This window comes from Clostridium tyrobutyricum DSM 2637 = ATCC 25755 = JCM 11008 (assembly GCF_000359585.1).
GTDB lineage: Bacteria > Bacillota > Clostridia > Clostridiales > Clostridiaceae > Clostridium_B > Clostridium_B tyrobutyricum.
This window is the reverse complement of record NZ_APMH01000004.1, coordinates 115,343-157,357: the sequence shown is the minus strand read 5'-3', so window position 1 is coordinate 157,357 and position 42,015 is coordinate 115,343. Positions and strand designations below refer to the sequence as shown.

Below are 42,015 nucleotides of genomic sequence, written 5' to 3'. Positions count from 1 at the left end.
GTTATAACCACATTATACAAGGAGGAAATTTTATGTGCTCGATGGGTTTCATGAGAATATCGGCTGCATGTCCTGTAACCAATGTGGCTGATATAGAGTTTAATGTGAAAAATATAAAATATTGTGTGGATAAATCCCTGGATGAACATTCAAAACTTGTAGTTTTTCCTGAATTATGCATAACTTCCTATACTTGTGGAGATTTGTTTTTGCAAGGAGTGCTTTTGAAGAAATCTGAAAATGCACTTGAAGATATATGTAGATATTCTATAGACAAGGATATTTTAATTGCAGTTGGATCACCTCTTGTTTTTAATTCCTGTGTGTATAACTGTGCTTATATAATATTTGACGGCAAAATATTGGGGATTGTACCTAAAAGTTATATACCTAATTATGAGGAATTTTATGAAAGAAGATGGTTTACTTCTGGTATTAATATTGTAGATGAAAGAGTGGATTTAAATTTTCAAAAAAACATACCATTTGGAATAAATATTATATTTAACAGCGGTGATTTTAAATTTGGGTTTGAAATATGTGAAGATCTGTGGAGCGTGGTTCCACCAAGCAGTTATTTGAGCCTTGCAGGTGCTAATATTATCGGCAATCTTTCTGCATCAAATGAAATAGTAAGCAAGTCGGATTATAGAAAGAGTTTAGTAGAATCCCAAAGTGCAAGGTGCATGTCTTCCTATATATATGCTTCATCTGGTGTGTATGAATCATCTACGGATCTGGTATTTAGCGGTGATATGATAATTTCTGAAAATGGCAATCTTTTAAAATACAATAACAGATTTAAAAGAGAAAATGAAGTTTTAACATCTATTATTGACATTGAAAGATTGAATATGCAGAGATTGAAAAATATAAGTTTTAGGGATGGAATGCATATTGTGCCGTGGAAGGCTCAGTATATTGAATTTAATTTTAAAAATCTGGAGTATGGAAAGTTTGACAGAACAGTTCCAAAGTATCCATTTGTACCTTCAGATGAAAATCAGAGAGAAGTACGATGCAGGGAAATATTTAATATACAAACTGCAGCACTGGCAAAAAGAATTGAACATACAGGACTCAAAAAAGCTGTCATAGGCATTTCAGGAGGATTGGACTCTACACTGGCACTTCTGGTTGTCGTGAAGACATTTGACATGCTTGGTATTTCCAGGAAGGACATAATAACCGTTACACTCCCTGGATTTGGAACTACAGATAGGACTTACAATAATGCGGTGGATTTATGTAAGAAACTTCATACGGATTTTAGAGAGATAAATATTGTGGATGCATGTTTGCAGCATTTTAAAGATATAGGACATGATAAATCCAAACATGATGTAACTTATGAAAATGTTCAGGCACGGGAAAGAACGCAGATACTTATGGACATTGCAAATAAAGAGGGGGGACTTTCCATAGGAACAGGTGATCTTTCCGAACTGGCTCTTGGTTGGTGTACATATAACGGTGATCATATGTCAATGTATGGGGTAAATTGTTCTGTACCAAAGACTCTGGTAAGATATTTGGTAAGATATGTAGCTCAGAAAGAGTCATCTGATTATATATCAGCAATATTAATGGACATACTTGATACACCTGTAAGTCCTGAATTGCTTCCCAAGGACAATAATGGCAAGATAGCTCAAAAAACCGAGGATATAGTTGGACCGTACGAACTTCATGACTTTTTTCTCTATTATTTTGCAAGAAATAGTTTTTCACCGAAAAAATTATTGTTTTTAGCACAATATGCTTTTGTTGACACTTATGATAAAGAGACTATAAAAAAATGGCTAAAACTATTTATAAGAAGATTTTTTACCCAACAATTTAAAAGATCTGCTATTCCAGATGGTCCTAAAGTAGGTACAGTAAGTCTGTCTCCAAGAGGAGATTGGAGAATGCCTTCAGATTCAAGTTTTAACTTGTGGATAAATGATCTATAAAAACTTGTGGTATTGATAATAATATGATATGATTAATTACAACTAAATATGAAATTTGCTTTCGGTTGAACAAATAATTTTATTTGATTTCAAGAGTAGCGTGGCTTTTGGGGTGGAAAGTCCTTTTTGGACTTTCCACCTCTCTTTTTTATTAACTTAGGAGGGAGAATATGGAGAAAACTTTATTGAGTATTGTGTTAATTCTTATGTTTACAAAGATAGGAGGTATAATCAGCAAAAAACTAAAAATGCCGGAAGTTTTGGGAGCCTTAATAGCTGGTGTCTTACTTGGACCTATGGTATTGAATCTAGTACAATACAACAATGATATAAAATTGCTTTCAAATCTTGGGGTGATTATGCTTATGTTTCTCGCAGGTTTGGAAACTAATGTGGAGGAGTTTAAAAAGGCCGGATTGTCTTCATTTATTATTGCAGTATTCGGAATAATTGTCCCACTTGCCTTGGGAACACTAAGTGCATATATATTTTTTAATGATTTTTGGGAAAATATATTTGTCGGGGTTATTTTAACTGCTACGAGTGTAAGTATTACTGTAGAAACTCTTAAGGAACTTGGAAAACTAAATACAAGATCAGGAATTAATATCCTTGGAGCGGCAGTAATAGATGATATTTTAGGACTTATACTTATATCCATAGTTCTTGCAGTATCTCAGGCTTCTGGTTCTTCCTCGGGATTTGAAATACTTCCAATTATATTTGTGTTTATAAAGATAATTTTATTTTGTGTCTTTTCAGTATTAGCTGTAATATATCTGCCAAAACACATAAATAAGTTGATAGGATCTGTAAGATCTAATATAACATTATTTACATTTTCATTGGCGTTTGCTATGTTGATAGCATTTATAGCTGAAAATTTGGGGATAGCAGCTATAACCGGTGCATATATAGCAGGACTTGTGCTTTCTTCACTTCAATGCAAAAAATATTTAGAAAAAAATGTACGACCAATTTCCTCAGGATTTTTATCACTTGTATTTTTTGCAAGTGTTGGTATTGAAGCTAATCTAAAAGGATTAAACAAAGAAGTTATATTAATTACTTTAGTTATGTTTATTATTGCTGTATTTGGAAAGTTAATAGGATGTGGAGGGGCTGCCAGACTTCTTAAAATGAGTAAAAGGGAATCCCTACAGATAGGTAGTGGCATGATTTCAAGAGGTGAGGTTGCTATAATTACTGCCAATATAGGATTGCAAAAAGGTATAATATCAGAGGAAATATTTATTCCTACATTGATAGTTGTAATATTGACAACAATTGTAACACCCGTTCTGCTTAAAATAGCATTTTCTAATAAATAAAATTATGTTTAATAATATAATGAATTGGTGTAATATATTAATATAGGAGATTTATATTAATATGCAAAATATAAGTTTTGTATTAGTGAGGAGTGAATAAAATGTCACCCAATTTAATTTTATGGATTGTAATTGGAATTGCCGCTTTAATTTTGGACATACTAACAAGTGCTTTTCTGTTTGTATGGTTTACAGTTGGTGCAATCTGTGCAATTATATCAGATGCCCTGGGATATTCTGTTGCAGTTCAATTTATCGTTTTCATAATTGTGAGTATAGTATTGGTGCTAGTCTGCTATCCACTTATAAAGAAGAATGTAAAAAACAAGATAAAGCCTACAGCCCTCAGAGAAGAAACGTATAAAGGCAGGGAAATAATTGTAGATGCTGAAATGCAGGAAAACAATGCAGTAAAATTGGATGGAGTTTTATGGAAAATTGAAGATGTTAGTATAAAACTTCAAAAAGGACAAAAATTCAAAATCTTAGGGATGAATGGAAACAAGGTAATAATAAAAAAATTAGAGAGTTAGGAGATGATTTACATGATAGGCACTATTGTTTTAATAATTATAATTGTACTTGTATTAATTGCTGTTGTATCTTCTATAAAAGTTGTTAATACAGGATATGTAAGTATAATAGAAAGGTTTGGACAATATCATGGAACACTTCAGCCTGGATGGCATTTTATAATTCCATTTATTGATTTTTTAAGAAGGAAGGTTTCTACAAAGCAGCAAATTCTTGATATTGAACCCCAATCAGTTATAACAAAGGATAATGTAAAGATATCTATAGACAATGTAATTTTCTATAAAATATTGAATCCAAAAGAAGCTATATACAATATAGAAGATTACAGGGCAGGTATAATATTTTCAACTATAACCAATATGAGAAATATAGTAGGGGACATGAGCCTGGATGAGGTATTGTCTGGAAGAGACAAGATAAACGGAGAACTTTTAAAAGTAGTAGATGATATAACTGATGCCTACGGCATAAAGATATTGTCTGTTGAAATCAAGAATATAATTCCTCCAGCTGAAATACAGCAGGCAATGGAAAAACAGATGAGAGCTGAGAGAGACAAGAGAGCTGTCATACTTCAAGCTGAAGGTCAGAAGCAGAGTGAAATAGCAAAAGCAGAGGGCATGAAACAGGCCAAAATACTTCAAGCTGAAGCTGAAAAAGAAGCTAATATAAGAAGGGCGGAAGGTCTTAGACAATCTCAAGTCTTAGAAGCAGAAGGTAAAGCTGTTGCAATTGAAGAAGTAGCAAAAGCAGATGCGAAGGCTATAGAACTTGTCAACAGATCTATAATTGATTCTGGAACGGATGAAAAGGTAATTGCATTAAAGCAGATAGAAGCACTTAAAGAGATGGCCAAGAATCCAGCAAACAAGCTTATACTTCCAAATGAGTCCATATCATCTCTTGGAAATATGGCTGCTATTGCAGATATACTTCAGAAGGATAAGTCTTCTAAATGAGTTCCTAAAAAATAGAATACAATGAATCAGGAATGTCCTAAAAAGATGTTCCTGATTCATTTTTTATTCATGTTTATTTAACAAAAAAATACTTGACTAAAAAGCAATGGAGGCTTAAAATATATTTTGAATGCGAAATATATGTGTATGAAATATTAGCATGTAAAATATTTTCATAGGAAAGGAGAGGTGACATGGATGCAAATATAAATCAGGTAAAAGACACTCTGTCTTTATTTAAAGTATTTAAAAAAGTTATGGATAATATTCATAAGAATATGGAAGAACATTTTAAAGAATTTAATTTAACTGGACCACAGATAATGCTAATTATGATTTTATTTCATAATGGAAAGATGAAAATAAGTGATTTAAGTTCCAAGATGAGTTTATCTAATAGTACTGTATCTGGAATTGTTGATAGGTTGGAAAAACAGGATTTTGTAAAGAGAATTAGAAGTAAGGATGATAGAAGAGTTGTTTATGTTGAAGTAACTTCTAAATTAAAGAAAGTTGGCAAAGCCAAAAGAGATAGAATCGAGAAGTCCGTTCAATTTATAATTAGCAGTGCAACTCCTGAAGAAATGGATGTAATAAAAAAAGGATTGCTAACACTTGAAAAGGTAATAGATAGAAAAAATAAGGAGTGAATGACATAATGCTTAAATTGATAAAGCATCTTAAACCATTTATTGCATCAATCATATGTGCAATAATTTTACTTTTTGTACAGGCAGGAAGTGATTTGGCACTACCTGATTACGTGTCTAACATAGTTAATGTTGGAATACAGCAGGGTGGCATTGAAAACTCAGTTCCACAGGCAATTAGATCAAGTGAAATGAATAAACTTACACTGTTTGTAAATAAAAATGACAAAGTTGAAATTATGAAAAACTATAAATTGATAGATAAATCATCTTCAGATTATAATGAATATGTTAAAAAGTATCCTAAATTAAAAGATGAGCCTATATATGCTTTAAAAAATATTGACAAATCTGAAACTGACAAAATGAACCCTATAATTGGAAAGGCCTTTCTTTCAGTGTCTGGCGTTGATAACCTGAAAAGTACTGCGAAAAATGGATTCATTAATTTTAATGGGCAAAAGATACCTGCAAATACTGATTTATTTGCAATGTTTTCAAAATTACCAGAACCTGAGCGTGCAAAAATAAGTTCATATATGAGTGAAAAATTTACTTCTATGGGAGATAGTATGATTGTTCAGGCAGCTGCAAGTTCAGTCAAATCTGAATATGCTTCTTTGGGTATGAATACGGATAAAATACAAAATAAGTATATTATCCATACAGGTATAATTATGCTTCTCATATCTTTGCTCAGTGCAGCCTGTACAATAATAGTGGGATTTATTGCTGCAAGAGTTGCTGCTGGTGTATCACGGAATCTGCGTAGAAATATATTTACCAAAGTTGAAAGCTTTTCAAGTAAAGAATTTGATGAATTTTCAACAGCTTCATTGATAACTCGAACTACCAATGATATAACTCAGATACAACAAGTCCTATTTCTTTCCATAAGGCTTATTATATATGCTCCTATTTTAGGAATTGGAGGAGTTATAAAAGCTGTTGGCAAAAGTCCATCCATGACATGGATTATAGCATTGGGAGTCATAGTGCTTTTAGGGTTTATTATAACCGTGTTTGCAATTGCATTTCCTAAATTTAAACTCATTCAGAAGATGCTGGATAAGTTAAATCTTATTACACGTGAAAATCTTTCGGGAATGATGGTAATAAGAGCATTTAATACACAGAAATTTGAAGAGAAGAGATTTGATAATGCCAATAAAGAGTTAACAGATACCAACCTTTTTGTAAATCGTGTAATGTCAATTATGTTTCCAGCTATGATGTTTATAATGAATGGAATTACAGTGTTGATAGTTTGGGTAGGATCCCATCAGATTGCAAATTCAAATATGCAGGTTGGAGATATGATGGCATTTATGCAATATGCAATGCAGATTATGTTTGCATTCCTCATGATGTCGTTTATGTTTATCATGATACCTAGAGCATCTGCATCAGCACAGAGAATTGATGAAGTGTTGAAAACTAAATTATCTATTTTAGATCCTAAAAAACCTAAGAAACTTGATGGTGATGTAAAAGGTTTAGTGGAATTTAGGAATGTCTCTTTTAAGTATGATGGAGCAGAGGAATATGCATTAAAAGATATAGATTTCAAAGCACTTCCAGGCCAGACAACAGCCTTTATTGGCTCAACGGGTTCAGGTAAGTCTGCTCTTATTAATTTAATTCCACGTTTTTATGATGTAACTGATGGACAAATACTTATAGATGGAATGGATATAAGAGATATTACCCAGCATGATCTCAGAAATCTAATAGGTTATGTACCACAAAAAGGATCACTTTTTCAAGGTACTATTGAATCAAATTTAAAATATGCAGATGAAAATATAAATAAGGAAGATATGGAAATGGCAATAAAAATTGCACAGGCTGAAGAATTTATTAATGAAAAGCCAGACAGGCTTGAAAGTGAAATTTCTCAAGGAGGATCAAATGTTTCAGGAGGACAGAAACAGAGATTATCAATTGCTCGTGCTTTAGTAAAAAGGGCGAAAATATATATTTTTGATGATAGTTTTTCTGCTCTTGATTTTAAAACAGATTCAAAACTTAGAAAGGCACTTAGTTCTGAAATACAATCAAGTACTATTTTTATAGTTGGGCAGCGTATTTCTACTATTAAAAATGCGGAACAAATAATAGTACTCGATGAAGGCAGAGTGGTTGGAATGGGAAACCATGAAGAACTTATGGAAATATGTCCAACTTATAGAGAAATTGCATTATCACAGATGTCTGAGGAGGAATTGGCGTGAGTGAAAATAGAAAAAGTAAAGTAGGATCTTCTGCAGCTGTAGGAAATGTAGGTAAAAAAGCTCGTAATTTCAAACCTACTATGAAAAAGCTTATTTCTTATCTAAGTGATTATAAATTATCACTTGTTATTGTATTGATATTTGCTGTTGTAAGTACCATATTTTCTATAGTAGGGCCTAAAATACTTGGCCATGCTACTACAAAGTTGTTTAAAGGTGTAATGGCAAAAATATCAGGAACTGGAAATATAGATTTTAATTATATAGGAAAGATAATTTTATTACTTGTTGTGTTGTATGTAATAAGTGCATTGTTTGGATATATTCAGGGATGGATTATGTCTGGAATATCCATGAAGGTAACCTATAAGTTTAGAAAAGATATTTCTGAGAAAATTAACCGTATGCCTTTAGGGTATTTTGATAGAACAAATCATGGAGAAGTTTTGTCACGTGTTACAAATGATGTAGATACTTTAAGTCAGACCCTTAATCAAAGTTTAGGTCAAATTATCACATCAGTTACAATGGTCATAGGTGTACTTATTATGATGATTAGTATAAGTTGGCAGATGACACTTGTGGCACTTTGCGTAATCCCCGTATCCATGGGCCTTATAACTGTTATTGTCAAGTACTCTCAAAAGTATTTCAAACAGCAGCAGGATTATTTGGGACATTTAAATGGACATGTTGAGGAAATGTATGGCGGTCATATTGTAATGAAGGCTTTCAATGGTGAAGAAAAAAGTGTTCATAAATTTAATAAAATGAATGGACAGTTGTTTGGTTCAGCTTGGAAATCACAATTTTTATCAGGAATAATGATGCCTATGATAAATTTTGTAGGTAATCTTGGCTATGTAGGAATATGTATACTTGGAGGATGGCTTGCAGTAAAGCGAACTATTGAAGTTGGTGACATTCAGGCATTTATACAATATGTGCGTTCATTTACGCAGCCCATTTCACAAATAGCCAATATTTCAAACATACTTCAACAGACTGCGGCTTCAGCGGAACGTATATTTGAATTTTTGGAAGAAGAAGAGGAAATTCCAGAAGTCAGCAATCCTGTAAAGCTTCAAAATGTAAATGGAAGTGTGGAGTTTAAAAATGTTCATTTTGGATATAATACAGATAAAATCATAATAAATGATTTTTCGGCATCTATTAAACCAGGACAGAGAATTGCAATTGTTGGACCAACTGGAGCAGGCAAGACAACTATAATTAAACTACTTATGCGTTTTTATGATATAAATGATGGATCCATACTTATAGATGGTCATGATATAAGAGATTTTACTAGAGGAGATTTGCGTTCTATATTTGGAATGGTTCTTCAGGATACATGGCTTTATAATGGAAGCATAAAGGAAAATATAAGATATGGACGGCTTGATGCCACTGATGAGGAAGTAGTTCAAGCTGCAAAAGCGGCACATGTGGATGGATTTGTTCGTACACTTCCTGCTGGATACAACATGATATTGAATGAAGAAGCATCCAATGTGTCTCAAGGACAAAAACAGCTGTTAACTATTGCGAGGGCTATACTTGCAAATCCTAAAATACTTATTCTTGACGAAGCAACAAGTTCAGTAGATACTCGTACAGAGTTGAAAATTCAGAAAGCTATGGATAATCTTATGAAAGACAGAACAAGCTTTATAATAGCACATCGTTTATCTACTATTCGTGATGCTGATTTGATACTTGTTATGGATCATGGTGATATTGTTGAACAGGGAAATCATGAAGAACTGCTTAAGAAAAATGGAATATATGCAAATCTTTATAACAGCCAATTTGAAGTTGCTTAGATAATAAAAAAGAACCAGATTAACTAAAGGAGTTGTTTCTGGTTCTTCTTTTAATGTATACTGTATTTTTGGGATTTTTTCCATTCTACAGCATAGTCCTTTAATATCTTTTTAAGAACTTCTCCTATGGTAATATAGTCATTATCATTTAAATTGGCAAGTGATATTCTTATGGACCATTCTGGACCTTGAAATCCTGAGCCATTTAACAATACTATGGAAGATTTTTTGGCAAGTAGGAATAGTATGTCTACAGGCTTACAGTGATTTTTAAGATAATTTGAAAAATCATTTCCATATATGGCACCAGACCATTCAAGAAAGTCAAATTCAGTATAGTATGATGCACTATATGGATTATCATCCAATTCTAATCCAAGGCCTTTATAGAGTAGCTTTTTACGTCTTCTACATATTTCTTTAGTAAGCTGTTTATATTTACTATTTTTATCAATTATAGAGAAAACGGCAAAAAAACACATTTGGACTTGCTGCGGGGTAGAGAGACCTGCTGTGTGATTTAATGCTACCTGTCTGCTGTCAGCAGCAATTCTGTCTATGAATTTTATATTTTCAGGGTCTAAAGATATGGAGGCATATCTTTTTTTTGACTTTTCCTTTTCATATTCAGGTAATTTACTCACAAGATAGTCAAATACGTTTTTTTCTGCAAGAGAAACGGTACCAAGCCTCCAACCAGTAACTCCAAAATACTTGGAGAATGAATAGACTCCTATAGTATTAAAAGGGAGATAGGAGAATAAAGACTTAAAACCATCTACGAATGTACCATATACATCATCTGAGATAATCATTAAATTGGGATTATAGTTTTTGACTATGTGTATGAGTTTTTTTATGATATCTGGTTTAATGGATACAGAAGGAGGATTGCTTGGATTTACCACAAATAACGCTTTTACATCTGAACTTACAAGCTTTAACAATTCATTATCGGAATATTGCCATGCGTCATATTTATTTTTACCTGCCTCGGAAGCTTTTATTTTTACAACATTTAGATTATACCTTGGAATACTTGGAATTTCCAAGTAGGGGGTAAAAATAGGTGTCATTATGGCTATGGTGTCGTGAGGTTTTAAAATATTATTTGCAACTAAGGAGTCAAATATATAACATATTCCTGCAGTAGCACCTTCTACGGCAAATGAATCAAATTTAAGAGAAGGATTGTATCCATACAGCTCCTTTTTTAAATAATCTTTGATAATTACCTCAATATGTTTTAACATCCTTTGGGGCATAGGATAGTTGTCTCCTATAATTCCGTCTGCAAGTTCATGGACCCACTCATCAGGATTGAAATGGTGTAATTCTATTCCGTAATTTACAATGTTTTTTAAAAGTTCAGTACCAGGATAATTTATGTGCTCATCTATATACTTTTTTAAACTGAGAGAAATTCCACTTTTTCTAGGCATACCTGCCAGGTCTCCATTGTCCCATGTACTTCTCGTCTCACCTACTGCAAATTGCCCAAAGGTAAAAAATGCTTCTCGAGGAGAAGCTGATGTCCAATTTGGATTTCCTCTACCTGCATCTAAAAGTATATTAGTACTTTTTTTACTCTCATCTTCGGCAAGTTGTTTTAGACTATTTCTAAGTTCGAAAGGACTCATATTGTTGTATATTTTTTCTAAATTCATTTTCATTTCTCCATATTAAAATATTTTTATAATATATATTGTGTAGATTTATATAGTATTATTCCTATGAAGTTGCTGGTGATATAAATATATGAATTGGATATTAAAAAATGTTATAATTATTAGCAATGAATAAAATTAGATCATTTATAACAAGAATGAGGAGAGTATTAATTATGAATAAGAAAGTTCTTATAGTAGAAGATGAAGGGTCTATTAGGGGATTCCTAAAAATAAATTTCAAGAGAAACAACTTTACTGTCATCGAAGCGGAATCTGGCGAGAAAGCCATAGAAAATGCAAGGATAGAGAAACCTATAATAACTATTCTGGATATAATGCTTCCAGGAATAGATGGTTTTAAAACCTGTGAGATTTTACGGCGTGAATTTCCCCAAATGGGCATAATAATATTGACGGCAAGAAGTCAGGATATGGATAAAATAATGGGATTGGAATTTGGTGCCGACGATTATATGATAAAACCATTTAATCCACTGGAATTAATAGCTAGAGTAAATTCCCTTTTGAGAAGGATAGGCAGTCAGGAAAATAGAAGTGATTTAATTGTATCGGGAAATTATAAAATAGATGATAGAGCCATGAAAGTCTACAAAGATGATGCGGAAATAGATTTGACACCAAAAGAGTACATGCTTATGAAAATATTTATGAATAATCCTGGAAAAGCCCTTAGTCGTAATGAACTTTTGAATTTAGTATGGGGTTATGATTATATTGGGGATACTAAAATAGTGGACGTAAATATAAGACGGCTTCGAGAGAAAGTAGAGGAGGAGTCGTCACATCCTAAAACTATTGAAACTGTATGGGGTGTAGGATATAGATGGAGAAAGAATTAATATGTTGAATAATGGTATAAAACAGAGAATGATAGGAAGTTATCTTATTATAATTGTCATGACTGTATTTGTGCTTGAGACATTTTTAATAATGTCTATAAGCAGGTATTATTATATAAATATGGAAAATATGGTGAAAAATCAAATCAAAGTATCTGTAGATTTTTATAATAGTTATTTATCATCATCTAGTTTAAAAAAGAACATAATGGATAATGCAGATATATTCTGGAAAAATACTTCTGCAGAAGTTCAGATAATAAGTCCGTCTGGAAAAATGCTTATGGATTCCATAGGAAATTATATACCTGGAACAATGGAGGGTGATGACATAGATAAGGCATTAAAAGGAGATGTGGGCTCTTCAATAGAAACAGATAAAAATACTGGAGAAAAATTACTATGTGTATCCAGCCCTCTTAAAACATCCGGAAATACAGAAGGTATTATAAGATTTGTAACTTCTCTGTCAGGTGTAAATCATATAATAAAGAAAATAGCAGTTATGTTGATACTTATAGGATTTATTGTAATATTGATAACTGGTATTATAAGTATTGCCATATCCAATACTATAACCAAGCCTATAAGGCAGGTAACAGATATGGCGAACAAGATAGCAAAAGGAAGATTCAATGAGAGAGTGAAAAAAGAAAGAGATGATGAGATAGGTACCCTTTTGGATACATTGAATTTTATGGCAGATAAAATACTGCAAAATGAAAAATTGAAAAATGAATTTATAGCATCCGTATCACATGAACTTAGAACACCTTTAACATCTATAAAAGGCTGGGCAACTACTATGCGTACAGGGAATCTGGATGATAAAGAGGAAATAATGGATGGTCTTGAAATAATAGAAAAAGAAAGCGACAGATTGGCCAATATGGTGGAGGAACTTCTGGACTTTTCAAAATTCATATCAGGAAAGATAACTTTGAATAGAGACTATGTAGATATAAACGGTACTATAAAATACATGTATAAACAGTTATCACTTAGAGCAAAGCGTCAAAAACTTCATTTTAAAGTACAAGTTCAATATAGTATATCTCCTATTCTGTTGGATGAAAACAGAATAAAACAAGTTTTGACAAACCTTCTTGATAATTCTTTTAAATTCACACCTCAAGATGGAATTGTGGAGTTGTCAGTTAAAACGGAATACAATAATCTTATTATAACTGTAAAAGACAATGGTATTGGTATACCCAAAGATGAACTTCCAAGAGTCACTGAAAAATTTTTCAAGGGAAAAACTGATAAATCCAGTAATGGAATAGGACTTTCTATATGCAGGGAAATAGTTGAACTACATAATGGAAAGCTTTATATAAACAGTGAATATAAAAAGGGTACAGAGGTAAAAGTTTTTATACCTATAGATGATGATTAAATATAAGCAATGGAAAAGGTGGTATTTTTGAAAAAACTAAGTATTCTAGTAGTAATTTTACTGGCAGCTTTGATTTTAGGAGTTTATAAAAATATAAATTCTTCATTAAATCCTCATATAGCACTTAGGAAAACTATAGATCTACCTATTAAAGGAACTTGGACTGCAAGCAGGTATTTAGTTATAGGGGATTCAGATGTGTCTCAAGATGAAATAAGTAAAAGTATAAATAAAAAGATAAGCTTTAATGGAAATGAAGTTAAATACTATAATTTAATTTGTAAAGATCCTGAATTTAAAGTAAAAGTGGTAGACAGTGAAAAGTATTTTAAAAAAAATTTTAAAGTTGAGCCTGATCTATTGGGCATAGATGAAAAACAAGTAAAAGTAATTACTGTATCTTCACATAATAATTTTTTTGACGATTTCATACAGATTAATAACGATGTAATTATGAAGTTCAGTGATGGACTAGCGCTTTTCTTTACAAGGGATGGCAGTTCAAATAATAAAACGGTACTGAATAACATAAGAGGCAAGGATTTTAGAGTAGAGGTGCCGAAAAACCAAAGAGATATTACCTCCAAATCTGGATTATTGCTGGGGCTTAAAAGCAAAAATTTATATACAGGAGGGTATGATTATAGAACTCTCTGGATAAGTAGTTCTTATAATCAAATACATCATATTGAACAGAGAAAAAACATAATTGTTCCAAGGAAAAGTGGCTTTTGGGAAATTGGTGTAAATAAAAAGTATGATGAAAATGATGAGAGAGATATAATCTGGGGTTCACCCCTTATTAAGGACAATTCTAAATCGAATAAGTCAAATGTTGTAGTGAGGGATATTGAGAATACAAGCAGTGAAATAATGTTTGTAGGAAATGAATATATTTCATTGGATAATTCAGAAGTGAAAAATAGATATTTTAGTGTTCTTCCAATAGACAACTTAGATGGAAATAAAGTTGATTTTTCCAAGGCATTTGATAAAAGATCCGGAGAGATGCTGAGGTTAAGTGCTGAAGTATACATTAAAAGAATTGGAAAATCAGGAAGAAATATTACTTTGAATAATATTGGAACTAATTGGGGTGTGGCCAGGAGGAGCGGTAGATGGATACTTAGAGGTAGGATAAGTTGTGGGGATTTTGATATTTTATATGCTGAACCTAATAAAGAAATTGCGACCTATGATGATTTATATCCAAGTTTTGATGTTGTAAAGAATAAGATACCGGATGTATTGGATGCCTATACATCCCCAAATAGAGACTTTATTGTAATATTAACTAAGAATGATATAAAAGTATTTTCCTTAAATGATAGAGGTATTGGAAAACTTCAGACTGTTTTTAAATTGAAAAATGGAGAAACTTCAGTTATGGCACAGTGGGCTGTGGGAAATTATATAAATGCCTGGGATAAATTATTTGAAAACAAAAATTAAAAGGAATTATAAAATTTATCAATCTTAAATTATAAATAAAAGCATTCAAAAATTAAAAAAATGATATAGTTTTCATAAAAGTATTGATAAATTCCTCAAAAATGTGTATTATATAAATAAGTTTTCTAAAGTCAACAAAAAAATACTTAAGTAAACAAAACTTTAGAAAACGCATTAATTTATATTTACATTTTTATAAGGGAGGTATTTTTAATGAGCGCAATAAGCGGAGTAGATACAGTATTTGTAATTATTTGTGCAGCACTAGTAATGATAATGACACCAGGATTGGCATTATTTTATTCAGGAATGGTCAGGGGAAAAAATACATTAAACACTACTCTTCACAGTTATTCAGCACTAGCAATAATATCTGTCCAATGGATACTCATAGGATATACATTGAGTTTTGGAACTGATATTGGAGGATTTATTGGGGGATTTAATTTTGCAGGACTAAAAGGTGTAGGATTTTTGCCAAATGGAGATTATTCATCTACTATACCTCAGCAAGTATTTATGCTGTTTCAAATGATGTTTGCAATAATAACACCAGCACTTATATCAGGAGCAATTGCAGAGAGAATGAAGTTTATCCCATGGATAGTTTTCATTATACTTTGGACGACATTTGTTTATGATCCTCTTGCTCACTGGGTATGGGGAGCAGGTGGTTGGATTAAAAATCTTGGAGCACTTGATTTTGCAGGTGGAGATGTAGTTCACATAAGTTCTGGTGTATCTGCACTTGTTGTAGCACTTGTACTTGGAAAACGAAAAAATATAGGCAAGCCTAGCAATCTTCCATTAACTTGTTTAGGTGCGGCATTATTATGGTTTGGATGGTATGGATTTAATGCAGGAAGTGCACTCGGGGTAAATGGTATAGCTGTAAATGCATTTATAACTACCAATACAGCAGCGGCTGCTTCAGCTATAGCTTGGAGTGCAAGTGAATATATATATAGAAAGAAAATAACTTCACTTGGAGTTGCAAGTGGAATAGTTGCAGGGCTTGTAGCTATAACACCTGGAGCAGGATTTGTAAGTCCATTGGCTTCAATACTCATTGGATTTATAGGTGGAATTATATGTTATTCATCAGTTACATTCATGAAATCCAAATTAGGATACGATGATGCACTAGATGCTTTTGGATGCCATGGTGTTGGGGGAATCTGGGGAGGAATTGCTACAGGAATATTTGCATGGAAAGCTATAAATTCAGGAGGCGCAAATGGCTTAATACATGGAAATCCTAAATTGGTTTTAATTCAGATAGCAGCTATCTTGGCAACTATTGTATATTCGGCAGTAGTTACATTTATAATAATCAAGATAATTAAAGCAGTAAGCGGCATAAGAGTATCAGAACTTGATGAACAGACAGGTTTGGACGTTACTCAGCATAGTGAAGAAGCTTATGGAGGAATGAACAGCTAAAATATTTTTTACTTGGATTAAATTTTATATAACTGCATAATATATTATATATTGAATATGTTTATTTGAGGAGGAAAATCAAATGGCTGAAAAGTTTACTAAGATAGACATTATTACTTCACAGGGTAAATTTGAGGAATTGAAAAATGCTCTAGGTGATATTGGAATAACAGGTATGACTGTAACAAATGTATTAGGCTGCGGAATGCAAAAAGGTCACAAGGAATATTATCGTGGAGTGACTATGGATATAAACTTACTCCCTAAAGTTAAAGTTGAAGTTGTAGTTTGTGAAATACCTGTAGAAACTGTTGTAGAAACAGCTAAGAAGATATTGTATTCAGGGAATATGGGAGATGGTAAAATATTTATATATAATGTGGAGAACATTATAAGAATAAGCAGTGGTGACGAAGGAAAGGCAGCTCTCCAATACAAAAAAGAATCTTAAAAAAGTGTAACTAAATTGTAACTAAATTGTAACCTTTTGTTGTAGATTTGTACATTTTGATAGAGTTTATTGTGATAAAATGGATATATAATGTACAAGCACAAGGGGGAACAAACATATATTATGAAGAAAAAAAGAAGAAAGCATGGCTTTATATTTACTATTGGTTTTTTATTTGTTGTATTGTTTTGTATGTCATCTTTTGCAGGAGTTAAACTGGCAGAATACAATAATACTACTGGCAATAAAGAAATAGCGGCAAGTAAGGATGATCCTGTTAAAGCTCAGGGGAAACAGAACAACAACAAAAGTGGACAAAGTAATGTTGTAAAGAATACTGATTTACCAAAGTTATCACCAAATGCTAAAATAGCATATTTAACTTTTGATGATGGACCGAGTGCCAATAATACTCCTAAAATATTGGATATATTGAAGGAGAATAATATTAAAGCTACTTTTTTTGTAATAGGAAGTATGGTTAAACAAAATCCTGAAATGTTAAAGCGTGAAAAGGCAGAAGGACATACTATTGGAAACCATACTTATTCCCACGATTATGGATATTTGTATTCAAGCCAGGACAATTTTTTAAATGATCTAAAGAAAAATGAAGATACAATATCTTCAGTAATAGGAGATTATGATAAGAAGCTCATAAGATTTCCAGGAGGATCTTTTAATAGATTATCTTATCAGATGGCAGCAGAAAATTCAGGGTATAAATATATAGACTGGAATGAGGAAACTGGTGATGGTGAATATCAGTATCCACAGGTAGATGTTCTAGTAAATAATTTTAAAAAATATGATGTAGGACAAAAAAGAATGGTTATACTGATGCATGATGCATCAACTAAACAGGCTACTGTGGAAGCACTTCCTATAGTGATTAGGATATTAAAGAATCAGGGATATCAATTTAGACCTATAACTACAGATGATTACGAAGTAATGAAAAAATTATTCAATAATTAAAATTTTAAAATATATTAAATAAAGCCTTGCATATTTGCAGGGCTTTATTTAATATATGTATATATAATATAAAATTAGTAGTTGCAATCTGCACATCGAATAATTATGAATTGAATAGAGGTGGTGTTTCCATGGGTGTAAAATTCATATATGGCAAGTCGGGAAGTGGAAAAAGCCATTATTGTCTTCAGAGTATAAAGAAAAGGATTGAAGATAATTCTACTAATTCTCTTATACTTTTGGTACCAGAGCAGTTTTCATTTCAATCAGAAAAAAATTTAATAGAATTTGCAGGTGAGAGATCAATACTTAAGGCACAGGTATTGAGTTTCAGAAGAATGGCAGATCATATTCTAGATGAAGTAGGCGGAGGTATAAACAGGCATATAAATGATTCGGGAAAAAATATTCTCATATATAAAATAATAGAAGAAAATAGGGATAATCTTAAGGTATTCAAAAAAACTTCTCGAAATCAGGGCTTGGTATCAAATATGTCCAATACTATAAAGGAACTGAAAAAATATAATATAACTGCCGATATATTGAGGGGAAGTTTAGATGGAATAGAAAATGTTAGTTTAAGAAGTAAACTGGAAGATATAATAGTAATATTTTCAGAGTTCCAGGATAGATTGAGCAGGGCATATATAGATGAAGAGGATATGTTGAGTATGCTTGCTGAAAAGTTGGATGAGTCTAAGATGTTTTCTGGAGCAGAAGTATGGGTAGATGAATTCTCAAGTTTTACACCTCAAGAATATACAATCTTAGAAAAGCTCATGAGAAAGTCCAGTAAAGTCAATTTCACATTGTGTATGGATTTCAATGATAACACAGGCACAGATCTTTTTCTCCCTACCAAACTTACGGAAAAAAAGCTTCTTGAATTGTGTGAAAAAAATAATATATCTTATGAAAAACCAGTTGTACTAAATAGCAGCCCATGTTATAAATTCAAAGATAATAAAGAACTTCAACATTTAGAGCATTATTTATTTTCTTATCCTTATGCTGAATATAAATATAATACCAATAATATAAATATATTTAAGGCATTGAACAAGTATACAGAAGTAAGCAACACTGCCAATGATATAATTAGAATATGCAGAGACAAGAAGTTTAGATTTAAGGATGTTGCAGTAGTAACCGGCGATCTTGATGGATATGAAAGTATAGTAAAGGCAGTATTCAATCAATACGACATACCGTACTTTATAGATAAGAGAAGAAGTATTGACAGTAATCCAATTATAGTTCTAATAATTTCTGTTGTAGAAATAATATCAAAAAACTGGTCTTATGAATCTGTGTTTAGATACTTGAAAACCGGGCTTCTTGATATAGAACTGTCGGATATAGATATACTTGAAAACTATGTTCTCCAAAATGGAATAAAGGGTTCTGTTTGGCTTAAGGAGGAACCATGGAAATTCAAAACCATATACAGTATAAATGAGGATAAAGAGAATTCTTACATGGAAGAGTTTGTGGAAAAAATAAATTCAATAAGAGATAGGGTAAGAGAGCCAATTATAAGACTGTCACAGTCAATCAAGGGAAGAAAAAATGGAGAGGATAAGTGCAGGGGGCTTTATGAATTTCTATGTGATATTAAAATACCTGAAAAAGTTGAAAATATTATAGGAAAATTTCAGCAGGAATCCAAACTTGATATAGCAAATGAATACAGCCAGATATGGGATATAGTTGTGGATACACTTGATCAAATAGTAGATACAATAGGTAAGGACAGCTTTAGTTTGGATACATTTGCACAGGTTTTGACTTCAGGATTTAAAGAGTATGAAATAGGTGTAATACCACCTGCACTTGACCAGGTTCTAGTTGGAAATGTAACAAGAATTAGAAGCCATGATGTTAGAGCTCTTTATATAATAGGTGTTAATGATGGAGTGTTTCCATCTACCATACCATCCAATGGGGTAATTACAGATGCGGACAGGGAAGAATTAAAAGAGAGAGGTATAGAAATTTCTGAAAATGCAAGGACTAAAGCTTTTGAAGAACAATTTTTGATGTATACAACTTTAACTATAATGGATAGATACATTAGGCTTAGTTATTCCATGGGTGATGACAATGGAAAGACTAAAAGACCTTCTATTATAATTTCCAGAATAAAAAAATTATTTCCAGCTCTAATAGAAGAAAGCGATGTAATGGATCAGAAAAAATTTAATGATATAAACAATATAAGCGTGCCAAGTGGTACATTTAATGGACTTATAGAAAACATTACTAAAAATATTTCAAGTGAAAAATTAGAAAATTCTATCTGGATAGATGTATACAGATGGTATAGCACTAATAAAAATTGGAACACAAAATTAAATAATGTACTGAAGGGATTCTATTATACAAATGAAGCTGAAATTACGGATACCTCAAAGGTTAGGAAACTTTACGGAAGGCATATGAATATGAGTGTTTCAAAACTTGAAAAGTTTGTACAGTGTCCTTTTGCATATTTTGTACAATATGGATTAAAAGCCAAACAGAGAAAAATATATAACCTGAGCCCTCCTGATCTTGGAAGTTTTATGCACAGTATGCTGGAGATATTTTCTAAAAAATTGAGAGAAGAAAATTTAACGTGGAGGGATATAGACCGAAAGTGGTGCAGTGAAAAGGTATCTGAAATTATTAAAACTACTTTGGATAACAGGGGTGAATCCATATTAAATAGTTCAAGTAGATACAGACATGTTACAAGGAGAATAAATAGGGTAATTACAAGAGCAGTATGGCTTATAACAGAACATATAAAGAAGAGTAAATTTAATCCTGCAGGTTATGAAGTGTCATTTGGAAATCATGGAGATTTTCCTCCAATTTCAGTAAAGTTACATTCTAGTGAAGATATTGAACTTGTAGGAAGAGTTGATAGAATAGATATAATGGAAAAGGATGGAATAAGCTATCTTAGAGTAATAGATTATAAATCTGGAGTAAAAGAATTCAATATTTCGGATTTATACTATGGACTTCAAATACAACTTCTGGTATATTTGGATGTAATACTTGATGAGCTTGAATCTAAAATGAATAAGGCAGCTATTCCAGGTGGCATATTATACTTTAAACTGGATGATCCTATAGTAAACGGAAAAGGCAATATTACCTATAATGAAATAGAAAAGAATATAATGAAGAGCCTTAGGATGAATGGATTGCTTTTAGACGATGCTGATATAATAAAAGATATGGATAATGAGATAAGTGGACCATCCAATATAATACCTGCTTCTCTAAAAAAAGATGGAAATATTTCTTCTAGTAAATCTTCTGTTGCAACAATGAACCAATTTAGCATTCTTAGAAAATATGTCAGAAAACTCATGGCAGAACTGTGTGAAAGAATACTTGAGGGTGATATAGAAGTATGTCCTTATAAAGACAATGTGAGAAAAGGATGTGATTTCTGTCTCTACTCATCAATATGTCAATTTGATACTTTAATCAAGGGAAGTAGGTATAATAATTTTGAGAAAAAGAGTACAGTGGAAATATGGAAGGAAATAGAACAATCAGTTAATAATTGACTAAAGGGGGAGATATAATGGATCAATGGGAGTTGATGCTAAGGTTATTGATTTCAGGAGTATTGGGATCTTTAATAGGTTTTGAAAGAAGAAGCCATTATAAAGAAGCTGGATTAAGAACTCATTTTGTAGTTGCACTTGGAAGTGCACTTATTATGATAGTTTCAAAATATGGATTCATGGATTTGATTAATACCCAGTCTGTTTCACTGGACCCAAGCAGAGTTGCTGCCCAGGTGGTAAGTGGAATAGGTTTTCTTGGGGCAGGCACAATAATTGTGGAACATCAAAATGTAAGAGGTCTTACTACTGCTGCAGGATTATGGGCTACGGCAGGAATAGGTATCGCAATTGGAGCAGGAATGTATATACCTGGAATAAGTGCCACTGCATTGATACTCATAGGGCTTGAAATATTCAATAAGATGCAGAAAACTGTTATGTACTCAACTGGTATAGCAGATGTATCAGTTGAAGGTATTAATCCTGTACTTGATGTACTGAAAAATTCAAAAGTAAGGGTATCCAATATACAGGTAAATAGAAATCATAAGGTAAATAATGTTTCGGAAGTTAGAATTATATTCAGATTGTACACTAGAGAACAGGATGAGATAAAACAGATAATGATAAGTCTCTTGAGAACAAAGAATGTTAAAAATGTAAATATTGAATAATCGATAATACTGGAGGTAAAATATGAAACTATTATTAACCAATGACGATGGTATAAATGCTAAAGGAATTCATACATTGGCCAGACGTCTTGAATGTGATAACGAAATAATAATTGCAGCACCTAGTGAACAGAGAAGTGCAAGCAGTCATTCTATAACAGTTAGAAGTGGAATTGAAGTTAAGGAGCAGAAGATAGAAGGATTGAATTCTAGGGCTTACAGTATAGATGGTACACCTGCAGATTGTGTTAGAATTGCAGTGGATAAACTTGTAGGTGGGAAAGTTGATATGGTTATATCCGGTATAAATGAGGGATATAATATAGGTATAGATGTAGTCTATTCTGGCACAGTGTCTGCTGCAATTGAAGCTGCAATATGTAAAATACCATCTATGGCAGTTTCAATGGATACCAGAAATCAGGATTATGACTATAGTATAGCTGCTGATTATGCAAACAAGGTTTTAAATATAGCAGGTCAGAAGTATTTGAAAGATGATGTGGTGTTGAATTTAAACATCCCAAATGTAAAAAGGGAAGAAATCAAAGGTATGAAAGTATGTAGGACCGGATTTAAAATGTACGATGACTTTTTTATAGAAAAAAAGGATGAAAATAATAACAAAGGTTTTTATCAGGAAGGAAAACTTACTGGTTATGATATAGAAGGAACTGATCTATACTACGTAAAAAGAGGATTTGTAACTCTCACTCCGCTTCACTATGATTTAACCAACTATGAAATATTAAATAAAGTAAAAAATATATTTGAATAAAAAAGCGGGGCCAGAATATCTGACCCCCCATTTTAGCAGTCGCATCCTTTTTGAGGTTTCATATAATAATTCTTTTTCATTCCTACTCCGTCCTGTATGCCCATAAGTGCCTCTCCAAAACGCTGAAAGTGGACAACTTCTCTTTGTCTGAGAAATCTCAATACGTCTAATAGATCAGGATCATCTGTTAGATTCATTAAGTGTTCATAAGTCGTTCTTGCTTTTTCTTCTGCAGCTAGATCTTCATGAAGATCTGTTATATGATCTCCAGTAGAAGCAAAATAGGCTGCAGTCCATGGAACTCCATTTGAATCTACTAAAAATGGTGAATGATCATGCTGTGTATAGTGACCTCCAAGACCAACAGACTCCAATTCTTTTGGAGAAGCATCTTTTACCAATTGATAAAACATGGTTCCTATTATTTCAACATGTGCAAGCTCTTCCGTTCCTATGTCTGTAAGAAGTCCCTTTGTTTTACCAGTTGGCATAGTATAACGCTGAGTCAAATATCTCATGGAGGCACTTAATTCTCCATCTGGTCCACCAAATTGAGTTATTAAATATTTAGCCATTTTCACATCTTTTTTTCTTATATTTACGGGATATTCTAATTTCTTTTCATAATTCCACATATATTATTATCCTCCTATTCTCGATATGCTTCTGGTTCCCATGGCCATGGATCGTTTATCCAGCTCCACGGATATTTGCTTGTACTGGAACCAAAATTAGTTAAAAGGCCGTAATTGTCTTCATATTCTTTTTTTAGACATATTAGTTGTTTGGTATATTTGTTGTAAGCAGATAGTGCATCTCTGTTGTTTGGAAAGTTATCGAGATATAGGTTCAAATCTATTGCTGCAAACTCCAGCTGTCTTATTTTGTTCAATAGTTTTTTTCTATCGCTCATGTTTCTTCCTCCTAATTTATAATCATCTTTTTTCTGCTTTTTTATAAGGCATTACAAGGTTTGGAAATATGGTTCCCTGCTTTAATGCCTCATTTAATGGCAGTAGTCCGATGAAGGGCTGAAGGGGAATATAAACTCTTGCCAGTTGCAGGTTCATTTTAGGAAACATGGCTGGAGAAGGCATATAATTTGAATTCATATAAGGGATAAATTTTGGATACAATGTTTTCACCTCTAAAAGAGTTATTTACAATTTTAATATATTCATTTTCAATTAAAATGTTAATAATATAATTAAAATGTAAAAATTATTGCTAATAATTAGAATAAAAAATACTGTATTGAGAAATAATATTTTTGAATGAAATTATTGGAGGTATTTTTTATGTCAATTAGTTTAAGCAACAAAGAAAGAACTTTATTGGAAGATCAAAAAACTCATGAACAATTATGTATTGAAAAATATACTAATTATTCAAGTCAGGCAAAAGATCCTCAATTAAAACAGTTATTTCAAAACAATGCAAATCAGGAGAAAGAGCATTTAAACAGCATAAATTCTCTTTTGAGTGGTCAGGTTCCAAGCGTAAATAGTGGCTCACAGCAAAATACAGCTCAATCACAGGCTTCAAACAGTGCAGCATCTGCTGGAGCACAGGCACAATCAGGTATGGTTAGTGAAAATGATTCAGAACTCTGTAAGGATATGCTTATGACAGAAAAATATGTATCTGGAGCTTATGATACTACTATATTTGAGTTCAGAGATACTAATGCCAGAAATTTATTGAATCATATTCAAAAAGAAGAACAACAACATGGTGAGTCAATATACAATTATATGGCTAGTAAGGGAATGTATAATGTTCAGTAAAATTAAATACTAAAGTTTAATGCTAGATATATCAAAAAGGCGTAATTTTATTAAATTTAATAGAATTACGCCTTTTTGTTACTGAAGATTTATGCCCATGGTCATAAATAATCTCACTTGTGCAATTTCCTCACTAGATAATTTATCAATCTGATAGGATTTTGCATTTCCTGTCTTTGCCCACACTGAGAAATGCTCACAGTTGTTTTGCAGAAGATCATAACTTTTTTCTCCCAATCTGCTTCGAGCCCTTTTTACTGTTTGATTTGCACTGAATTTTGCTGAATTTCCAAGGTCCAATACAAAAAATTTATTTTCTCTAAAATAGGGGGATATACTTGTTTCCTGGATTTTTGTATTCGCTACTTTTCCATCTGTACTGCAGTAGTGAATGACTCTATTGTTTCCAACATACACGCCATAGTGATCATAAGTATAACCCATATATTTGTCTGTAGTACCTATTATATCACCATACTCAGGCTCTCTCTTTACTTTTTTTGGAGTTGGGAGATTTTCGTCTTTTGCTTTGAATTTCACAACCTTGTCTTTTCCTATTTTATAATTTTTCATATGAATATTTGTGGAAATGGTAATATAGTATAAATTATTTTCCGTATAACCTTCTACAGGAGGATTTATCAATATAGTTTTTTTGTCTGGACTTAAAAAGGCATATACTTTGATGGGCTGACCATTGTTGTTTTTTACTGATATACTTTTTACAGTAGAATTATCCCATATGATCTTTCCATTCATAGGTATTTGAATTTCACTATATTTATAAATGTCGTTAAAGTTATTTTTTGCTGAATAAATCTTATAACTCGAATATACTACTATAATCACCAATACTAATAATATTATTTTAAAAAATCTATATCTCTTCATAAAAACACCTTACATATATTATTTCTTTTTAGGAAACCAACCATTGGCAACACGTTTTTTTTGTTTGAATACTTCAAGTATTCCCCAAAGAAATGTAAAAGCCAGTATTCCTAGAAATCCTGATAAAATTATATTCTTTGTTAAAAGAGAGAATACTATACCTAAAATACCTATTATTAAAAATAGAATCCATATTTTTATTCCAAAATAGTATTCACCTTTAATTACGAATACATGTCCTAAACCAGTTAAAATGAGCACAAATATTCCCATTATAATTCCATAATAGTTTAGCATAAAATTATTGCTCCTTTTATATTGATTATGTAATATATTATATCATAGCTTTTTAAGAATTAGGTATTATTATCTTTATTTTACTTCCTACATATTTACCATCATCATATTGTATGTATACATTGCTGTATATATCATTTACAGATTTAATTATTAAAGATTTTCCCTTTAGTATTTTCATTCTGTATTTATATATTTTTTCATACTGTGCATCATCTGTGTCCTGTTTTATAAGCTCTACAGATTTATAATTATAGCTTTCATAGTAAGGATTTTGTGTAGTCCCTGTATTTATTTGATAGTTTTTTGAATTGTCTGCATTGACTTCTCTAACATAATTGTTTTTACCATTCGTTGAAATAGGACTTAATTCTTTCGTCTCAATTATTTTTTCTGAGATTGCAAATTCTTTTGGTCCTATGTGCCATATGAAAAATGGAATTATAAAAAGTACTAAAATTACAGTGAAAAACATTACAATTATATTAAATACCATTCTTCTAGTCCAGTATTTTACTATTACCATTTCATTGTAATCTTTATTTTTTATTTTTTTATTCTGTCTGTGAAATAGTATTATTCCCACTAAAATTGCAAAAATTCCAGAGGTATATAAGAAAAAAATCATAATTACATCTCCCTAAGTACTTAAGTTATTTAAATTTATCCATATAGTTTAAATTTTATCAGAAAAATAAGGTAAAATATATATTTATTATGAAACTTATTATAAAATATTAGTGTATACTTAATAGAGGGGTGGAATATGGTAATTTTATATATTTTAATAGCAATAGTATTGATTTGTATGTTGTCTCAAGTAAAATACAAGGTATATGTTTTTTTAAAAGAGAGTAATGTCAAATATAATTTTATAATAAGTTTTTTGTTTCATAGTATTATATTAGAAGGATCAGGATACGATGGAAACGTTGATCTGGTAATTAAAATTTTGTTTATCAAAAAAAAGTTTAATTTAAAACATGACATTAAAAAAAATAAAGATAAAAGAGAATCAAATAAGTTTAATGTATTTTCTGTATTAAGACAAGTAAATATCTATAAAGAGTACATAATGCAGCTAGTACATAAGGTAAAACCTGATAACTTTGAAGTAAATGGTCAATATGGATTTGATGATCCATCTGTAACTGGTACTGCTGCAGGTTATATTTATATGATAAAACCTGTATTTAAAAATATTTTAATAAATATAAAACCTAATTTCTATCAAGAAATAATTGATATTAAATTGGGTATAGGAGGTAAGATACTGCCTGTATCACTTATTGCCCCAATTCTTAAATTGATCGTTCCAATTATGAAAACTAGAAGAAATTCTATATCTAAAGAAAAACACACAAAACAAAAATTTAATGTTAGTGAAACTTAATCAAAGAAAGGATGATATAATCAATGGATATTAAAGGAAATGCAGAAGTGCTATTTTCAAAGCTGGAAAACTTTTTTAAAACTGAAACTGTAGTTGGAGACCCAATCAGAATAGATGACATTACTCTGGTACCGTTCATAACAGTTACTTTTGGCTGTGGTACAGGTGGTGGAGAGGGAAATAATTCTGGAAAAAAAGATGAAGGAGCAGGAAGTGGATTAGGTGCAGGAGCTAAAATAGTTCCAAATGCAGTACTTGTTATAAAAGATGAAATGGTGCAGATGATTCCAATAAATAATAACAGGGGAAACATAGATAAACTTATAGAATTGGTTCCTGGTATAATTGAGAAATTTGATAAAAAAAGAAAAGCAAAAAAAGAAAAAAAAGAAAACCAGGAGTAAGTTTATAAAAGTGTCTATATAAAAAATATGGGCACTTTTATATTAGTTAAAAGGTTTGTATAAGTATGGCTGTTTTATGTGGTATAATTATTATTAAATTTGTTCTTAATATTCTATAGGGGAGAAAGTTATGAAGATAAAAATGAATAACTGTGAGAATAGAGAGTTTGCTATTTCAGACAGAGAGGATAATGTAGTTTATTTAATAGATGGAAATGAATTGTACAATAGGATGGAAAAAGCTATTTTGAAAAGAGAAAAGATTGCAATTGATTATACTAATTTTGATTTTAGAACAGCAGCTTTTTTGAGTCAAACTATAGGTAAATTATATAGAAACTATACACGGGATGAAATAAATGAATTAATAGATATTGAAAATGCATTAGAAAAAAATTTTGCACTGTTGAAAAATTCAATTGACAATATGTATAAATAAACTTTACAAAAAATAAAAGCTGCAGGGCTTTTATTTTTTGTAAAGCTTATCCTAAAGATGTAAAGTTTTATTATGATATTTGGATCAATAATATCATTGATGGATCAAAATCACTATGGGCATCTTATGATATTTATGATAAATATTTTAAGCTGTTCCGGATTATGTATTATGACTGCAAAACAATCGCTAATATCTATATTTTTATCTTCAGCAATTCTTATAGTTGGATTGCCTTTTTTTCAACATTCAAAAAATGTTTTGGCTATGCATTATTTTAATCTTGTTTTATTTATACCTATTTGCATTGGAATATCCAGGGTTGTTTATAGCAGATACCGCACTAATTATACAAATAATCAACTATTAAAAAAACAAACATCAATTAATAAAATTATTATAGCTGTTGGCTTGGCTAATCCAACAGCTATTTTTATAATCTTCTTAAATTTTCAGGTTTATAACCGTATTTTCCACTTAGGGCATCGTCAATTAACTTGATTATTTTATCTCTATCTTTTGATAAAGTGCCGCCTAAAGCTATATAGTTGGAAGCATGATTACTTCTAAAAATAGAATTTGTTACATTAATATTTTTAATGAGTTCTCTTGTTTCAAGCATAATCTCTTCAGGATTTGGAACATTGAAATTTCCACATTCAATGTCATTATACATTTTGGTTCCAGGTTCTACCATAAGGGTTAAAAGACCTATATAGTCAGGATTTATTTCATTTATGACATGTGCAGATTCTCTTGCATTTTCTTTTAATTTCTCTTTCCCGCCTATACCGGAGATAAAGGTGACAGATAGATTGATTCCGCTTGATTTTACTTTTTTCCCAGCTTCTATTATTTCACGAGAAGTTACTCCCTTTTGAATTTGTTTTAATATGTTGTCACTTCCACTTTCTATACCCATATATAGAATACCTAATCCAAGTCTTTTCAATTCTACAAGGTTATCATAAGATTTCCTTAAGATGTCAGCTGGAGCAGCATAAGATCCTACTCTTTTACATTCTGGAAATACTTCTTTTATTTTTAGAAGTATTGATTTTAACTTTTCAACTGGAAGAATCAGAGCATCTCCATCTGCAAGAAAGATACGATCTACATGGCCATAGATTTCTCTTGCTTCATATAAATCGGCATAGATTTCCTCTAAATTTCTTATCCTGAAATTTTTACTCTTATACATGCTGCAAAAAGTACATTTATTATGAGAACAACCTATGGTAATTTGAATTATCAAACTATAGGCCTCGCTAGGCGGTCTGTATACAATACCTTCGTAGTTCATATATCTCTCCTAATATTGTTAATTTAATTCATTTAGTAATTCCTTATAATTGTTTTTGGCAATTTCCACTTTGTTTCTAAGATCTGTTATATTTGTATTTAGGCTTTTATTATTTTGGCTTAATGAATCGAGTGCATCTATTACAGCTTGTTTAAGTAAAGGAATTACTTTTATTATTCTCTTTACTCCATATATATATTCATCATCATAAAGTCTGAAACATTCAAATAATCCAGAAGTCATTCTTCCATCTGAGAACATGAACAAATACCTATCAGCCATACTATCGGATAAATCTACTTCAATTTTGTGTTTGTATAATCTGAATACAACACCATCCTGTTTGATGAATACAGGAAATATAGTTGAAAATAGAAATGCAAGTTCATTGTTTTTATCATTGACTAAATCAAGATCTGAGAAATCAGCAATATTAATTCTTGTAGTAACATCATCAGTGAAAATAGCATTATATATTTTTGTTCCCAGTTTTACTCTTAATTTTTGTTCCTTTTCAGTAAGAACTATATTATCAATTGAATTAAAAATATTTTCAATGTGCTTATTCATTGTTGATTTTTTTTCTGACATATAAATCCTTCTCTCTTTATTGTATAATTATAATTGATTATTGCATTTATTAAATATAATTACCTTACTTTTATTATATATCCAATTGTTTATTAAATAAAGTACAATGTAATTATTTCCATATTATTCTGAGTTAATGAGGAGGTTTTGGTATGATACTTATAAAAAATGGGCATATTATTGATCCAGTGAGTAAAATGGATGGAATATTTGATATTTTAATAGATGGAGAAAATATATCAAGAATAGATAAAAATATTGCTTGCGAAGGTATTAGGAATGTAATAGATGCCTCTAAGTGTATAGTTGCTCCAGGTTTTGTTGATGTACATTGTCATTTTAGGGATCCTGGACTTACATATAAAGAAGATATATTTACAGGTTCTAATTCAGCGGCAGCAGGTGGTTATACTACGGTTATATGTATGGCAAATACGAAGCCCATAGTCGATAATGTAGAAACATTGGAGTATATATTGAATAGGGCAAAATCAGCTAGAATTGAAGTTCTTCAAGTAGCTGCAATAACAAAGGGCATGCAGGGGAAAAAACTGGTAGATATGGAAAGACTAAAATTAGCTGGAGCAATAGGATTTTCAGATGACGGAAAACCTATTATGAGTTCAAAGACAGTTGTTGAAGCCATGAATATGGCAAAAAAATTGGATGTTCCTTTAAGTTTTCATGAAGAAGATCCTGAACTCATATGTGAAAATGGAATAAATGCAGGGAATACAGCGAAAAAGTTGAATATTAAAGGTTCTCCACATGAGGCAGAAAATGTACTTGTGGCAAGAGATGTGGTTCTTGGAATGTCAACGGGTTCAAAAATTGATATACAGCATATAAGTTCATCACTTTCAGTTGAACTTATAAGATGGGCTAAAAAGATGGGTGCTTGTAATATAACAGCTGAAGTTACACCTCATCATTTCAGCATAACAGAGGATGCTGTTCTACAAAAGGGGCTAAATGCTAAAGTAAATCCACCTTTAAGGACAGAAGATGATAGACAGTCTATAATAGAAGCACTAAAAGATAATACAATTGAAATAATAGCTACAGATCATGCCCCCCATTCCAAGGAGGAAAAACAAAGAAAACTTTCTGAAGCTCCAAGTGGTATGATAGGTCTTGAAACAGCACTTTCACTTGCTATAACAAATTTGGTAAAGCCAGGGCATTTGACTTATAATCAGCTCATTTCAAAACTTACAGTAAACCCTGCCAACTTATATGGATTGGACAGGGGATATATAAAGGAAGGTCATAGAGCTGACATTGTAGTATTTGATCCAAATGAACAGTATATAGTTGAAAGCTTTAGATCGAAGGCATGTAATTCTCCATTTATAGGTGAAAGATTATATGGAAAAGTAAAGAGAACGATATACAGGGGAAAAATAGTCTATTAGAGTAGGAATGGGGGGAATGGGTATAGATTTGTGTAAAAACCAAATCTATACCCATTCCCTGTTTTAATCATACCTTCTTGATTGTATTAATTCTGTTCAGTTAAAACTAAAGGCCCATTTTTGGTTATTGCAAGAGTGTGTTCATATTGTGCTGAAAGACTTCCATCTTCTGTACGTGCTGTCCATCCATTCTTATCCAAAGTAGTTCTATAGGTACCTATATTTATCATAGGTTCTATTGTAATAACCATTCCCTCTCTGAGTTTAAGACCTCTTCCAGGTTTTCCGCAATGGGGAACGCTTATATCATCATGCATTTCCTGACCGATTCCGTGTCCTGTATAATCCCTTACTACCGAGTATCCAAGAGATTCTGCATAAGTTTGTATTTCGTGTCCTATATCGCCAATATGATTTCCTATGACAGCTTTTTCTATGCCCCTATAAAGGCAATCTTTAGTAACTTTCAAAAGATCCTTTGCCTGTTTGGATATATTTCCAACTCCATAGGACCATGCTGAATCAGCGAGCCAACCGTTTAAATTTACAACCATATCTATAGTTACAATATCGCCATCCTTTAAAGGAGTATCAGACGGAAATCCATGACAGATTTCATCATTTACAGAAGCACATGTAGCATATGGAAATCCCATATAACCTTTTTGTTCAGGTGTGGCGTTATGCTTTTTTAAAAATTTTTCTACAAAATTATCTATTTCCATGGTAGTTATACCTGGTTTTATTATTTTTGCAATTTCCCTATGGCATGCTGTTAATATTTTTCCTGCAGCGGCCATATAGCCTATTTCCTTTTCTGTTTTTATATCTATCAAATGTATCGCCTCTATTCTTGAATATTGTATGCACAATATTATTTTAACATATTCATCAATTAAGAAAACTATTATCGGGAATTTAATTATTTATTTATGCAACTTAAAACATATGCAGGAGGTATATTTCTGAATTCTCGCTTCACTTTAATATCTTTAAAATAATGTTTTAAAAATTTAACTTTTAATAAGGTATATTGGAAGGTTATAAATCTTCCATTAGATTGATTAAGCAGTTGTTTTGTCTCTTCCAATATATTTATTGAGGTGGATTTTGGCAGGCTTGCAAAAGGAAGACCTGATATTATATAATCTATATCTTCAACATTGTATTTATTTAGGTATCTCTCAATATTTTCACATGAATCATGTACAATAAACAAGTTGTCTTCATTTTTGAATTTGTATTTAAGTAAATTATAAAATTTTTCATTGTATTCAAAAAGTATTACCGTAGTTTCCGAATTTCTGTTTTCAAGTATTTTTTCTGTAAACACTCCTGTACCTGGTCCATATTCAACTATACATTTTGCCCTTTTAAAATCAATATCCATTATCATTTTGTTGGCAAGATATCTTGAACTTGGTAATACAGCCCCTGTTGCTCTCGGCTTTTTTAAGTATTGCATCATGAATGACAGTTCTATCAATTTTTACTCCCCCTAGTTATGAAAATTACTTAATATTATAACTCAAAAAATAACAAAATCAACATATAAGTAAAAAATTTTCATAAAATGTTATTTTATACTATAATACTTGATTTTTCATTGTATAATATGGATAAAGTAAATTAGAATACTATATTAATTTCATTAAACTATTTATAATACAAAATAGGGTTTATAATTAGAAAATATATAAATATTTAAGGAGTGAGAAAATGAAAATTGTAATTGCACCTGATTCATATAAAGGTAGTTTAACTGCCATGGAAGTAGCAGATAGCATAGAAAAAGGTATATTGAAAGTTGTAAATGATCCAATTATTGAAAAAATACCAATGGCAGATGGAGGCGAGGGAACAGTTCAATCCCTTGTGGACAGTACTGGTGGTAAAATAATTTATAAATCGGTTAAAGGACCTGTTTTAAAGGATGTAAATGCTTTTTATGGTATTCTTGGAGATGGAAAGACTGCGATAATAGAGATGGCGGCTGCATCTGGGCTTCCTCTTATTTCAAAAGAGGAAAGAGATCCTATGAAAACGACGTCCTATGGGACAGGCCAGCTTATAAAGGATGCAATGGACAAGGGATGTACAAATATAATAATAGGACTTGGAGGAAGTGCTACTAATGATGGAGGAATAGGAATGGCAAAGGCGTTAGGTGTAAAGTTCCTTGATATAAATGGAGAAGATATTGGACATGGTGGGGGAAGTCTTTGTAAACTTCATTCTATAGACATGTCAAGTATAGATTCTAGAATAGGCAAATGTACTGTAACAGCCGCCTGTGATGTTGACAATCCACTTTGTGGCAGGGAAGGAGCTTCCCATGTATTTGGACCACAAAAAGGAGCTGATGGAGATATGGTTAAGATTTTAGATAAAAATCTTGCTCATTATGCCAATATTATTAAAAATAATTTAAATATGGATATAGTAAATATTCCAGGTTCAGGTGCAGCCGGGGGACTTGGTGCTGGAGTGATGGTATTCTTGAACTCCAATTTAAAGAGAGGAATAGATATAGTTATAGATATTACAAAACTTGATGAAAAAATCAAAGATGCAGATTTAATTTTTACGGGAGAAGGCATGATAGATTTTCAGACTGCTTTTGGAAAGACGCCTTTTGGTGTTGCCAAAGTGGCCGACAAATATGGAATTCCTGTTTTAGCTATTGCAGGTGGAATAGGAAAAAATGCAGAAACACTTTATAATAAAGGATTTGAGAGCATTTTTTCTATAGTAGATAAACCTATGTCACTTGAAGATGCCATGAAAAATGGGAAGATGTTGATAGAGAAAACATCTGAGAGAATAATGAGAATTTTAAATATTTAGCTTGAAGTAAATGGATGCTGATTTTGTACCAGCATCCTGAATTCCAGATTTTTTAAAGTTCATTTAATAATTTTAAGGCTGATCTGCTTAAGACCTCCATCCCATAAATCATTGCATCTTCATCTATATCAAATTTAGAATGATGCTGCGGATATACAATGCCTTTTTCAGGATTGCCAATACCAACAAAGAAAAAGCATCCTGGTACTTTCTGCAAATAATGTGAAAAATCTTCACTGCTCATGAAAGGACTTATAGGATGAGCAGCATTTCCAACTACTTCTTTTCCTGCCTTTAGAACTATACTTGTGATTTTTGGATCATTTTGAAGAACATAGGTACATGGACTTCTGGTAATTGTACAATGTGCACCCATTGCATCGCACATATGGTTTACTATTTTTTTGATGTGATCATATACCGATTCACGTACATCCTCATCAAGGGATCTTATTGTTCCTCTTAATTCAGCTCTTCCTGCTATGGCATTATATATGCTGCCAGATTGAAATACTCCTACTGATACAACTGCCTGTTTCATAGGATCTACATCTCTTCCTACAATGGTATTGAGAGCAACTACAACTTCAGCTGCTGTCAATATGGCATCTATTGTTTGATGGGGCATTGAAGCGTGACCTGCCTTGCCCTCTATATTTATGGAAAATTGATCGCTGGCTGCCATTACAGGTCCTGATGAAATGCCAATTGTACCCATTTTAATAGGCTGCCATAGATGAAGGCCTATTATTCCATCAACTCCATCCAATCCACCATCTCTTATAATTGCATCTGCACCTGATCCATTGAAAACTTCTTCCTCGCTTGGTTGAAATATGAACCTTATATTTCCATTTATTTTATCACGTATCTCACAGAGTATTTTTACTGCTCCAAGTAATATTGCTGTATGTCCATCATGACCACATGCATGACAGGAGCCTTTAATTTGTGACTGATAAGGCTTTCCGCATTCATCATCTATTGCAAGGGCATCTATATCAGCTCGTATAGCTATAGTTTTGCCGGGATTATTTCCTTTTAAATCTGCAATCACGCCGGTTTTTGCACATTTTCTAATGTCTAAATCGAAGTTATTTAATACTTCTAATATCTTTTTTTGAGTATTGAACTCCATTTTACTGAGTTCTGGATGTTTATGAAAGTACCTTCTTAACTCTACTGTTTCAGGATAATATTTTTGTGCAAGTTCGCTTATACGGTCCATTTCTTTTACGCTATTCATAAGCATAATCTCCTATATTTAAATTTTCTATTCTTTATTACATAATTCTCTTATGGTATTACTTATAATACCATAAAATGTGGAATTGTAAATACAATATTATATAAGAAATTTTATTTTTTAATATATTGAATTGACGAAATTTTATTTTGAATATATTATATATAATATAGGTATTTTAAATTAATCAAGGGAGTTATAAAAATTGGATAATAGAAAAAAAAATGTACTGGATCAAATACTGGAAACTTATGAACAACTATATGAAGCTGAAAGAAAAGTTGCAAATTACATTGTAGATAATGAGAAAAAAGTTATAGATATGACTACTTCCGAGTTGTCATTGGAAAGTGGAGTTAGTGAAGCTACTATAATAAGAATGTGTAAAAAATGTAATTTCAAGGGATTTCATCATTTAAAAATACAGTTGGCAAAGGAAATGGTAATTTCAGAAGAAAAAAACATATCCAATGATATTAATTCAAATAATATAGAACAATCACTCAAGAATATACTTGCAAATAAAATTCAGGAATTAAAACAGACTATATTGATGATGGATGAGGATTATATAAAAAGAATACTGTATATAATCAAAAAAGCTAGAATAGTTGAATTTTCAGCTTTGGGCAATTCCATACCTGTAATTTTAGATGCATCATATAAGTTTAATCAAATAGGAATACCGTCAGTTGCAAGCACCATATGGGAAAACCAGCTTGCTTATGCATATACACTTGGTGCAGAGGATGTATTGATAGTTGTATCTGATTCCGGGTCTTCAAAGAAATTGTTGACTTTGCTTGATATTGCAAGTAAAAAGCAGGTTGATACAATTTGTATAACTAGTCATAAAAAATCTCCCTTGGCTAATAAAAGCAAATATATATTAAATACAGTTACAAGAGAAAGGCTCTTTTTTGACGAATTCAGTTTTACAAGTCTGCCGGCTATGGTAGTTATAGAAGTACTATTTCTGCTGCTTGCTGATGAGAAAAATGACTCTTATAAATGGATCAGTCAGCATGAACAATCAATGGCAGATGATAAATTTTAGTAAAATTAGGAGATGAAAAGTTTGGAAAATGATATACTAAAGAAAAATTGTGCCAGAGAAGCTTTAAAATATATAAAAAATGATTCTATAGTAGGTTTGGGTGGAGGAAGCACAATATCATATTTAATGCAATACATAAAAGAAAGCAAAGATGTGAACATTAAAGTAGTTACTCCCTCATTTAAAACAAAGATGTTGTGTATAGAAAATGGTATAGAAGTTCTCCATACTTGTTCTGTTGATAGAATAGATATAGCTTTTGACGGATGTGATCAAGTGGATAAAGAATTAAATGCTTTAAAAAGTGGAGGAGGAATTCATACAAAGGAAAAATTAATCGCCGCCATGTCAGATGACTACATATTGCTTGTAGATGACAGTAAATTTGTAGATACTCTTACTTTCAAGTATCCTGTTGTACTAGAAATTTTAAAAGATTCTTTAAAATATGTTATAAAAAAAGTTGTAGAATTAGGTGGTGAACCATTCATTAGAAAAAGTGGTGCAAAAGATGGACCAACTGTAAGTGATGGAGGAAATTTGCTTCTTGACGTGAATTTTAAAAATGTTATTGATATAAAGACACTTGAAAGAAATTTAACAAGTATAAATGGAGTAATTGATACATCACTTTTTGTCGGTGTAGTTACAAAAGTATTGATTTCAAGTAAGAACGGTATTAATATAATTTCAAAAAATAATTAGATGGGGTGAAAAATATGAATAACATAAAATGGGCTATACTTGGACCGGGAAATATCGCTTCAGAGTTTGCAAAAGCCCTGTGTGAAGTCAATGGAAGTATATATGCAGTAGGTTCCAGGTCACTGGAAAAGGCAAATAAATTTGCAAGTAAATTCAATGTTGAAAAGACATATGGAAATTATGATGAAATGTTAAGAGACGATGCAATTGATGTAGTATATGTATCCACACCTCACTGCAGTCATTATGAATACATAATGAAGAGTCTTGAAAACAACAAGCATGTTCTCTGTGAAAAAGCTATAACTGTAAACAGAAATCAGTTAAATGACATAGTTGAACTTGCACAAAAAAAGGGCCTTGTTGTAGCAGAGGCAATGACTATATATCATATGCCTCTCTATAAGAAGCTAAAAGAAATTGTACAGTCAGGGAAGCTAGGAAAACTGAAAATGGTTCAGGTATCTTTTGGAAGCTGTAAGGAATATGATGTAAAAAATAGATTCTTTAATATGGAATTGGCCGGAGGAGCTATTCTGGATATAGGGACTTACGCACTTTCGTTTACTAGATATTTTCTTTCCAGTCAGCCAAAAGAAGTATTGACTACAGTGAAAAAGTTTGAAACCGGCGTAGATGAACAGTCTGGTATAATACTCAAAAATCCGGATGATGAAATGGCAGTTATCTCACTAACTATGAGGGCAAAGATGCCAAAGAGAGGTGTAGTTGCAGGAGAACTTGGTTTTATAACTGTAGATAACTTTCCACGAGCAGATAAGGCAGTTATAACTTACGTGGATGGAATATCAGAAACCATAGAAACGGGATATACATCCAAGGCATTGAATTATGAAGTTGAGGATATGACAAGGTATATAAAGAATAAAAGCAGTAGAGATACCCTGAAACTGTCTGTTGATGTAATGGATATAATAAGTGAAGTAAGGACTCAATGGGGAATAAAATATCCTTTTGAATAGTTTAAATCTGCCTAAATTATATGATACAATTAAATATATGTATAGCTATACATAAAAAAGGAGGCAGCATTATTATGAATTCTATAAATAATAAACTTGTAATAGTTGGAGTGGGAAATGTAGGTACTGCTGTATTGAATACTGCATTATCTTTTGGATTTGCTTCAGAAATTGCACTAATTGATATAGATAATGACAAGGCAAGAGGTGAAGCATTGGACTCAAGTCATACTACACCTTGTACATATAGTGTCAATGTGGACATACATGAGGGAAACTATGAAGATTGCAAAGATGCCAATGTTATTATTATAGCTGCAGGTCCAAGTATATTGAAAGATGATAAAAATGATGATAGAACAGTTCTTGCAGAAAGAAATGTAAAAGTAATGAAAGATGTAATGGGTTCTATAAGCAAGTATACAAAGGATGCAATAATAATTATAATAACAAATCCATTGGACACAATGGTATATTATGCTGAAAATTTCTTTGGATATCCCAAAGAAAAAGTATTTGGAACAGGTACAAGTCTTGATTCAGCCCGTTTTAGAAAGATCATAGCAAATAGATACAATCTTGACCCTAAGGATGTTCATGGTTATATGTTTGGTGAACATGGTAATACTGCATTTCCAGTATGGAGCCATTTGAATGTTGAGGGAGTTTCAGCAGATGAGCTTGATAAATTTTTTCCTCATGACAAACCATTGGATAAGGAAGAAATAGCTTCAGATGTAGTAAAGGTTGCCTATGATGTACTTCATTTGAAAGGGTGTACAAATTCGGGCGTTGCTATGGCGGCCTGCAGAATTGCCAGGGCAGTATTTATGGATGAACATAGTATATTGCCTGTTTCCACTACTCTTGAAGGAGAATATGGATTAAAAAATGTAGCACTCAGTTTGCCATGTATTATAGGAAAAAATGGAGTTGAAAGAAGGCTTGAAGTTTCTCTTACTGATGAAGAAAATGACAAACTTTATAACAGTGCAAAAAATATTTTGGCTACAATGAAAGCTGCAGGATTAATAGAAGATAAATAAAAAACATGTGGTTTTTGGGTCAATGCTTTTATAGGGCATTGGCTTTGTTTTTTTGTTGTAAAAAGGAAACAAGATGCATATTTGCAACAGAATAATTATTTGTAATATGTATAGTTAATCCAACCAGTATTTCAAGTATGACAACAATGAAAACGTTGCATACATGCATCAAACAAATATTAATATATACTTGTAAAACGGCATAATATTAATATGTAGACTGTGGCATGGTATTTGCTTTTTTTAACAGTATTAAAATATTTAGGAGGAATTTTCATGAAAAATATAGATAAATTAAAAAAGATACTTATAGAAATTTTTAAAATAGAGAATATAGATGAAATTACAGATGAAATGGGACCTAACGATATAAAGGATTGGGATTCACTTGCACATGTGGAACTTGTAAATGCACTTGAAGAGGAATTTGAGATAAATCTGGATGTAATTGACATATCAAGAATGTACACTATTGGCGATATAAAGAAGATACTTAATAAATATGAGGTAGAAATATGAATTTTACGGACTACATATTTGAAAAGTCCAAAGGTCTCAATAAGACAGCTGTAATAGACAATGGTGAGATAATTTATAGTGAAATATATGAAAGAGTATGCAGCATAGCTTGTCTGTTGCAGTATAAAAATTATTCAAAAGAAGATAGTGTACTTGTTATTTCTGAGAACTCTACTTTTTTTATAGAAACTTATTTTGGAATAATTAAAAATGGAAGTATATGCGTACCTGTAAATCCATCTATGGATAAAAAGGATATAGCATATATAGCAAAAATTTTAAACATAAGACTGGTTTTTTGTCAGTATAAGTACAAAACTGAAATGAAAGACTGTTTTGGCGAAAATGTTGAAATACGTACAGAAAGATATATATGTGAAAAACAATCAAATTTAAAGTTAAAAATTGATGTTGATATGAAAAAAGACACTGCTTTAATTATGTTTACTTCAGGATCTACTTCAAAGCCTAAAGGAGTAATGCTGACTCATTATAATCTAATTTATAATACAGATTCCATAATACAATATTTGAATTTAACTGATAAAGACAGAATAGAAGTTGTACTTCCTTTCTACTATTGCTATGGAACTTCACTTTTAAATACTCACTTTAGATGTGGTGGAAGCTTGGTTATAAATAATAGATTTATGTTTCCACAGACTGTTATAGATGATATAAACAAATATAAATGTACCGGGTTTGCAGGAGTGCCTACAACTTATCAAATACTTCTCAGAATGACAAATTTCAAGGACTCTCAATTCTCATCCTTGAGATATGTTACACAGGCAGGAGGAAAACTGCCTAAAATATTTATAAGTGAGTTATACAAGATTCTTAAAGGCGTAGATATTTATATTATGTATGGACAAACTGAAGCTACAGCAAGGCTTTCATATTTGCCGCCACAACATATTATGGATAAATTAGGCTCCATAGGAAAAGGAGTTCCAGGTACGGAACTAATGATACTAAACAGGAATGGTATGCCTGTCAATACAGGTGAAATAGGAGAGATAGCAGCCAGAGGCGGAAATATAATGAAGGGCTATTTTAATGATGAATATGAAACTAAAAAGGTAATTAAAAATGGACTTTTATATACAGGGGATATAGCATATAAAGATAAAGAGGGCTATATATTTATAGTTTCCAGAGAAAAGAATATAATAAAATGTGCAGGAAATAGGATAAGTCCTGGTGAAATCGAAAATACAGTAGCTTCTATAAAACAAGTGGTTGAATGTGCCGTAATAGGAGTGGAAGATGAGATGTTAGGTGAAGCTGTAAAGGTATTTGTAGTTTTGAATGGTAACTATAAAGACATAGATGAGAAATATATTATAAATTATTGCAGCAGCAGACTTCCGAAATACAAAACCCCTAAGTATATAAAATTCTTACCTTCACTTCCTAAAAATTCATCAGGGAAGGTTCTCTTTAAACAGTTAAGAAACATGTAAAATAATGTGAAGCAGGTGAATCCTATGAAAACGGAACATTTGATAGAGAAAATAGTGCTGAAAAATCAATATCGAATTTCTCAGAAAGAAAAAGAAAAAATTTTACTTCCAATTTTAAAAAAACAGATTGAATATAATAGAATTAATCCCAATATAAATTCTATGTACAATAAATTGCATATAGATATTTCTAAGATTCAAAGTCTTGAACAAATTCCATTTATTCCAGTAAACATGTTTAAAAAGTTTGATCTTCTTACTTGCAACAAAAAAGATATTATAAGAATATTAAATTCAAGCTCAACTACAACAGGTATACCAAGCAAAGTATATTTGGACAGATATACGGCTATACATCAATCACAATCACTTTTAACAACTTTGAAAAGTTTTTTAGGAGGAAAAAGAAGGCCTCTTTTGATTTTGGATACGGAAGCTGTTAATAAAAGTGGAAATATATTAAGTGCCAGGGGAGCAGCTATTAGAGGAATAAGCAATTTTGCAAGCAGTATAACCTATGCAATGGATGGACAAAATGAGGATTTGAAAATAAATTTTGAAAGATTAAATAAATTTGAACAGGATAATAGTGGCAAAGAAATTTTAGTGTATGGTTTTACCTATATAATATGGAGTAAGTTTTTAAGAATTATGGAAAGAAAAAATATAAAGTTGGATTTATCCAATATGAAACTTATGCACAGCGGTGGATGGAAAAAGCTTTCCTCCGAAAAAGTCGGAAAAGAGGAATTCAATAGCAGAGTTGCTTCTATCTTTAGTGCCAAAAGAGAAAATATAATGGACTTTTATGGAATGGCTGAGCAACTTGGTGTAATCTTTGTAGATTGTGAGTGTGG

The 42,015-nt window shown here is 31.6% G+C and carries 41 protein-coding genes and 1 other annotated feature (1 of these 42 running past the window's edge); of the genes, 29 read left to right on the top strand and 12 right to left on the bottom strand.

From position 1 onward, the window contains the following. Positions 1 to 32: 32 nt before the first annotated feature. The 7 genes from J418_RS0103815 to J418_RS0103785 all read left to right on the top strand — a co-directional run bounded on the left by J418_RS0103815 (position 33) and on the right by J418_RS0103785 (position 9,492). On the top strand, positions 33 to 1,955 hold the full coding sequence (locus J418_RS0103815; RefSeq protein WP_026142619.1) for an NAD(+) synthase: 1,923 nt from the start codon (positions 33 to 35) through the stop codon (positions 1,953 to 1,955). 63 nt (positions 1,956 to 2,018) lie between these two features. After that, positions 2,019 to 2,077, top strand: a sequence feature (sodium ion sensor (DUF1646 type); this cis-regulatory element may regulate processes involved in with the transportation of sodium ions). A 48-nt stretch (positions 2,078 to 2,125) separates the two neighbouring features. Further along, complete coding sequence (locus tag J418_RS0103810; protein ID WP_017894826.1) at positions 2,126 to 3,286, top strand: cation:proton antiporter; 1,161 nt, start codon at positions 2,126 to 2,128, stop codon at positions 3,284 to 3,286. Positions 3,287 to 3,387: 101 nt separating this feature from the next. Further along, positions 3,388 to 3,819: an NfeD family protein gene (locus tag J418_RS0103805; protein ID WP_017894825.1), complete on the top strand. Its 432-nt coding sequence runs from the start codon at positions 3,388 to 3,390 to the stop codon at positions 3,817 to 3,819. A 12-nt stretch (positions 3,820 to 3,831) separates the two neighbouring features. Continuing rightward, positions 3,832 to 4,782, top strand: coding sequence for an SPFH domain-containing protein (locus J418_RS0103800; RefSeq protein ID WP_017894824.1), 951 nt, complete (start codon positions 3,832 to 3,834; stop codon positions 4,780 to 4,782). Positions 4,783 to 4,976: 194 nt separating this feature from the next. Next, positions 4,977 to 5,432, top strand: a complete 456-nt coding sequence (locus tag J418_RS0103795) for a MarR family winged helix-turn-helix transcriptional regulator (RefSeq protein ID WP_017894823.1) — start codon at positions 4,977 to 4,979, stop codon at positions 5,430 to 5,432. Between the two features lie 8 nt (positions 5,433 to 5,440). Further along, positions 5,441 to 7,666 carry an ABC transporter ATP-binding protein gene (locus tag J418_RS0103790; RefSeq protein ID WP_017894822.1) on the top strand — a complete coding sequence of 742 codons (2,226 nt, stop codon included), beginning with the start codon at positions 5,441 to 5,443 and terminating at the stop codon, positions 7,664 to 7,666. Then, a complete protein-coding gene (locus J418_RS0103785; RefSeq protein WP_017894821.1) occupies positions 7,663 to 9,492 on the top strand; it encodes an ABC transporter ATP-binding protein in 1,830 nt (609 codons plus the stop codon). The genes J418_RS0103790 and J418_RS0103785 overlap by 4 nt, the downstream gene beginning before the upstream one ends. A 50-nt stretch (positions 9,493 to 9,542) precedes the next feature. Here J418_RS0103785 and aspD read toward each other — a convergent pair whose 3' ends face one another. Continuing rightward, on the bottom strand, positions 9,543 to 11,159 hold the full coding sequence (gene aspD / locus J418_RS0103780) for an aspartate 4-decarboxylase (protein ID WP_017750425.1): 1,617 nt from the start codon (positions 11,157 to 11,159) through the stop codon (positions 9,543 to 9,545). 176 nt (positions 11,160 to 11,335) lie between these two features. Between aspD and J418_RS0103775 the strand changes: the two genes are divergently transcribed. The 9 genes from J418_RS0103775 (at position 11,336) to surE (ending at position 22,769) form a co-directional block, all read left to right on the top strand. Next, positions 11,336 to 12,022 (top strand): response regulator transcription factor, encoded by a 687-nt coding sequence (locus J418_RS0103775; protein WP_017894820.1) that lies wholly within the window; start codon positions 11,336 to 11,338, stop codon positions 12,020 to 12,022. 1 nt (position 12,023) lies between these two features. After that, positions 12,024 to 13,421: a sensor histidine kinase gene (locus J418_RS0103770; protein WP_017750427.1), complete on the top strand. Its 1,398-nt coding sequence runs from the start codon at positions 12,024 to 12,026 to the stop codon at positions 13,419 to 13,421. Positions 13,422 to 13,448: 27 nt separating this feature from the next. Continuing rightward, positions 13,449 to 14,873, top strand: a complete 1,425-nt coding sequence (locus tag J418_RS0103765) for a hypothetical protein (protein WP_017894819.1) — start codon at positions 13,449 to 13,451, stop codon at positions 14,871 to 14,873. 213 nt (positions 14,874 to 15,086) lie between these two features. Beyond that, a complete protein-coding gene (locus tag J418_RS0103760) occupies positions 15,087 to 16,316 on the top strand; it encodes an ammonium transporter (protein WP_017750429.1) in 1,230 nt (409 codons plus the stop codon). 82 nt (positions 16,317 to 16,398) lie between these two features. Then, positions 16,399 to 16,767, top strand: coding sequence for a P-II family nitrogen regulator (locus tag J418_RS0103755; protein WP_017750430.1), 369 nt, complete (start codon positions 16,399 to 16,401; stop codon positions 16,765 to 16,767). A 123-nt stretch (positions 16,768 to 16,890) separates the two neighbouring features. Next, positions 16,891 to 17,745: a polysaccharide deacetylase family protein gene (locus J418_RS0103750; RefSeq protein ID WP_017750431.1), complete on the top strand. Its 855-nt coding sequence runs from the start codon at positions 16,891 to 16,893 to the stop codon at positions 17,743 to 17,745. Between the two features lie 131 nt (positions 17,746 to 17,876). Further along, complete coding sequence (addB, locus tag J418_RS0103745; protein WP_017894818.1) at positions 17,877 to 21,314, top strand: helicase-exonuclease AddAB subunit AddB; 3,438 nt, start codon at positions 17,877 to 17,879, stop codon at positions 21,312 to 21,314. A 17-nt stretch (positions 21,315 to 21,331) separates the two neighbouring features. Further along, entirely contained in the window at positions 21,332 to 21,991 is a 660-nt protein-coding gene (locus tag J418_RS0103740; protein WP_017750433.1) for an MgtC/SapB family protein, read from the top strand. Between the two features lie 22 nt (positions 21,992 to 22,013). Then, on the top strand, positions 22,014 to 22,769 hold the full coding sequence (gene surE, locus J418_RS0103735; RefSeq protein ID WP_017750434.1) for a 5'/3'-nucleotidase SurE: 756 nt from the start codon (positions 22,014 to 22,016) through the stop codon (positions 22,767 to 22,769). Positions 22,770 to 22,801: 32 nt separating this feature from the next. On the opposite strand, the gene J418_RS0103730 is transcribed toward surE, so the two are convergent. From J418_RS0103730 to J418_RS15425, 3 genes are read right to left on the bottom strand one after another with little or no spacing between them, the layout of a single operon-like run. Continuing rightward, positions 22,802 to 23,404 carry a manganese catalase family protein gene (locus tag J418_RS0103730; RefSeq protein ID WP_017750435.1) on the bottom strand — a complete coding sequence of 201 codons (603 nt, stop codon included), beginning with the start codon at positions 23,402 to 23,404 and terminating at the stop codon, positions 22,802 to 22,804. Between the two features lie 14 nt (positions 23,405 to 23,418). Further along, positions 23,419 to 23,682: a spore coat protein CotJB gene (locus tag J418_RS0103725; RefSeq protein WP_017750436.1), complete on the bottom strand. Its 264-nt coding sequence runs from the start codon at positions 23,680 to 23,682 to the stop codon at positions 23,419 to 23,421. A 22-nt stretch (positions 23,683 to 23,704) separates the two neighbouring features. After that, the gene (locus J418_RS15425; protein WP_235807023.1) at positions 23,705 to 23,914 is read right to left on the bottom strand and encodes a spore coat associated protein CotJA; all 210 of its coding nucleotides are present in this window, start codon (positions 23,912 to 23,914) and stop codon (positions 23,705 to 23,707) included. Positions 23,915 to 24,067: 153 nt separating this feature from the next. On the opposite strand from J418_RS15425, the gene J418_RS0103715 reads away from it, so the two are divergent. Then, on the top strand, positions 24,068 to 24,556 hold the full coding sequence (locus tag J418_RS0103715; protein ID WP_017750438.1) for a spore coat protein: 489 nt from the start codon (positions 24,068 to 24,070) through the stop codon (positions 24,554 to 24,556). Between the two features lie 78 nt (positions 24,557 to 24,634). On the opposite strand, the gene J418_RS0103710 is transcribed toward J418_RS0103715, so the two are convergent. Genes J418_RS0103710 through J418_RS0103700 form a run of 3 tightly spaced genes read right to left on the bottom strand, consistent with a single transcriptional unit; the run spans position 24,635 to position 26,372 of the window. Next, on the bottom strand, positions 24,635 to 25,447 hold the full coding sequence (locus tag J418_RS0103710) for a lecithin retinol acyltransferase family protein (RefSeq protein ID WP_017750439.1): 813 nt from the start codon (positions 25,445 to 25,447) through the stop codon (positions 24,635 to 24,637). Positions 25,448 to 25,465: 18 nt separating this feature from the next. Then, on the bottom strand, positions 25,466 to 25,744 hold the full coding sequence (locus tag J418_RS0103705; RefSeq protein WP_017750440.1) for a DUF4491 family protein: 279 nt from the start codon (positions 25,742 to 25,744) through the stop codon (positions 25,466 to 25,468). 52 nt (positions 25,745 to 25,796) lie between these two features. Further along, positions 25,797 to 26,372: a hypothetical protein gene (locus tag J418_RS0103700; RefSeq protein ID WP_017894817.1), complete on the bottom strand. Its 576-nt coding sequence runs from the start codon at positions 26,370 to 26,372 to the stop codon at positions 25,797 to 25,799. Positions 26,373 to 26,510: 138 nt separating this feature from the next. On the opposite strand from J418_RS0103700, the gene J418_RS0103695 reads away from it, so the two are divergent. The 3 genes from J418_RS0103695 to J418_RS0103685 all read left to right on the top strand — a co-directional run bounded on the left by J418_RS0103695 (position 26,511) and on the right by J418_RS0103685 (position 27,980). Further along, positions 26,511 to 27,137 (top strand): DUF2953 domain-containing protein, encoded by a 627-nt coding sequence (locus J418_RS0103695; RefSeq protein ID WP_017894816.1) that lies wholly within the window; start codon positions 26,511 to 26,513, stop codon positions 27,135 to 27,137. A gap of 23 nt (positions 27,138 to 27,160) precedes the next feature. Then, on the top strand, positions 27,161 to 27,541 hold the full coding sequence (locus J418_RS0103690; protein ID WP_017750443.1) for a GerW family sporulation protein: 381 nt from the start codon (positions 27,161 to 27,163) through the stop codon (positions 27,539 to 27,541). 130 nt (positions 27,542 to 27,671) lie between these two features. After that, positions 27,672 to 27,980: an STAS-like domain-containing protein gene (locus tag J418_RS0103685; RefSeq protein ID WP_017750444.1), complete on the top strand. Its 309-nt coding sequence runs from the start codon at positions 27,672 to 27,674 to the stop codon at positions 27,978 to 27,980. Between the two features lie 433 nt (positions 27,981 to 28,413). Here J418_RS0103685 and J418_RS0103680 read toward each other — a convergent pair whose 3' ends face one another. Further along, complete coding sequence (locus J418_RS0103680; protein ID WP_017750445.1) at positions 28,414 to 29,283, bottom strand: radical SAM protein; 870 nt, start codon at positions 29,281 to 29,283, stop codon at positions 28,414 to 28,416. 18 nt (positions 29,284 to 29,301) lie between these two features. Continuing rightward, positions 29,302 to 29,874, bottom strand: a complete 573-nt coding sequence (locus J418_RS0103675) for a hypothetical protein (protein ID WP_017750446.1) — start codon at positions 29,872 to 29,874, stop codon at positions 29,302 to 29,304. A 152-nt stretch (positions 29,875 to 30,026) separates the two neighbouring features. Between J418_RS0103675 and J418_RS0103670 the strand changes: the two genes are divergently transcribed. After that, positions 30,027 to 31,289, top strand: coding sequence for a dihydroorotase (locus J418_RS0103670; RefSeq protein ID WP_017750447.1), 1,263 nt, complete (start codon positions 30,027 to 30,029; stop codon positions 31,287 to 31,289). Between the two features lie 86 nt (positions 31,290 to 31,375). Here J418_RS0103670 and map read toward each other — a convergent pair whose 3' ends face one another. Continuing rightward, positions 31,376 to 32,125 carry a type I methionyl aminopeptidase gene (gene map / locus J418_RS0103665; protein ID WP_017750448.1) on the bottom strand — a complete coding sequence of 250 codons (750 nt, stop codon included), beginning with the start codon at positions 32,123 to 32,125 and terminating at the stop codon, positions 31,376 to 31,378. A gap of 86 nt (positions 32,126 to 32,211) precedes the next feature. Continuing rightward, a complete protein-coding gene (locus tag J418_RS0103660; protein ID WP_017750449.1) occupies positions 32,212 to 32,775 on the bottom strand; it encodes a class I SAM-dependent methyltransferase in 564 nt (187 codons plus the stop codon). A gap of 233 nt (positions 32,776 to 33,008) precedes the next feature. On the opposite strand from J418_RS0103660, the gene J418_RS0103655 reads away from it, so the two are divergent. Next, positions 33,009 to 34,136 carry a glycerate kinase gene (locus tag J418_RS0103655; RefSeq protein ID WP_017750450.1) on the top strand — a complete coding sequence of 376 codons (1,128 nt, stop codon included), beginning with the start codon at positions 33,009 to 33,011 and terminating at the stop codon, positions 34,134 to 34,136. A 52-nt stretch (positions 34,137 to 34,188) separates the two neighbouring features. On the opposite strand, the gene J418_RS0103650 is transcribed toward J418_RS0103655, so the two are convergent. After that, positions 34,189 to 35,382, bottom strand: a complete 1,194-nt coding sequence (locus tag J418_RS0103650) for a M20 metallopeptidase family protein (protein WP_017894815.1) — start codon at positions 35,380 to 35,382, stop codon at positions 34,189 to 34,191. Between the two features lie 205 nt (positions 35,383 to 35,587). Between J418_RS0103650 and J418_RS0103645 the strand changes: the two genes are divergently transcribed. The 7 genes from J418_RS0103645 to J418_RS0103615 all read left to right on the top strand — a co-directional run. Beyond that, complete coding sequence (locus J418_RS0103645) at positions 35,588 to 36,439, top strand: MurR/RpiR family transcriptional regulator (RefSeq protein WP_017750452.1); 852 nt, start codon at positions 35,588 to 35,590, stop codon at positions 36,437 to 36,439. Between the two features lie 21 nt (positions 36,440 to 36,460). Beyond that, entirely contained in the window at positions 36,461 to 37,144 is a 684-nt protein-coding gene (rpiA, locus tag J418_RS0103640) for a ribose 5-phosphate isomerase A (protein ID WP_017750453.1), read from the top strand. A 14-nt stretch (positions 37,145 to 37,158) separates the two neighbouring features. Beyond that, positions 37,159 to 38,127, top strand: coding sequence for a Gfo/Idh/MocA family protein (locus J418_RS0103635; protein WP_017750454.1), 969 nt, complete (start codon positions 37,159 to 37,161; stop codon positions 38,125 to 38,127). Positions 38,128 to 38,201: 74 nt separating this feature from the next. After that, positions 38,202 to 39,173: an L-lactate dehydrogenase gene (locus J418_RS0103630; protein ID WP_017894814.1), complete on the top strand. Its 972-nt coding sequence runs from the start codon at positions 38,202 to 38,204 to the stop codon at positions 39,171 to 39,173. Between the two features lie 276 nt (positions 39,174 to 39,449). Further along, positions 39,450 to 39,692 carry an acyl carrier protein gene (locus tag J418_RS0103625; protein ID WP_017750456.1) on the top strand — a complete coding sequence of 81 codons (243 nt, stop codon included), beginning with the start codon at positions 39,450 to 39,452 and terminating at the stop codon, positions 39,690 to 39,692. Beyond that, complete coding sequence (locus J418_RS0103620; RefSeq protein WP_017750457.1) at positions 39,689 to 41,158, top strand: AMP-binding protein; 1,470 nt, start codon at positions 39,689 to 39,691, stop codon at positions 41,156 to 41,158. The genes J418_RS0103625 and J418_RS0103620 overlap by 4 nt, the downstream gene beginning before the upstream one ends. 24 nt (positions 41,159 to 41,182) lie before the next feature. After that, positions 41,183 to 42,015, top strand: partial view of a LuxE/PaaK family acyltransferase gene (locus J418_RS0103615; protein WP_017894813.1) — the 5' portion only. The gene runs 280 nt beyond the window's last position; the window shows 833 of its 1,113 coding nt (coding positions 1-833); it begins with the start codon at positions 41,183 to 41,185; its stop codon lies beyond the right edge, outside the window.

Bases quoted from the DNA above. Each gene is read 5' to 3' on its own strand.
- J418_RS0103810 (WP_017894826.1), top strand. From the start codon at position 2,126: ATGGAGAAAACTTTATTGAGTATTGTGTTAATTCTTATGTTTACAAAG.
- J418_RS0103690 (WP_017750443.1), top strand. From the start codon at position 27,161: ATGGATATTAAAGGAAATGCAGAAGTGCTATTTTCAAAGCTGGAAAAC.
- J418_RS0103805 (WP_017894825.1), top strand. From the start codon at position 3,388: ATGTCACCCAATTTAATTTTATGGATTGTAATTGGAATTGCCGCTTTA.
- J418_RS0103715 (WP_017750438.1), top strand. From the start codon at position 24,068: ATGTCAATTAGTTTAAGCAACAAAGAAAGAACTTTATTGGAAGATCAA.
- addB (WP_017894818.1), top strand. From the start codon at position 17,877: ATGGGTGTAAAATTCATATATGGCAAGTCGGGAAGTGGAAAAAGCCAT.
- J418_RS0103705 (WP_017750440.1), bottom strand. From the start codon at position 25,744: ATGCTAAACTATTATGGAATTATAATGGGAATATTTGTGCTCATTTTA.
- J418_RS0103675 (WP_017750446.1), bottom strand. From the start codon at position 29,874: ATGTCAGAAAAAAAATCAACAATGAATAAGCACATTGAAAATATTTTT.
- J418_RS0103725 (WP_017750436.1), bottom strand. From the start codon at position 23,682: ATGAGCGATAGAAAAAAACTATTGAACAAAATAAGACAGCTGGAGTTT.
- J418_RS0103755 (WP_017750430.1), top strand. From the start codon at position 16,399: ATGGCTGAAAAGTTTACTAAGATAGACATTATTACTTCACAGGGTAAA.
- J418_RS0103650 (WP_017894815.1), bottom strand. From the start codon at position 35,382: ATGAATAGCGTAAAAGAAATGGACCGTATAAGCGAACTTGCACAAAAA.
- J418_RS0103815 (WP_026142619.1), top strand. From the start codon at position 33: ATGTGCTCGATGGGTTTCATGAGAATATCGGCTGCATGTCCTGTAACC.
- J418_RS0103620 (WP_017750457.1), top strand. From the start codon at position 39,689: ATGAATTTTACGGACTACATATTTGAAAAGTCCAAAGGTCTCAATAAG.
- J418_RS0103790 (WP_017894822.1), top strand. From the start codon at position 5,441: ATGCTTAAATTGATAAAGCATCTTAAACCATTTATTGCATCAATCATA.
- J418_RS0103635 (WP_017750454.1), top strand. From the start codon at position 37,159: ATGAATAACATAAAATGGGCTATACTTGGACCGGGAAATATCGCTTCA.
- J418_RS0103695 (WP_017894816.1), top strand. From the start codon at position 26,511: ATGGTAATTTTATATATTTTAATAGCAATAGTATTGATTTGTATGTTG.
- J418_RS0103750 (WP_017750431.1), top strand. From the start codon at position 16,891: ATGAAGAAAAAAAGAAGAAAGCATGGCTTTATATTTACTATTGGTTTT.
- J418_RS0103740 (WP_017750433.1), top strand. From the start codon at position 21,332: ATGGATCAATGGGAGTTGATGCTAAGGTTATTGATTTCAGGAGTATTG.
- J418_RS0103630 (WP_017894814.1), top strand. From the start codon at position 38,202: ATGAATTCTATAAATAATAAACTTGTAATAGTTGGAGTGGGAAATGTA.
- surE (WP_017750434.1), top strand. From the start codon at position 22,014: ATGAAACTATTATTAACCAATGACGATGGTATAAATGCTAAAGGAATT.
- J418_RS0103655 (WP_017750450.1), top strand. From the start codon at position 33,009: ATGAAAATTGTAATTGCACCTGATTCATATAAAGGTAGTTTAACTGCC.
- J418_RS0103670 (WP_017750447.1), top strand. From the start codon at position 30,027: ATGATACTTATAAAAAATGGGCATATTATTGATCCAGTGAGTAAAATG.
- J418_RS0103775 (WP_017894820.1), top strand. From the start codon at position 11,336: ATGAATAAGAAAGTTCTTATAGTAGAAGATGAAGGGTCTATTAGGGGA.
- J418_RS0103770 (WP_017750427.1), top strand. From the start codon at position 12,024: ATGTTGAATAATGGTATAAAACAGAGAATGATAGGAAGTTATCTTATT.
- J418_RS0103680 (WP_017750445.1), bottom strand. From the start codon at position 29,283: ATGAACTACGAAGGTATTGTATACAGACCGCCTAGCGAGGCCTATAGT.
- aspD (WP_017750425.1), bottom strand. From the start codon at position 11,159: ATGAATTTAGAAAAAATATACAACAATATGAGTCCTTTCGAACTTAGA.
- J418_RS0103730 (WP_017750435.1), bottom strand. From the start codon at position 23,404: ATGTGGAATTATGAAAAGAAATTAGAATATCCCGTAAATATAAGAAAA.
- J418_RS0103625 (WP_017750456.1), top strand. From the start codon at position 39,450: ATGAAAAATATAGATAAATTAAAAAAGATACTTATAGAAATTTTTAAA.
- J418_RS0103710 (WP_017750439.1), bottom strand. From the start codon at position 25,447: ATGAAGAGATATAGATTTTTTAAAATAATATTATTAGTATTGGTGATT.
- J418_RS0103800 (WP_017894824.1), top strand. From the start codon at position 3,832: ATGATAGGCACTATTGTTTTAATAATTATAATTGTACTTGTATTAATT.
- J418_RS0103685 (WP_017750444.1), top strand. From the start codon at position 27,672: ATGAAGATAAAAATGAATAACTGTGAGAATAGAGAGTTTGCTATTTCA.
- J418_RS0103700 (WP_017894817.1), bottom strand. From the start codon at position 26,372: ATGATTTTTTTCTTATATACCTCTGGAATTTTTGCAATTTTAGTGGGA.
- J418_RS0103760 (WP_017750429.1), top strand. From the start codon at position 15,087: ATGAGCGCAATAAGCGGAGTAGATACAGTATTTGTAATTATTTGTGCA.
- J418_RS0103795 (WP_017894823.1), top strand. From the start codon at position 4,977: ATGGATGCAAATATAAATCAGGTAAAAGACACTCTGTCTTTATTTAAA.